Annotated in this window: 59 protein-coding genes and 2 pseudogenes (2 of these 61 only partly in view); 28 read left to right on the plus strand and 33 right to left on the minus strand. The window is 59.6% G+C overall.

All coding sequences use genetic code 11. The annotated features are described in order from the left end of the window. Together FW800_RS09675 and FW800_RS09680 are read left to right on the plus strand one after the other, a co-directional pair. Window positions 1–1,214: the 3' portion of a 2-aminoadipate transaminase gene (locus FW800_RS09675; RefSeq protein WP_103734913.1), read on the plus strand. Its footprint begins 40 nt before the window's first position; the window shows 1,214 of its 1,254 coding nt (coding positions 41–1,254); its start codon lies beyond the left edge, outside the window; its stop codon occupies window positions 1,212–1,214. A 94-nt stretch (window positions 1,215–1,308) separates the two neighbouring features. Next, window positions 1,309–2,025 (plus strand): hypothetical protein, encoded by a 717-nt coding sequence (locus tag FW800_RS09680; protein WP_032879566.1) that lies wholly within the window; start codon window positions 1,309–1,311, stop codon window positions 2,023–2,025. Window positions 2,026–2,127: 102 nt separating this feature from the next. Here the strand turns inward: FW800_RS09680 and ptaA are convergent, their stop codons facing one another. Then, window positions 2,128–3,222 (minus strand): pyoverdine biosynthesis transaminase PtaA, encoded by a 1,095-nt coding sequence (gene ptaA, locus FW800_RS09685; RefSeq protein ID WP_446437489.1) that lies wholly within the window; start codon window positions 3,220–3,222, stop codon window positions 2,128–2,130. 212 nt (window positions 3,223–3,434) lie between these two features. On the opposite strand from ptaA, the gene FW800_RS09690 reads away from it, so the two are divergent. Both FW800_RS09690 and FW800_RS09695 read left to right on the plus strand, forming a co-directional pair. Continuing rightward, window positions 3,435–4,040, plus strand: coding sequence for a helix-turn-helix transcriptional regulator (locus FW800_RS09690; RefSeq protein WP_005791243.1), 606 nt, complete (start codon window positions 3,435–3,437; stop codon window positions 4,038–4,040). Next, window positions 4,027–4,905, plus strand: coding sequence for a queuosine precursor transporter (locus FW800_RS09695; protein WP_446437490.1), 879 nt, complete (start codon window positions 4,027–4,029; stop codon window positions 4,903–4,905). The genes FW800_RS09690 and FW800_RS09695 overlap by 14 nt, the downstream gene beginning before the upstream one ends. Window positions 4,906–5,046: 141 nt before the next feature. Here the strand turns inward: FW800_RS09695 and queC are convergent, their stop codons facing one another. The 8 genes from queC to hmpA all read right to left on the minus strand — a co-directional run bounded on the left by queC (window position 5,047) and on the right by hmpA (window position 13,442). Next, window positions 5,047–5,745, minus strand: coding sequence for a 7-cyano-7-deazaguanine synthase QueC (queC, locus tag FW800_RS09700; RefSeq protein ID WP_248160736.1), 699 nt, complete (start codon window positions 5,743–5,745; stop codon window positions 5,047–5,049). A 167-nt stretch (window positions 5,746–5,912) separates the two neighbouring features. Further along, entirely contained in the window at window positions 5,913–6,800 is an 888-nt protein-coding gene (gene cyoE / locus FW800_RS09705; RefSeq protein WP_005791249.1) for a heme o synthase, read from the minus strand. Window positions 6,801–6,811: 11 nt separating this feature from the next. Further along, window positions 6,812–7,147, minus strand: coding sequence for a cytochrome o ubiquinol oxidase subunit IV (cyoD, locus tag FW800_RS09710; RefSeq protein ID WP_003194051.1), 336 nt, complete (start codon window positions 7,145–7,147; stop codon window positions 6,812–6,814). Continuing rightward, entirely contained in the window at window positions 7,147–7,773 is a 627-nt protein-coding gene (locus FW800_RS09715; RefSeq protein ID WP_005791252.1) for a cytochrome o ubiquinol oxidase subunit III, read from the minus strand. The genes cyoD and FW800_RS09715 overlap by 1 nt, the downstream gene beginning before the upstream one ends. Before the next feature lie 3 nt (window positions 7,774–7,776). Then, complete coding sequence (gene cyoB, locus FW800_RS09720; RefSeq protein ID WP_005791254.1) at window positions 7,777–9,795, minus strand: cytochrome o ubiquinol oxidase subunit I; 2,019 nt, start codon at window positions 9,793–9,795, stop codon at window positions 7,777–7,779. A 3-nt stretch (window positions 9,796–9,798) separates the two neighbouring features. After that, window positions 9,799–10,740, minus strand: coding sequence for a ubiquinol oxidase subunit II (gene cyoA, locus FW800_RS09725; RefSeq protein ID WP_005791256.1), 942 nt, complete (start codon window positions 10,738–10,740; stop codon window positions 9,799–9,801). A 792-nt stretch (window positions 10,741–11,532) separates the two neighbouring features. Next, on the minus strand, window positions 11,533–12,039 hold the full coding sequence (locus tag FW800_RS09730) for a disulfide bond formation protein B (RefSeq protein ID WP_032879561.1): 507 nt from the start codon (window positions 12,037–12,039) through the stop codon (window positions 11,533–11,535). A 221-nt stretch (window positions 12,040–12,260) separates the two neighbouring features. Continuing rightward, window positions 12,261–13,442, minus strand: a complete 1,182-nt coding sequence (gene hmpA, locus FW800_RS09735) for an NO-inducible flavohemoprotein (protein WP_032879559.1) — start codon at window positions 13,440–13,442, stop codon at window positions 12,261–12,263. Between the two features lie 147 nt (window positions 13,443–13,589). Between hmpA and norR the strand changes: the two genes are divergently transcribed. After that, on the plus strand, window positions 13,590–15,134 hold the full coding sequence (gene norR / locus FW800_RS09740) for a nitric oxide reductase transcriptional regulator NorR (RefSeq protein ID WP_148852672.1): 1,545 nt from the start codon (window positions 13,590–13,592) through the stop codon (window positions 15,132–15,134). A gap of 14 nt (window positions 15,135–15,148) precedes the next feature. On the opposite strand, the gene FW800_RS09745 is transcribed toward norR, so the two are convergent. Further along, window positions 15,149–16,051: a DMT family transporter gene (locus tag FW800_RS09745; protein WP_032879555.1), complete on the minus strand. Its 903-nt coding sequence runs from the start codon at window positions 16,049–16,051 to the stop codon at window positions 15,149–15,151. Window positions 16,052–16,187: 136 nt separating this feature from the next. Here FW800_RS09745 and FW800_RS09750 point away from each other — a divergent pair, with 136 nt between their 5' ends. Next, window positions 16,188–17,063: a helix-turn-helix domain-containing protein gene (locus tag FW800_RS09750; RefSeq protein WP_446437491.1), complete on the plus strand. Its 876-nt coding sequence runs from the start codon at window positions 16,188–16,190 to the stop codon at window positions 17,061–17,063. Window positions 17,064–17,466: 403 nt separating this feature from the next. Here FW800_RS09750 and FW800_RS09755 read toward each other — a convergent pair whose 3' ends face one another. From FW800_RS09755 to FW800_RS09770, 4 genes are all read right to left on the minus strand, one after another. After that, entirely contained in the window at window positions 17,467–18,378 is a 912-nt protein-coding gene (locus tag FW800_RS09755) for an SDR family oxidoreductase (protein WP_248129138.1), read from the minus strand. Window positions 18,379–18,508: 130 nt separating this feature from the next. Then, window positions 18,509–19,411 (minus strand): alpha/beta fold hydrolase, encoded by a 903-nt coding sequence (locus FW800_RS09760; RefSeq protein WP_032879552.1) that lies wholly within the window; start codon window positions 19,409–19,411, stop codon window positions 18,509–18,511. After that, window positions 19,411–20,193 (minus strand): class II aldolase/adducin family protein, encoded by a 783-nt coding sequence (locus tag FW800_RS09765; RefSeq protein ID WP_005791271.1) that lies wholly within the window; start codon window positions 20,191–20,193, stop codon window positions 19,411–19,413. The genes FW800_RS09760 and FW800_RS09765 overlap by 1 nt, the downstream gene beginning before the upstream one ends. A 413-nt stretch (window positions 20,194–20,606) precedes the next feature. Then, complete coding sequence (locus FW800_RS09770) at window positions 20,607–21,062, minus strand: flavodoxin (protein ID WP_446437492.1); 456 nt, start codon at window positions 21,060–21,062, stop codon at window positions 20,607–20,609. A gap of 129 nt (window positions 21,063–21,191) precedes the next feature. Between FW800_RS09770 and FW800_RS09775 the strand changes: the two genes are divergently transcribed. Next, on the plus strand, window positions 21,192–21,659 hold the full coding sequence (locus FW800_RS09775; RefSeq protein WP_216092086.1) for a PAS domain-containing protein: 468 nt from the start codon (window positions 21,192–21,194) through the stop codon (window positions 21,657–21,659). A gap of 58 nt (window positions 21,660–21,717) precedes the next feature. Next, on the plus strand, window positions 21,718–22,323 hold the full coding sequence (locus tag FW800_RS09780) for a hypothetical protein (RefSeq protein ID WP_005791278.1): 606 nt from the start codon (window positions 21,718–21,720) through the stop codon (window positions 22,321–22,323). A 2-nt stretch (window positions 22,324–22,325) separates the two neighbouring features. Here FW800_RS09780 and FW800_RS09785 read toward each other — a convergent pair whose 3' ends face one another. Further along, the gene (locus FW800_RS09785; protein ID WP_446437493.1) at window positions 22,326–23,282 is read right to left on the minus strand and encodes a MerR family transcriptional regulator; all 957 of its coding nucleotides are present in this window, start codon (window positions 23,280–23,282) and stop codon (window positions 22,326–22,328) included. 212 nt (window positions 23,283–23,494) lie between these two features. On the opposite strand from FW800_RS09785, the gene FW800_RS09790 reads away from it, so the two are divergent. Genes FW800_RS09790 through FW800_RS09815 form a run of 6 tightly spaced genes read left to right on the plus strand, consistent with a single transcriptional unit; the run spans window position 23,495 to window position 26,419 of the window. Then, window positions 23,495–24,052 (plus strand): hypothetical protein, encoded by a 558-nt coding sequence (locus FW800_RS09790; RefSeq protein WP_005791281.1) that lies wholly within the window; start codon window positions 23,495–23,497, stop codon window positions 24,050–24,052. A 55-nt stretch (window positions 24,053–24,107) separates the two neighbouring features. Next, complete coding sequence (gene folM / locus FW800_RS09795; protein WP_446437494.1) at window positions 24,108–24,818, plus strand: dihydromonapterin reductase; 711 nt, start codon at window positions 24,108–24,110, stop codon at window positions 24,816–24,818. Window positions 24,819–24,838: 20 nt separating this feature from the next. Beyond that, window positions 24,839–25,399 carry a GTP cyclohydrolase I FolE gene (folE, locus tag FW800_RS09800; RefSeq protein ID WP_005791285.1) on the plus strand — a complete coding sequence of 187 codons (561 nt, stop codon included), beginning with the start codon at window positions 24,839–24,841 and terminating at the stop codon, window positions 25,397–25,399. Window positions 25,400–25,401: 2 nt separating this feature from the next. After that, window positions 25,402–25,773, plus strand: a complete 372-nt coding sequence (gene folX, locus FW800_RS09805; protein WP_032857710.1) for a dihydroneopterin triphosphate 2'-epimerase — start codon at window positions 25,402–25,404, stop codon at window positions 25,771–25,773. A 15-nt stretch (window positions 25,774–25,788) separates the two neighbouring features. Beyond that, window positions 25,789–26,085: a DUF1244 domain-containing protein gene (locus FW800_RS09810; RefSeq protein ID WP_032879544.1), complete on the plus strand. Its 297-nt coding sequence runs from the start codon at window positions 25,789–25,791 to the stop codon at window positions 26,083–26,085. Continuing rightward, window positions 26,078–26,419, plus strand: a complete 342-nt coding sequence (locus FW800_RS09815) for a HopJ type III effector protein (protein ID WP_148852675.1) — start codon at window positions 26,078–26,080, stop codon at window positions 26,417–26,419. Before FW800_RS09810 ends, FW800_RS09815 begins: the two co-directional genes overlap by 8 nt. Before the next feature lie 123 nt (window positions 26,420–26,542). Here the strand turns inward: FW800_RS09815 and trxB are convergent, their stop codons facing one another. After that, window positions 26,543–27,505, minus strand: coding sequence for a thioredoxin-disulfide reductase (trxB, locus tag FW800_RS09820; RefSeq protein WP_003194076.1), 963 nt, complete (start codon window positions 27,503–27,505; stop codon window positions 26,543–26,545). Between the two features lie 294 nt (window positions 27,506–27,799). Between trxB and cysZ the strand changes: the two genes are divergently transcribed. The 4 genes from cysZ (at window position 27,800) to FW800_RS09840 (ending at window position 30,738) form a co-directional block, all read left to right on the plus strand. After that, entirely contained in the window at window positions 27,800–28,564 is a 765-nt protein-coding gene (cysZ, locus tag FW800_RS09825; protein ID WP_078822280.1) for a sulfate transporter CysZ, read from the plus strand. Window positions 28,565–28,618: 54 nt separating this feature from the next. Next, window positions 28,619–29,797, plus strand: coding sequence for a glycosyltransferase family 4 protein (locus FW800_RS09830; RefSeq protein WP_446437495.1), 1,179 nt, complete (start codon window positions 28,619–28,621; stop codon window positions 29,795–29,797). A gap of 234 nt (window positions 29,798–30,031) precedes the next feature. Further along, the gene (locus FW800_RS09835; protein ID WP_446437496.1) at window positions 30,032–30,532 is read left to right on the plus strand and encodes a hypothetical protein; all 501 of its coding nucleotides are present in this window, start codon (window positions 30,032–30,034) and stop codon (window positions 30,530–30,532) included. A gap of 26 nt (window positions 30,533–30,558) precedes the next feature. Further along, entirely contained in the window at window positions 30,559–30,738 is a 180-nt protein-coding gene (locus tag FW800_RS09840; protein ID WP_032879540.1) for a hypothetical protein, read from the plus strand. 49 nt (window positions 30,739–30,787) lie between these two features. On the opposite strand, the gene FW800_RS09845 is transcribed toward FW800_RS09840, so the two are convergent. The 7 genes from FW800_RS09845 to rplU form a co-directional block, all read right to left on the minus strand. After that, entirely contained in the window at window positions 30,788–31,891 is a 1,104-nt protein-coding gene (locus FW800_RS09845; RefSeq protein ID WP_446437497.1) for an NADH:flavin oxidoreductase, read from the minus strand. Between the two features lie 219 nt (window positions 31,892–32,110). Next, a complete protein-coding gene (locus FW800_RS09850; protein ID WP_446437498.1) occupies window positions 32,111–32,593 on the minus strand; it encodes a glutathione peroxidase in 483 nt (160 codons plus the stop codon). A 101-nt stretch (window positions 32,594–32,694) separates the two neighbouring features. Next, window positions 32,695–33,159 (minus strand): CreA family protein, encoded by a 465-nt coding sequence (locus FW800_RS09855; protein ID WP_032879534.1) that lies wholly within the window; start codon window positions 33,157–33,159, stop codon window positions 32,695–32,697. A 16-nt stretch (window positions 33,160–33,175) separates the two neighbouring features. Then, window positions 33,176–34,294, minus strand: a complete 1,119-nt coding sequence (proB, locus tag FW800_RS09860) for a glutamate 5-kinase (protein WP_005791305.1) — start codon at window positions 34,292–34,294, stop codon at window positions 33,176–33,178. A 109-nt stretch (window positions 34,295–34,403) separates the two neighbouring features. Beyond that, entirely contained in the window at window positions 34,404–35,627 is a 1,224-nt protein-coding gene (gene cgtA / locus FW800_RS09865) for an Obg family GTPase CgtA (protein ID WP_005791308.1), read from the minus strand. A gap of 192 nt (window positions 35,628–35,819) precedes the next feature. Next, window positions 35,820–36,077: a 50S ribosomal protein L27 gene (rpmA, locus tag FW800_RS09870; protein WP_003176049.1), complete on the minus strand. Its 258-nt coding sequence runs from the start codon at window positions 36,075–36,077 to the stop codon at window positions 35,820–35,822. A gap of 34 nt (window positions 36,078–36,111) precedes the next feature. Then, the gene (gene rplU / locus FW800_RS09875; protein ID WP_003176051.1) at window positions 36,112–36,426 is read right to left on the minus strand and encodes a 50S ribosomal protein L21; all 315 of its coding nucleotides are present in this window, start codon (window positions 36,424–36,426) and stop codon (window positions 36,112–36,114) included. A gap of 239 nt (window positions 36,427–36,665) precedes the next feature. On the opposite strand from rplU, the gene FW800_RS09880 reads away from it, so the two are divergent. The 3 genes from FW800_RS09880 (at window position 36,666) to FW800_RS09890 (ending at window position 38,600) form a co-directional block, all read left to right on the plus strand. Continuing rightward, window positions 36,666–37,634: a polyprenyl synthetase family protein gene (locus FW800_RS09880; protein ID WP_005791318.1), complete on the plus strand. Its 969-nt coding sequence runs from the start codon at window positions 36,666–36,668 to the stop codon at window positions 37,632–37,634. A 207-nt stretch (window positions 37,635–37,841) separates the two neighbouring features. Then, a complete protein-coding gene (locus tag FW800_RS09885) occupies window positions 37,842–38,183 on the plus strand; it encodes a zinc ribbon domain-containing protein YjdM (RefSeq protein ID WP_005791320.1) in 342 nt (113 codons plus the stop codon). A 159-nt stretch (window positions 38,184–38,342) separates the two neighbouring features. Continuing rightward, the gene (locus FW800_RS09890) at window positions 38,343–38,600 is read left to right on the plus strand and encodes a PA4570 family protein (protein ID WP_005791321.1); all 258 of its coding nucleotides are present in this window, start codon (window positions 38,343–38,345) and stop codon (window positions 38,598–38,600) included. Between the two features lie 60 nt (window positions 38,601–38,660). Here FW800_RS09890 and FW800_RS09895 read toward each other — a convergent pair whose 3' ends face one another. Both FW800_RS09895 and FW800_RS09900 read right to left on the minus strand, forming a co-directional pair. After that, entirely contained in the window at window positions 38,661–39,278 is a 618-nt protein-coding gene (locus FW800_RS09895; protein WP_014719893.1) for an FKBP-type peptidyl-prolyl cis-trans isomerase, read from the minus strand. A 104-nt stretch (window positions 39,279–39,382) separates the two neighbouring features. After that, the gene (locus tag FW800_RS09900) at window positions 39,383–40,606 is read right to left on the minus strand and encodes an OprD family porin (protein ID WP_446437499.1); all 1,224 of its coding nucleotides are present in this window, start codon (window positions 40,604–40,606) and stop codon (window positions 39,383–39,385) included. Between the two features lie 183 nt (window positions 40,607–40,789). Between FW800_RS09900 and FW800_RS09905 the strand changes: the two genes are divergently transcribed. From FW800_RS09905 to FW800_RS09930, 6 genes and pseudogenes are all read left to right on the plus strand, one after another. Next, entirely contained in the window at window positions 40,790–41,332 is a 543-nt protein-coding gene (locus FW800_RS09905) for a LysR family transcriptional regulator (RefSeq protein WP_446437500.1), read from the plus strand. 20 nt (window positions 41,333–41,352) lie between these two features. Beyond that, complete coding sequence (locus FW800_RS09910) at window positions 41,353–41,697, plus strand: LysR substrate-binding domain-containing protein (protein ID WP_446437501.1); 345 nt, start codon at window positions 41,353–41,355, stop codon at window positions 41,695–41,697. A gap of 107 nt (window positions 41,698–41,804) precedes the next feature. Beyond that, window positions 41,805–43,232, plus strand: a complete 1,428-nt coding sequence (locus FW800_RS09915; RefSeq protein WP_032879527.1) for a YfcC family protein — start codon at window positions 41,805–41,807, stop codon at window positions 43,230–43,232. A 19-nt stretch (window positions 43,233–43,251) separates the two neighbouring features. Further along, window positions 43,252–45,081 (plus strand): CocE/NonD family hydrolase, encoded by a 1,830-nt coding sequence (locus tag FW800_RS09920; RefSeq protein ID WP_446437502.1) that lies wholly within the window; start codon window positions 43,252–43,254, stop codon window positions 45,079–45,081. Window positions 45,082–45,247: 166 nt separating this feature from the next. Beyond that, window positions 45,248–46,312: pseudogene (locus FW800_RS09925) on the plus strand (methyl-accepting chemotaxis protein); the annotation flags it as partial. 258 nt (window positions 46,313–46,570) lie between these two features. Further along, window positions 46,571–47,167, plus strand: a pseudogene (locus FW800_RS09930) (methyl-accepting chemotaxis protein); the annotation flags it as partial. Between the two features lie 626 nt (window positions 47,168–47,793). Here the strand turns inward: FW800_RS09930 and FW800_RS09935 are convergent. The 4 genes from FW800_RS09935 to FW800_RS09950 are packed head-to-tail and all read right to left on the minus strand — an operon-like array spanning window position 47,794 to window position 51,892. Further along, window positions 47,794–48,162 (minus strand): glyoxalase superfamily protein, encoded by a 369-nt coding sequence (locus FW800_RS09935; protein ID WP_446437503.1) that lies wholly within the window; start codon window positions 48,160–48,162, stop codon window positions 47,794–47,796. 29 nt (window positions 48,163–48,191) lie between these two features. Next, on the minus strand, window positions 48,192–49,655 hold the full coding sequence (locus tag FW800_RS09940) for an N-acyl-D-amino-acid deacylase family protein (protein ID WP_446437504.1): 1,464 nt from the start codon (window positions 49,653–49,655) through the stop codon (window positions 48,192–48,194). 1 nt (window position 49,656) lies between these two features. Further along, the gene (locus tag FW800_RS09945; RefSeq protein ID WP_032879520.1) at window positions 49,657–50,517 is read right to left on the minus strand and encodes a MurR/RpiR family transcriptional regulator; all 861 of its coding nucleotides are present in this window, start codon (window positions 50,515–50,517) and stop codon (window positions 49,657–49,659) included. A 25-nt stretch (window positions 50,518–50,542) separates the two neighbouring features. Further along, window positions 50,543–51,892, minus strand: a complete 1,350-nt coding sequence (locus FW800_RS09950) for a GntT/GntP/DsdX family permease (protein ID WP_228308955.1) — start codon at window positions 51,890–51,892, stop codon at window positions 50,543–50,545. 246 nt (window positions 51,893–52,138) lie between these two features. On the opposite strand from FW800_RS09950, the gene FW800_RS09955 reads away from it, so the two are divergent. Beyond that, on the plus strand, window positions 52,139–52,519 hold the full coding sequence (locus tag FW800_RS09955; protein WP_032879519.1) for a lysozyme inhibitor LprI family protein: 381 nt from the start codon (window positions 52,139–52,141) through the stop codon (window positions 52,517–52,519). A 57-nt stretch (window positions 52,520–52,576) separates the two neighbouring features. Here the strand turns inward: FW800_RS09955 and FW800_RS09960 are convergent, their stop codons facing one another. The 4 genes from FW800_RS09960 to FW800_RS09975 all read right to left on the minus strand — a co-directional run. After that, entirely contained in the window at window positions 52,577–54,022 is a 1,446-nt protein-coding gene (locus FW800_RS09960; RefSeq protein ID WP_446437505.1) for a SulP family inorganic anion transporter, read from the minus strand. Between the two features lie 193 nt (window positions 54,023–54,215). Continuing rightward, window positions 54,216–55,109 (minus strand): NAD-dependent epimerase/dehydratase family protein, encoded by an 894-nt coding sequence (locus FW800_RS09965; protein ID WP_148852679.1) that lies wholly within the window; start codon window positions 55,107–55,109, stop codon window positions 54,216–54,218. 103 nt (window positions 55,110–55,212) lie between these two features. Further along, window positions 55,213–56,109, minus strand: a complete 897-nt coding sequence (locus FW800_RS09970; RefSeq protein ID WP_078822289.1) for a LysR family transcriptional regulator — start codon at window positions 56,107–56,109, stop codon at window positions 55,213–55,215. A gap of 42 nt (window positions 56,110–56,151) precedes the next feature. Then, window positions 56,152–56,181 carry the 3' portion of a sulfite exporter TauE/SafE family protein gene (locus FW800_RS09975; protein WP_032879514.1) on the minus strand. The gene runs 735 nt beyond the window's last position, so the window shows 30 of its 765 coding nt (coding positions 736–765); its start codon lies off the right edge, out of view; its stop codon occupies window positions 56,152–56,154.

Below are 56,181 nucleotides of genomic sequence, written 5' to 3' on the forward strand. Positions count from 1 at the left end.
ATCCCATCAGCCTCAGCCACGGTAAAAACGCTGAGGTGTGGGACACCGCGGGCAAACGCTACATCGATTTTGTCGGCGGTATCGGCGTGCTCAACCTGGGCCATTGCCATCCGGGCGTAGTGGCGGCGATTCGCGAGCAAGCAACCAGGCTTACCCACTACGCATTCAACGCCGCACCGCATACGCCCTACATCGAGTTGATGCAACGCCTGACGGCGTTTATCCCGGTGCACTACCCGGTCAGCGGCATGCTCACCAACAGTGGCGCGGAAGCGGCGGAAAATGCGTTGAAGATCGTCCGCGGCGCCACCGGGCGATCGGCGGTGATCGCCTTTGATGGAGCCTTCCACGGCCGAACCCTGGCGACCCTCAACCTCAATGGCAAGGTGGTGCCTTACAAGCAGAAGGTCGGCGTACTGCCTGGCCCGGTGTATCACCTGCCGTACCCCAGTGTCGATAACGGCGTGACCTGCGCCGAAGCGCTGAAGGCGATGGACCGTCTGTTCAGCGTGGAAATCGACGTAAACGATGTGGCCTGTTTCATCATCGAGCCGGTGCAGGGCGAAGCCGGTTTCCTCGCTCTCGATATCGAGTTTGCCCAAGCCCTGCGGTGCTTTTGCGACGAGCACAACATTCTGCTGATTGTCGATGAGATCCAGTCCGGCTTTGGTCGCACTGGGCAGCGCTTTGCCTTTTCGCGCCTGGGCATCGAACCGGATCTGTTGCTGCTCGGTAAAAGCATCGCTGGCGGCGTGCCGTTGGGTGCTGTGGTGGGGCGCAAGGCGCTGATGGACAACCTGCCCAAGGGCGGCCTCGGCGGCACCTACTCCGGCAACCCCATCGCCTGCGCGGCGGCACTGGCTACCCTTGAGGCGATGACCGATGAACACCTGCAAGCTTGGGGGGCACAGCAGGAGGCGGCCATTGTCAGCCGCCATGAAAGCTGGCGCTCACAACAACTGTCGCCCTACCTGGGCCGCCTCACCGGCGTCGGCGCCATGCGTGGTATTGAACTGGTGAATGTCGATGGCACTCCGGCCTCCAGGCAACTCACTCAGTTGCTGGGCCTGGCGCGAGACGCCGGCTTGCTGTTGATGCCCAGCGGCAAGTCGCGGCACATTGTGCGCTTGCTGGCACCGTTGACCATCGAGCCTTGGGTGCTGGAGGAGGGCCTGGATATTCTCCAGGCGTGCTTCGCGCAACTGGACCAATAACGTCACCTGCCCGAACCTGTCTTGACCTGATCCCCCACCCCGCCGAAAATGCCCGACGTTTTTGTCTCCCCGTTTACTACGCAGTGAAATTTTAATGCCTGATTCCTACACCGCAGAATCCGCCGAAGAATCCGTAACCGCCTTGCATGCCAAAGCCGAATACGAAAACGCCATCAATCTTTCACAGCATGTGCCAGCGGCCAAGATCATCAGCGAGATGGTGCTGGACGCGTTTCATACCTCCAAGGAAAGCGACCAGATCCGCGAGCTGCGCATCGCCATCCGCCAGGCCCATGACGCCTTCGACGATGACAAAGCCTACGACCTGATGGGCCAGCTCAAACAATTGAAGGACGCCGAAGCCGCCGATAACGCCGCCCTCGAAGACCTGAGCAGCAAGTTCTCGATCAGCCGCATCCTGTCCAGCTTCAAGGACGATCCCCAGTTTCAGGAACTGGTCTATGGCCTGGCCCTCAAGGTGCTGAACCAGTCGCATCAGGCCATCAGCAACCCAAGTGCCGGCAAGGGCAAGGCAGCACGTGCCAAGAAAGAAGCCGAAGTGTTTGTGATCAGCAAGGATGGCATCAGCGTCACCCTGCCGCTGCGCACACCGCGCTCCAGGCTCAGCGTGGACCGCGAAGCATTCGAGTTCCTGGGGTTCAACTTCGTCGGTGAAGGCGACGAGGCCGAACTGGAAGTGGAAAGCTTTGTGGATAACGCCGGTAATGAACAGCCGTTGAGCCGCAAAAGTGTGATTACTGCGCTGCAGCAGCAGACAGCGTTTGCCGGCTACAGCATTGCCCAGCAGTAACGCGGCAACACCGCTGGACTAAACATCACTTTCAAGAGATAGCACACTGTGGCGAGGGAGCTTGCTCCCTCGCCACAGTCATGGCTGGCTGCAGGTAATGTTTCAGCCAACACGTGCGATCTGCGCGGCAAACACCTCGCGAAAGCGTTCCATCTCCTGCTGGTTGCCCACCGTCACCCGCACCCATTGCGGCCAGTTCTGCCATACGCGCCCCACCAGCACATTCTGTGCGGCCAGCCGCTCAACCACCTGCTCAGCTGGTTGCTTTACATCGATCATGAAGCAATTGCTCTGGGAAGCCGTGCAGCTAAAGCCCCGGCCTTTGAGCCAGGCGACTGTCTCATCACGCAACCTGGCATTGAGCGCTTTGCGTTGGCCCACCAACGTGGTGTCCTCCAGGCTGGCACGTGCGCCCAATAGGCTGGCAGCGGCCGGGACGTTGTCACCGCCGAACACCGCCAGCCGCTCCAGCAGCGCCGGATGACCGATTGCCAGCCCCAGACGCGCTCCGGCCATGCCGTAGATTTTCGAGAACGTACGCAGCACCAACAGATCGTCGTGGTCGTTGACCCAACTCACACAGCTGGGTGCATCGCAGAAGTCGATATACGCCTCGTCCACCACCAGCACGCTACCTTGGGGTTTGTTCGCCAAGGCTTGGCGGATGGCCTCGGTAGGGGTCAGGGTGCCGGTGGGGTTGTTGGGGTTGCACAGGTACAACATGCCGGCCTGTGGGTCTGCCGCGAGCATGGCCGGTACATCATGGGCATGACCGGCGTCGAGGTTCACTTCATGCACCGGTGCCTTGATCGACTCGGCCGCCTGACGCACAAGTTCATAGGACGGTGTCGCCATGACCAGGCCACGGGTTTGGCTGGTAAACGCCAGCACCGCAAAACGCAGGGCCGCCATCGAGCCGGCAAACACCGCGACGTTTTCTTCGGCAACCCCCTGCTGGTGGGCAAACTGCGCGGCCAAGGCGTACATGTCCGGGTAGGGATAGCGCCCAGACGCTGCAATCGCTCGCTGCATCGCCTCACGGGCGGCGTCTGAAGGGCCGTAGGGGCTTTCGTTGTAGTTGAGCCGTACCTTGTCGGATTGAGCCGGCACCGGGCTGGCAACCGCCCAATCCAGCTGGCCAAGTACAGGTAACGCCGCCCCAAGCGCGAGAAGGGACCTACGGCTGAAGCTGACCATGGTGACTACTCCTTGTCGAAGTGCGAGGGATTCGCACAGGTCGGATATAACGGTATGACGAGAAAGCAGTTGCCTGATTTAGCGTCGGGACGTATCCCTGCACTAAGTACTTTATTGTCAACGCGAGCCCATGCAACACTTGCGCTGCCGCGAGCCTGGAACTAGACGTTCTGCCGGGTATGGACTGATGACTAAATGGAAGTGGTGAGCACTTGATACACAGACGAGAAAAAACCGAGCACTTGAAGAGCAATATCAAGTACTTGATCAAAAGTCGTGGCGAAACCCAGCTTTCGTTAAGCAATGCCGCCGGCGTGACCAGGACGACCATCTACAACATCCTGGAAGGCAAGGTCGTCAAAGTGCAACAGTCGACCATTCGCAAGATCTCTGATTTCTTCGGCGTTTCGTACGAAGAAATCGAGACCGTCAACTTTGAAGCCAAGGAAGTCATCGAAAGCAATGTTTCCCCCCTGGGCAACAAGAACCCGGCGGCAGTGCCTGTGCTCAAGGAAAGCCTGCTGATGCAGAACCTGGGCAAGCGCATCGGCGAACTGGCCACGCTTTACCCACTGACTTACTACTTCGGCAACTCCTGCAACTTGATCGGCGTTCGCCTGGAGCATGCGATTCCCGGCATCAATGAGCCGGGGGACTTGCTGATCGTGCAGAAAGGCGCATCGAGCGACGATAAAGAAAAGCTGGTGTACGACCGCGCCACCAAGAAGCTGTTCATCACCCTTGAACCCTGCGGCAACTCGGACCGCTTGTGCGTCATCGGCGATATTCTTGAGGAGCGCTTCAATGACAACCTTTGAAGGCGCCGTGGAAAACAGCAAATACAAGTTGCTGGGCTTTGAAAATGACAAGCGCCTGGCAGTGATCATGGTGATCGCCACGGGCAAGGTCGTCAAAATCAAGCTCAGTGAGGTGCTCAACAGCGAAATGATGGACAACTTCAACAAGCTGGAAATCAAGAACCTCTACAAGAAGTTCTATTCACAAGCAGGAGCACTCACCGCCTACGACATTAACGACCGCAATGAAAACTCGTGGATGATCTACATCATCCTGAACCTGTTGCTGTTCACGTTTTACATCTTCACCAGCATCGCCGCGACCAAACCGATCTACCTGGAATCCATGGGCATCATTGTGACGCCGGGGACTTTTTTGTACCCGCTGACCTTCTTGATTGTGGATCTGCTGAACGAGAACTTCGGCCTGCGCCTGGCCCGGCGAGCCATTATGTTTGCGTTTGCCAGCAATGCGATGATCATCATCCTGTTGTATGGCTCAACGTTCCTGCCGGGGCTGCCGGGCTGGAAACTCGATGGGCCGTATAACGACGTGATCCTGCAAGTGTCGTCGGTGCTGGTGGCCTCTTCGGTGTCGTTCCTGGTCTCGGAGAATATAAACTCCTACCTGCTGTGCAAGATCAAAGAACTGACCAACTCCAGGTACCTGTACCTGCGGATTTTCTTCAGCACCTTCTTTGCGGTGATTATCGACAGTTTTCTGTTCTGCTTTATTGCCTTCTACGGCGCCATGCAGACCAGCGATATCCTGAGCATGATCTATGTGCAGATTGCGATCAAAGTCGGTTTTGCGTTCTTCAATATTCTGCCTGCCTATGGGGCGCGCTCGTTGTTCAAGCGCTACCTGACCACTGCCAACGCTTGAAACCTATGTGGGAGGGGGCTTGCTCCCGATGGTGGTGGGTCAGCTAAGAATGTATTTGCCTCGACACCGCTATCGGGAGCAAGCCCCCTCCCACATTTGGACTTCATACATCAGGTAGAGCCTGGCGGGCCTTGGATGCGGTTACTTCAGTTGCAACTTGTGCTTCAGGCTCTGCATGACATCCGCCTTGTTTTGCAGGTAGTCATTCAAGCCCCGGGCACGCAGGTTGCACGCATCGCAGTTGCCGCAGCCGGTGCCAATGACGCCGTTGTAGCAGGTCAGCGTCTGCTCGCGCACCAGTTCCAGTTGGTTGTGGTAATCGGCCAGGGCCCAGGTTTCGGCCTTGTTCAGCCACATCAACGGGGTGTCGAGGCTCACGTCGTATTCCATGCCCAGCTTGAGGGCCTGGTTCAATGCCTTGACGAACTCGTCACGGCAATCGGGGTAGCCCGAGAAGTCGGTTTCGCACACACCGGTAATCACGGCCTCGGCCTTGACCTGGTAGGCGTAGATCGCAGCCAGGGTCAAGAACAGGATATTGCGGCCCGGCACGAAAGTGCTCGGCAGGCTTTCGCCTGAGCTGTTAACGGTCGGTACCGGAATGTTGTCACGGGTGAGGCTGCTGATCGCCAGCTCATTGAGCAGCGACACATCCATCACTTTGTGCACGGTGGCGCCCAATTGCTTGGCCAACTTGCGGGCCACTTCGATTTCCGCCACATGGCGCTGACCATAATCGAAGGTGATGCAGTGCACTTCGTCATACTGCTTCAATGCCTGGATCAGGCAGGTGGTCGAGTCCTGCCCGCCACTGAAGACCATCACGGCTTTTTTACTCATTGCATTGCTTCCTGCATTTGTAGAATTGGGGTGTAGGAGCGAGGCGGGCGGCTAGCCCTTGCTCACGAAAAACGTCAACGATAACGCAGCGTATCCGGTTTAGCGCAGCGCTCAATAAAAAACCCCGCGCGTCTTTCGAAGGCGGGGCTTTTTTACTGCAAGACCACTCAGTGCGCGTAGGTCAGCAACAGCTCTTTCGGTACCTGGAAATCCAGGGACATCATCACGCTGAGCGCGGTGATGGTGAAGATCGAGAACACGAAGAGCTTGCGCGCCCAGACGGTGTCGTCCACCGCCTTGTAACCGGTCCAGGCCATGTACAACCAGTACATGCCCATGGCGGCGGCTACGGCGAGGTAGCTCATGCCGGCGTAGCCACTGAAGGTCAACATCAAGGTCGCCACGAGGAAGGCCAGGATGTAGAGCAGGATGTGTTTCTTGGCCACCTGGATACCACGCTTGACCGGCAATACCGGAATCGACGCAGCCAGGTAGTCATTGAAGCGGAAAATCGCGATGGCGTAGGAATGCGGCATCTGCCACAGGCTGAACATCACCAGCAGCACCAGCGCGGCCATGTCGAAGCTATTGGTTACAGCCACATAACCAATCACCGGCGGCATCGCCCCCGACAGGCTGCCCACCAGCGTGCCGTGAACCGACTTGCGCTTGAGGTACAGGCTGTAGAGGCCGACATAGATGACAAAACCGATCACGGCAAACAGCGCCGCCAACGGGTTGGCCACCTTGTACAACAACACTACGCCCGCAACACCCAGGATGGTCGCGAAGATCAGCGCCAGCTTCAGGGAAATAAGCCCCTGGACCAGCACTCGATTCTTGGTGCGTTCCATCTTGATGTCGATGTCACGGTCGATGCAGTTGTTGAACACGCATCCGGAAGCAACCACCAGGGACGTACCGATCATCGCAGCCAGGAAGATGGCCAGATCGACATGTCCCTTGGAGGCCAGGAAGAAACCGCCCGCCACAGAAAGCACGTTACCGAAAATGATCCCCGGTTTGGTGATTTGGATAAAGTGCTTAAGCGACATCGGGTCTTACCTCACTTCGCCATCATGTAGGTGTGGATGCTGAACATGATCCACAGCGACAGACCAACCAGCAGAACGATCACCAGGCCTGCGAACACAAACGCGATCACATTCTCGCGCTGCTCTTTGGAGCGATCCAGGTGCAGGAAGTACACCAGGTGCACCAGGACCTGAATCACCGCGAACGCCAGGACGATCATCAAGGTGATCGACTTCGGCAAGGTTGGGTACATCACCAGGCCGAACGGGATCAGGGTCAGGATGACCGACAGGATGAAGCCGATAGCGTAAGACTTTACGCTGCCGTGGCTCGAATCGTGGCTGTCATGGGAGTGTGCATTAGCCATTACAGAGTCCCCATCAAGTAAACGACGGTGAATACGCAGATCCAGACCACGTCCAGGAAGTGCCAGAACAGGCTCAGGCAGCTCAGGCGGGTCTTGTTGGTGTTGGTCAGGCCGTGTTTGTTGACCTGATAGATCATCACCGCCATCCACAGCAAACCTGCGGTTACGTGCAGACCGTGGGTGCCGACCAGCGTGAAGAACGCCGACAGGAAACCGGAACGGCTAGGACCGTAGCCTTCGGAGATCAGCAGGTGGAACTCGTTGATCTCCATGCCGATAAAGCCCAGGCCGAACAGGAAGGTCAGGCCCAGCCAGGTCAGCACGCCCTTCTTGTTGCCTTTGTAGAAGGCCAACATGGCGAAGCCGTAGGTGATCGAACTGAACAACAGCAAGGCGGTTTCGCCGAGCACGTAAGGCAGTTCGAAGATGTCGTGGCCCGACGGGCCACCCGCTACGTTGTTTACCAGTACCGCGTACACCGCGAAGATCGACGCAAACAAGATGCAGTCGGTCATCAGGTAGAGCCAGAAACCGTAGACGGTTATTGGCCCCGAGTCGTGGTGATGGTCATCGTGCCCATGGTCATCGACATGGGCGTGTCCAGCATTGGTCACTAAGTTCGACATGGTTTAAGCCTGTTCCAACGAGGTTTCTACACGGTTGGCCGGAATCTTCTTCTCGGCTACCAGGCGAGCGTGCTGCTCGGCTTCGATGCGTTCGATCGTTTCGACCGGCACCATGTAGCCTTGATCATCACGGGCAGCGTGAATGATGAAGTAACCGATAGTGCCCACCAGGCTCGCGATTGCCAGCCACCAGATGTGCCAGATCATCGCGAAACCGAACACGGTCAACAGCGCACCCATCACCACGCCAGTGGCGGTGTTGTTTGGCATGTGGATCGGCTCGTAATGCTTGGGCTTCTGGTACGCAGTACCGTCTTCCTTGGCTTCGGTGAATGCATCAATGGTGTTCGCAGTCGGGATCACAGCGAAGTTGTAGAACGGTGGTGGCGACGAGGTCGACCATTCCAGGGTGTGGCCGTTCCATGGGTCGCCGGACTCGCACATGTTCTTCTTGCGATCACGCACACTGACGTACAGCTGGATCAACTGGCAGGCGATGCCCACAGCGATCATCACCGCACCGAACATGGCAACGTACAGGTACGGTACCCACTCAGGGTTGGTGGTGGCGTTCAGACGACGGGTCATGCCCATGAAGCCCAGTGCATAGAGCGGCATGAACGCGACGAAGAAGCCCGAGATCCAGAACCAGAATGCAGCCTTGCCCCAGCCTTCGTGCAGCTTGAAGCCGAACGCTTTCGGGAAGTAGAAGCTGAAACCAGCGATGTAGCCGAATACCGCACCACCGATGATCACGTTGTGGAAGTGCGCGATCACGAACAGGCTGTTGTGCAACACGAAGTCAGCACCCGGGATGGCCAGCAGTACGCCGGTCATGCCGCCAATGGCGAAGGTCACCATGAAGCCCAGGGTCCACAGGACCTGGCTGGTCATGCGCAGACGACCGTGGTAGATGGTGAACAGCCAGTTGAATAGCTTCACCCCCGTCGGGATGGAAATCAGCATCGTCGCCAGGCCGAAGAAGGCGTTGACGCTGGCCCCCGAGCCCATGGTGAAGAAGTGGTGCAGCCACACCATGAAGCCCAGTACGGAGATCGCGCCCGATGCGTAGACCATCGAGTGGTGACCGAACAGGCGCTTGCCGGTAAAGGTCGAGATCACTTCGGAGAAGATACCGAACGCTGGCAGGATCAGGATGTACACCTCAGGGTGACCCCATGCCCAGAACAGGTTCACGTACATCATTGGATTGCCACCAAGTTCATTGGTGAAAATGTGGAAATCCAGGTAACGGTCAAGCGACAGCAGCGCCATGGTAGCGGCAAGGATCGGGAACGAAGCCACGATCAGCACGTTTGCCCAGGTGCAGGTCCAGGTGAAGATCGGCATGTCCATCAGTTTCATGCCAGGGGCGCGCATTTTCAGGACGGTGGCCAGGAAGTTGACCCCCGTCAATGTCGTCCCGAGTCCTGATAACTGTAGGGCCCAGATGTAGTAGTCCACACCCACGCCCGGACTGTATTGCAAGCCCGACAATGGCGGATACGCAACCCAACCGGTCTTGGCAAATTCGCCGACGCCCAGGGAAACGTTGATCAGCACCACGCCGGAAACCAGCAGCCAGAAGCTCAGGGAGTTCAGGAACGGGTAGGCAACGTCACGCGCACCAATCTGCAGCGGCAAGGCAAGGTTCATCAAGCCGGTGAAGAATGGCATCGCCATGAAGATGATCATGATCACACCGTGGGCGGTGAAGATCTGGTCATAGTGTTCAGGTGGCAGGTAGCCAGGCGAACCCTCGGTGGCCATGGCCAACTGGGTACGCATCATGATGGCGTCGGCAAAACCACGCAGCAGCATGACCATGGCAACGATGACGTACATGACGCCGATCTTCTTGTGGTCGACCGAGGTCAGCCACTCGGTCCATAGGTAGGACCACTTCTTGAAGTACGTAATACCCGCAACCAGTGCCAGACCACCCAGCGCGATCATGGCGATGGTCACCATCACGATCGGCTCGTGGAATGGGACCGCGTCCCAACTTAATTTACCAAACATCGTTTACTCCTCTGCCCCAGCAGTTGAATGCGCGCCTGTATCAGAACCTTCAACCGCGGCCACTTCTTTCTTCTCGTGCTTGACCGGCTTGCCTGGCTTCATACCTTCGTACTTGTCGACGATTTTCTGAAACAGGTCCGGCTCATACGCGGAGTACAAGGCGACAGGGTTGTTCTGGCTTGGTTTGGTCAGGGCGTCGTATTCAGCTTGATCAAGCTGTTTAGGTGCGGCCTTGACTGCAGCTACCCAGGCGTCGAAATCTTCCTGGCTTGTCGAGATCGCTTTGAATTTCATGCCGGTGAAGCCAGCGCCGCTGTAGTTGGCGGAGATGCCTTCCATTTCAGCTTTCTGGTTGGCGATCAGGTGCAGGCGGGTCTGCATGCCTGCCATCGCGTAGATCTGGCCACCCAGTGCAGGGATGAAGAACGAGTTCATCACGGCGTCGGAGGTGATCCGGAAGTTAAGCGGGGTGTGCTCCGGGAAGCGGATCTCGTTGACGGTGGCGATACCCAGGTCCGGGTAGATGAACAGCCACTTCCAATCCAGCGCGACCACTTGGATGTTCACAGGCTTCACGTCGGATTCCAGCGGACGGTACGGGTCCAGAGCGTGGGTCGACTTATAGGTGATGTAACCCAGGGCGATAATGATGAGGATCGGGACCAGCCACACCGCGATTTCGATCTTGGTGGAGTGCGACCACTTCGGCGCGTAGGTGGCGCTGGTGTTGGACGCGCGGTATTTCCAGGCGAAGGCGAAGGTCATCACGATCACAGGAACCACAACCAGCAACATCAGCAGGGTAGCGGTGATGATCAGGTTTCGTTCATCCAGACCGACCTGTCCTTTTGGGTCGAGCAAGGTCCACTTGCAGCCTCCCAGCATTAAAAACATGCCAAGCAGCGGCAAAAAGCCTAGTAATCGGGGGTACCTGTTTTTACTCATCTCACGACCTCTAAAGCAGCTTGCGCAATGCAGTTGGGTTTTGATCGCCAACACTTCACCCTGCCAAGGGTTGGCATTTCTCTTCGATTGAATAAGAGCCTGCCCGACACGTCATAACTGTACGTTTCACGGACCTGCAGTGAGTTCTTATTCGATTTCGTGGCTAAAGGCCTTGTTACAGACCAATTCCATTTGGTGCGGATAGTTGAAAGGCTGCCGGAACCTGGGGTCGCACAGAGCCTTCCATCTGCTCCTCGACCGCTCCAATGCTCAAATATTGAACAGCACCGGACATTCAGTGCGGGCGATTGTAGTTAGCTAGCGATGTATAAACCATGTCTTATAAAGAAATAATTTTTATCGATTCCAGCAACAATCCTTCACCAAAGTTGCAAAGATTCGCGATCTTATCGCGTTCGATTCTCAACAAAAACCACAAAAATTGCCGTGTTATTGGGCAGATTGCCACTTCCCTTACAGCCTGTAAGGGCATGACCAATGGATGCAAGTGCCCATAAACCAAGGGATTCGCAGATCCATCAAGCTCTCCAGACTCGCGCCCGTCACGGCACGGCCAGGCCCACGAACTGACAGCACAATTTGTGCGCAGGGTGCAAATTTAAGGGTCGATTCGGCGGGTCAGAAACGTCCTGCGACAGCGTCCGTGTGACAACATGTCGCACGCTGCGCGCACCTTAAGTTGCCCCTCGTCACAGCGCTTTCACAAATCCCTACAAACCAAAACGCTCCGGCCTACTCAAGAAGGCCGGAGCGTTTTGTCGCTGCGAGGGGTCAGGCTTTGGGATGACGGTTGCGGTAGATACACAGGGGTACCAGGACCACTGTCAGCACGAACGCCACCAGCGCCCATTGGGCCAGGGACAGGCCGAGGATCGGCGGGTAAGGGGTGCTGCAGAAACCATCGACCTGGAACCCCAGGGGAAACACTTTGGCCAGGGGCAGATCATCGACGATCGGTTGCAACACATCGATGCCGCAGCTGACCTGAGGAAAGAACTGGGTGTACACATGGTGGCCGGCGGCGGCCACGCCGCCCAAGGCGCTGAGCACCACCAACCCTTCAAAGAAGGTCACCGCGCCTTTGGTGCGCATGGCGGCACCGATAAACGCGAAGACCGCAATCAGCAGCAAGGCATAGCGTTGCAGGATACACAGCGGGCACGGCGCTTCGCCCAGCACCACTTGCATGTACAGCGCGCCGCCAATCAGCGCCAGGCAGATAATGCCCAGCAACACCAGAAAGCGCCGCTCCCTGCCCAAACGCATGTCGTCAATCATCCCCGTCTTTCCCTTTCTCTGATTATGGTTGTGCCTGATGGCAACAAGTTTACACACAGGCAGTGGTTAAAACAGAGAGGGGTTAACAGCGGATTAATCATGGTAAATGTAGTGATTATGCGGACGCCACCGCGGGCAAGCCCGGCTCCCACAGAGAACGCATTCCAATGTGGGAGCCGGGCTTGCCCGGGATGATGCCGATACGGTCAATGGGCTAAAATCTATTCAAGCGCCGCCGCCGGGCCGAAGAACTCATAGCGAGCCTGCTTATCCGGCACACCCAGGGCCTTGAGGTGACGCTTGATCGCCGCCATGAAGCCCTTGGGCCCCAGGAAGTACGCATCGATATCACGGTCTTCGGGCAACCAGGCCGCCAGTTGCTCCTGATTGAGCATCCCGATCTTGTCCGCCGCCGGGCTGATACCGTCATCCTCGGCGTAGCAGTAGAAGCGCTTGAGCTGCGGGTGCTTGGCCGCCAGGGTGTCCACCCAGTCACGGAACGCATGCACCCCGCCATTACGCGCACAGTGAATAAAGTGCACCGGCCGCTCGCTCGCCAGGGCTGCTTCGAGCATCGGCAGGGTTGGCGTAATGCCCACCCCGCCGCTGATCAGCACCAGCGGCTTATCGCTGGCAGCCAGGGTGAACTCGCCCGACGGTGGAAACAGGTCAACCGTCGCGCCAACGTGCATCTGGTCATGCAGGTAGTTGGACACTCGCCCGCCGGCTTCGCGCTTGACGCTGATGCGGTACATGCCGGTATCGGTGAGGGCCGACAGGGAATAGTTGCGACGCACCTCTTCGCCGTCGAGGACCAACTTCAGGCCGATGTACTGGCCGGGCTCGGCAGCCAGGATCGGGCCATTGTCCACTGGGGCGAAATAGAAGGAGATGATCTCGTCACTCTCCTCCACGCGCTTGACCAACAGGAATGGTCGCGCCCCCCGCCAGCCGCCGGGCGCCTGGGCTTTTTCGTCGTAGATGGCCGCTTCGGCACCGATCAAAATGTCCGCCAACTGGCCGTAGGCCGCGCCCCAGGCACTCATCACCTCAGGGGTGGCAATCTCGCTGCCCAGCACTTCGGAAATAGCCCGCAGCAAGCAGGCACCCACAATCGGGTAATGCTCCGGCAGGATCTGCAAGGCCACGTGCTTGTTGATTATCTTGGCCACCAGGTCACCCAACTGGTCCAACTGGTCGATATGCCGCGCATACATCAGCACGCCATTGGCCAGGGCCCGGGGCTGGTCGCCGCTGGCCTGGTGGGCCTGGTTGAACAGCGGGCGGACTTCGGGATACTCGGACAGCATCATGCGGTAGAAGTGGGTAATCAGTGCTTCGCCGCCGCTTTCCAGCAGGGGCACAGTGGATTTGACGATGGCACGGTCTTGGGCACTTAGCATGGCAGACTCCTGGGTCTTTTTACTCATTACCTTTAGGTAGTCAGTATTCGTGCCAACTAATAAATTCTTAATTTTCAACAGCTTAGATATTTTGTAGTCAATATGACTTCTTACGCTTTATAGTCATATCGACTACAAGGAGTCATTATGACTGCAAAATCGCTGCTCACCGCCCTGCTGCCGCTGGTCGCCGACCTGTCCCGCGAATTGCCCGAAGGCGAGCGCTACCGCCGCCTGCTGCAAGCCATGCGCGCCCTGCTGCCGTGTGATGCCGCCGCGTTGCTGCGCCTGGATGGCGAATGGCTGGTGCCACTGGCGGTGGATGGCCTGAGCGCCGATACCCTGGGCCGCCGTTTCAAGATCAGCGAACACCCGCGCTTTGAAATATTGCTCAGCAGCCCCGGCCCTACCCGCTTCGACAGCGACAGCCAATTGCCCGACCCCTATGACGGCTTGGTCGCCGGTTTGCACGGCCACCTTGAAGTCCACGACTGCATGGGCTGCCCGCTGTTTATCGACGATCAGCCCTGGGGCCTGCTGACCCTTGACGCCCTCGATAACGAACGCTTTGAACGGGTCGAACTGGACGCGCTGCAAGCCTTCGCCAGCCTGGCCGCGGCCACGGTCAATGTGGCTGAACGCATTGAGCGCCTGGCGCTACGGGCCGAGGACGAGCACCAGCGCGCCGAAATCTATCGCCAGGCCAGCGGCCAGCAGCACAAGGAAATGATCGGCCAGAGCAAAGCGCACAAACGGCTGGTCGAGGAAATCAAGCTGGTGGGCGGCAGCGACCTGACCGTGCTGATCACCGGCGAAACCGGGGTCGGCAAGGAACTGGTGGCCCAGGCGATCCATGCCGCGTCATCGCGTGCCGACAAGCCGATGATCAGCCTAAATTGCGCCGCGCTACCGGAAACCCTGGTAGAGAGCGAGCTGTTCGGCCATGTGCGCGGTGCTTTCACCGGCGCGTTGAATGAGCGACGGGGCAAATTCGAACTGGCCAACGGCGGCACGTTGTTCCTGGACGAAGTGGGTGAACTGTCATTGAGCGTGCAGGCCAAGCTGCTGCGCGTATTGCAAAGCGGCCAGTTGCAGCGCCTGGGCTCGGACAAGGAACACCAGGTGGACGTGCGCCTGATTGCCGCCACCAACCGCGACCTTGCCGAAGAGGTGCGCAATGGCCGCTACCGCGCCGATTTCTACCATCGCCTGAGCGTGTACCCGCTGCAAGTGCCGGCGCTGCGTGAGCGCGGACGGGATGTGCTGCTATTGGCAGGCTTTTTCCTCGAACAGAACCGGTCGCGCATGGGCCTGGGTAGCTTGCGCCTGACCAGTGACGCCCAGGCGGCGCTGCTGGCTTACAACTGGCCGGGCAATGTGCGCGAACTGGAACACCTGATCGGACGTAGCGCGCTCAAAGCCTTGGGCAACTGTCGCGAACGCCCGAAGATTCTCAGCCTGAGCGCCCAGGACCTGGACTTGCCTGACATCAGTGCAGCGGTGATTGATGTACCAGTGCAAGCCGCGCCCATCGCCACTGGCGACCTGCGCCAGGCCACCGAGCACTATCAGCGCCAGATCATCAGCGCCTGTCTGGAACGTCATCAGCACAACTGGGCCGGCGCCGCCCGCGAACTGGGCCTGGACCGCGCCAACCTTGGGCGCATGGCCAAGCGCCTGGGCCTGAAATAGACCAGGCAACTCGGTTAAATGTGTTTCGCTTGGAAAACCGGGTTTACCGGTTTGGGTTTACGAAACACCAATACATTCCCCAACATCACCAGCACCAGCCCCACCAACGCCGGCGCCGTCCATTGGTAGCCCTCGGCGAATGCAGACACATTCAACGCCACCACCGGAAACAGCACGGTACAATATGCCGCTTTTTCCGGCCCCATGCGGCCGACCAGGGTGAGGTAGGCGGTAAACCCAATCACCGAGCCCGGGATCACCAGGTACCACAGCGCACCGATATACCGTGCGCTCCAGTCCATCTCGAAGGGAATGCCACGCACTGCGCAATAGGTCGCCAACATGGCTGCCCCATAGGCCATGCCCCAGGCATTGGTGGTCAACGGTTTGAGCCCGGCCTTCTGTTGCAGGCTCGACAGCATATTGCCCGCCGAAAAACACAGCGTTCCCAGCAGCGCCAAGCCCAGCCCGAGCAAGGTCTGCGGGCTGGCGGTATGCCCGGCCAGTTCCGGCCAGAACAGAAAGCCCAGGCCCAGCAGCCCCAGCGCGCCGCCCGTCAATACGTTACGTGCAACCCGCTGGCCGAAAAACACCCGGGCATTCAGGGCATTCCACAAGGTCGCCGTGGAAAACACCACGGCGACCAGGCCACTGGGGATCCACTGGCTGGCGGTGAGAAAGCACATGAAGTTGACGCAGAAAAGGCACAGCCCTTGGGCCAGGCAAATCAGGTGCCCGCGGCGGTTCATCACCTGCAATTTGCGGCTGAGCAGCAACAGCGCGAACAGCACCAGCGCCGCCAGGCCGAAGCGGTAGACAATCGACACGGGAATCGCCACCACGCCCAGTTGCCATTTGAGCGCGATCCAGGTGGTACCCCAAATCAGCACCGTGAGTAAGTACAAGAAGAGGTTCATAGCAGGCTCCGACGATTGAGCCACAGTGTTGCGGTTAATCGCCCTGAGGTTCTTGCACATTCTTGCGCTTTTGTCGGGTGACGGGCTCACAGCGCTCGCCGCCGGGAGTAGGATGCAAGGCGTCGGAGAACACACCATGCCAGAGCTGGAATCGCTGCACGTCTTTCAATCCCTCAACCGCTCGCCCCACGCACGCCTGGAAGCCTGCGCCGAGCTCGGTGACGGTTTGTCTGCGGCCGTGTGGAGCAACCACCACGATGCCCAGGACTATCAGGCGCCCAGCCATCACACCTTGTCCTGCTATATCGGCGGCGGCACTGGCACCTTTCGTCGCGACCGACCGGGTACCAAGGGCGGCCCCGACAAATTGTGCATTCTGCCGGCCGAGCACCAGTCGGCGTGGGTGATCAATGGCGAGATTCGCCTGGCCCACGTGTATTTCAGCCCGGAGCAATTTGCCCTCGGCTGCGTCACCCTGCTGGACCGCGAGCCGCGGGAATTGCAGTTGCGTGAGACGACCTTCCTTGAAGACGCCCGCCAGGCCCGGCGCTTTCACCAGCTGATTAGCCTCAACTGGCTCGAACCCTCAGAGCGCTTGCTGACCAGCAGCCTGGCCCATGAGTTGCTCAGCCACACCCTGCTCAACCAGGTCGGCGTACGCGAGGGCCTGCGCCTCAAAGGCGGGCTGGCGCCGCACCAACGGCGGCGTCTGGTGGAGTACATCGACCACCATGTCGAAGACTCCATCAGCCTCGGCCAGTTGGCATCGATGTGCGCGCTGTCGGAATACCATTTCGCCCGGATGTTCCGTCAGAGTTTCGGCGTGCCGCCCCATCAATACCTGCTGGCACGCCGTCTGGCGCGGGCGCAGACCCTGCTGCGCAACAGCACGCTGCCCCTGGGTGAGGTGGCTTTGAGGTGCGGTTTTTCCAGCGCCAGCCATTTCAACCAGCGCTTTCGCCAAGCCTTGGGGGCCACCCCGGGCGAATACCGCCAGGCATTACGCGCCTAGGCCATCAAGCCCAGCGTCGTCGCCTTGGCCACCGCCTGTGGCGTGAAGATGGCGCATGAATGGGGTGGATAGAGGGTTATCAGAAGAGTCGATGAACGCAGCACAACTGTTGCGTAATTGGTAACAGTCCTTGTCCTGAACTGCTATTACTCATTTTGTTACAAGCGACTATTCTTACCTCGCTTTCAGGGCAAATGGCCCGCTCCCTGCTTGGGGAGAACAGCAGATTTACAACGGATTGATCCCGTATTCAGTCTGTTACCGGTGTTCACTGACGTTGATTTGTCGCTCCTTGATCCAACGTCTTACTTCGGCCGCTGCTTATGCAGCGGCCTTTTTTATGCCTGAAATAAAACGGGGCGTCATCGACGCCCCGCGAGATTCATTGATGTTCCGGCAATGATCAGAGGCTGAACTTCTGCAAGTTGGCCATCATCTCCTTCAATGCCTCAATGTTGTCCTTGGGATGTGCAGCCCCTTCGAAATCACAGATCTGCTGCCAGTGCGCCGCCACGTCGTCCGGCGAGAAGCCCGCTTCGGGATCAAACCCCACCCCAAGGCTGCGCTCCCAACGGGTCTTGCCGATCCAGCCGCCACCCACTTCGAACAACCCTGAAGTTTCCTGGCAGGCTTCACTGCCCAAATACACCACCAACGGGCTGACCAATTCCGGCTTGAGCCGCTCGAATACCTGGGGCGGGATCAGCCCTTCGGTCATGCGCGTACCGCCGGTAGGGGCGATGGCGTTGACCAGGATATTGTTCTTGCGCCCTTCCAGCGCCAGGGTGCGGGTCAACCCATACAGGCCCAGCTTGGCCATGCCGTAGTTGGACTGGCCGAAGTTGCCGTAGATGCCTGACGTGGAGGCGGTGAAGATCACCCGGCCATAACCTTGCTCGCGCAGATGGGGCCAGGCGGCACGCGTAACCTTGTAGGCGCCTTCGACATGCACCCGGTAAACCAGATCCCAGTCGCTGTCGTCCATCTTGTGGAAAGTCTTGTCGCGCAGGATCCCGGCGTTGTTGACTACCACGTCGATCCGGCCGAAGACATCCAGAGCGTTCTGTACGATCTTGTCACCGTCGGTGACCGAATCATGGTTGGCCTCGGCAATGCCGCCTGCCGCGCGAATCTCTGCTACCACCCGGTCGGCCGCCGAGGCGTTGGCGCCCTCGCCCTGGGTGGAGCCACCCAGGTCATTGACCAGCACTTTGGCTCCGTGCCTGGCGAACAGCAGTGCATGAGCACGGCCCAGGCCACCGCCGGCACCGGTGACGATCACGACCTTATCCTGGAACTGCACTGATTCACTCATACCGAACTCCGCTGGCGACAATGGGAATAGGCAGAGTGTCACGCACAGCGCCTTTGGTCACAATAAAGACGGCCGAGGCTGAATGGTGCTCGATAAGGCAGCAGGATGATACCCGCTGGAGAAGCCAGGCTCAGGAATAGACCGCTTGCGGCGAAGGCTGGCCGATGCGATCACGAAAGGCCTGATAATGCCTGAGCACCTGCACCGGCGCCTCGATCTGCGGGTAATGGCCGATATCGGCCAGCAATACCGTGTCGGCGTGGGGCACCAGTTGCTCAAAGCGCTCGACCATATGGCCGCCGGAAATCGGGTCCACCTCGCCGTCGATCACCCGCATCGGCACGCTGCCGTGCTGCATGGCGGCCACCCAGCGATCACGCAGGCGTCGACGCTGGGGAATGTAGGCGATCAGTTTGTGCAGGATACGCGGCCCGTCGTTGCAACTGATCAGACTCCAGAAATCATCCAGAGCGCTTTCACTGGGCCGCGTTCGCGGGCCGAATATCTGGCTGAAACTGCTGGCCAGGGCATTGCGCCCATAAGCCCGGCCGATCATCCAGCCCAACGGGCTGAGCAATAACTTTTGCACCAGGGTGGGACGGTGGGTTTCCGGGAACAGCCCGCCGTTGAGAAATACGCAACTGGCCATCTGGAACCGGCCTTCGTAATGCCGGGCAAGTAACTCCTGGGCGACACTGTCGCCATAGTCATGGGCCAACACATGCACCGGCTGCTCCACTCCCAGGTGTTCAAGCAACGCCTGTTGCAAGTCGGCTTGCTCCAACAGGCAATAGTCGTGGTTCAGGGGCTTGGCCGAGTCACCAAAACCGAGCATGTCGCAGGCAATCACCAGATTGCGCTGGGCCAGGGGCTGCCACAGGTAATGCCAATCCCAACTGGCGGTGGGGAAGCCATGAATAAGCAGCAGAGGCGTGCCCTGCCCGGCCACCCAGTAACGCAGGGTACGGCCACGAAAGACGAAGTCCTGGCCGCGTTTGCGCCAGGCTCTGAGCGGTATCTCGGCGAGTGGCATCAGCTTTTATACCCGGGGTTCTGGTGGTCCAATTTGCGCAGCAGCGCCGGCCAGGCCAGCGCACCTCCCATACCTTGGGCGCTTTTTGTGACAGCCGCCACCATCGCCTTGGCGCCAGCCAGGATTTGCGGTTCGATGGCAATCAGCTGCGCTGCGCCGTTTTGCGCCAGCACCTGGATCTCGCAGGCGCGCTGGAAGGTGAACATCATCAGGAAGGTATCGGCGATGGTGCCAGCACAGGTCAACAAGCCGTGGTTATGCAGCATGAGGAAATTGTTTTGCCCCAGGTCCGCCTGCAAACGGGCTTTTTCCTCGTGGTTCAGCGCTACGCCTTCGTAGGCGTGATAGCCGAGGCTGGACAGCACAAACAGCGACTGCTGACTGATGGGCAATACGCCTTGCTTCTGTGCGCAAACCGCCACACCGGCAGCGGTGTGGGTATGCAACACGCAGGTCACGTCATGGCGCACTTCGTGGATGGCGCTGTGGATGGTATAGCCCGCGGGGTTGATCTCGTAGGGGCTGTCCATTTGCTTGTTGCCGGCCTGGTCAACCTTGACCAGGCTCGAGGCCGTGATTTCGTGGAACATCAGCCCATAAGGGTTGATCAGGAAATCTTCCGTGCCCGGCACCTTGGCCGAAATATGCGTGAAGATCAGATCATCCCAACCATGCATCGCCACCAGGCGATAACAGGCCGCCAGGTCAACGCGGGTTTGCCATTCGGCAGCACTGACCTGGGCTTTGATGTTTTCTGGCGATGATGCAGGGGCTAGGCTCACGGCAACGTCCTCCTTGGCGCACTTGTTATTGTGTCTAAGTGAGAGCCAGTCTAGGGGGCGTTCTCAATTAGTTTCCCCGTCGCGCCGGGTCTGCTGTTGTGCAGGGCAAGGCGCGAGAAGCGAGGTTTGGTCATTCCAAATAAGCTTCGAGCAACGCAGCCCTGCACAACAGCAGGCCCGGCCCTTCGGGTTGTGCCTTAAAGCGGGCCAGCCTGCGTTGCAGGCCTTGGAAAGGGAACAACCATTCCCTGCGGCCTGCGCCTCGCCTGGCCCGCTTTAAGGCGACAACGCGGCGGGGAAACTAATTGAGAACGCCCCCTAGTCAGACGCCGTGGCACAAGGAGTTGCCTTCGCAGCCAGCTTGATGACTGAGCGAGTCAGCCAAGAGAATAGTACAACGGCCGCCCCTTCGCTCAACCGCGTAGCGCGACGACCAGTTCAGCCAGCCAAGGCTCGGCGTCGGCTTCCGGGGTCACGCTTTCGCTGGCGTCCAGGCGCAGCATCGGCAGCACTTCACGCACGCCCAACTCGCCGAACAGTTCGCGCATTTGCTCGCCGCCACCGCAGAACGTATCGCCATAGCTGGCGTCACCCAGGCCGATGACCGCGCCCGGCAGCCCGCGCCAGGCGGCGGGGAGTTGGTCGCGAATGCTTGAGTACAGCGGTTGCAGATTGTCGGGCAACTCGCCCATGCCGGTGGTCGAGGTCACCGCAAGGAACGCATCGGGAGCAAACGCCTGCACCTCGTCCAGGCTGGCGCGAGGGTTGTGCCTGGCTTCAAAACCGGCGTCTTTGAGGATTTTTTCCGCATGGCGAGCGACTTCTTCAGCCGTACCGTAGACCGAGCCGGAAAGGATGGCGACTTTCATCAATCTGATCCTGTAGTTGAGTCAAAGCCTGGGATATTAGCAGTCTGTGCCGATAATTCAGCGCGCAGCGTGCAAGAATCAAGACTTGCCTTAAACTTGCACCGTCAAACACTAGCCATGGACCGCTCAATGATTAACGCCAAGCTGCTGCAAATGGTCGTCAATGCCTCCAACGATGGGATCGTCGTTGCCGAGCGTGAGGGCAAGGACAAACCGCTGATCTACGTCAACCCTGCGTTCGAACGCCTGACCGGCTACACCCTGGACGAGATCCTGTATCAGGACTGCCGCTTCCTCCAGTCCGGTGACCGTGACCAGCCGGCACTGATGGCCATTCGTGAAGCCCTCGACAACGGCGGCGCATGTCGCGAGATCCTGCGTAACTACCGCAAGGACGGCACTCACTTCTGGAATGAGCTGTCACTTTCGACGGTGTACAACGAGGCGGACAGGCAAACGTATTTCGTCGGTGTGCAAAAAGACGTCACCACTCAAGTCAAGGCGCAGCAACGCGTCGCCCAGTTGGAAGCGCAGTTGGCCGAGCTTAAAAACGAGCTCGCGGCGCTCAAGGCGACGAGTGGAATTAACAAACTGTAAAAAACGCAGTCTTTAGAGCGATAATGGCTTTTTAATGCCTCAGCCTTGAGCCAGATCAATGCACCGCGACACGCTTTTGACGCAGGACGAACTGGACTTTATCCAGGACATGCAGCACAACCCGCAGCTCAATCTGCGGGATGCGTGGTCGAGCCTGACGGTTAATGGTGGCGCGCAGATTCGTGATTTGCTCACGCGGCTGGCCGCTCACGACCAGGTCACCATCCAGGCGCAGTTCGACAACCAGCAACTTACCTTCCCCCTGCGCCTGGTGGAAGATGAGTTTCATGCGGTGCATCTGCGCCTGGGCGTGCCGAGCATTTTCGAAGACGGGCCGATGATCCGCCCGTGGCGCCTGGCCCTTGAAGCGCCCGTGGCGCTGGAAAACGTCAAGGGCTACCCCAGTGCATTGTGGGTGCACGAAGTATCATTCAAAGGTGTACTGGTAGAAGTGCGCGGCCGGGCCAAACCGCCCAAAACCTTTTCCCTGTGGTTCAGCCCTTCCGGCTACGAGCGTATCGCGCTTCGCGGCACACTGGAGCGGGAAACCGCCCGAGGCCTGTTCGCTTACCGCCTGAACCAGAGTGATGCAGATGAGATCGAGCGCCTGCGCCAGTTCATTCTGCACCAGCACCGCCTGGTTCATCCCCACGTGCACGCCTGAGTTCAGGTATCCAGGCGACCGCTGAGAAACTGCTGCAAGCGGCGCTGCATCAAACGTCCGTCATTGCCCAGGCAACCTATCGATGAGCCTGCCAGGCTGTGCTCGGCGAGGTCCGAGGCATCGCCAGCCAACAGCAACGGGCAATTGAGCGTCAATGCCAGGCGACTGAGCCGCGAAGGCAGTTCTGCACCGGGAGAATGGTTGGAAAACAGCACCAGGGCTTGTGGCCGAGTTCTCTCGCAGACCAGCGTCAACTCATCGAGCGGTTGGCCAACACCCAGGACTTTTACCGCGAGCTTGTCGCTGGATATCAATAAACCCGCGACCAATAATTCCAGCTCACGACACTCGCCGGCGATGGCGACCAGCAACACCCTCGGTGCCGGTGAAGCGCACGCCAATTGCAGCCGTTGAGCGGTGCGCGAACGCAGGAAGTTGTCGAAAAACAGCCATTCGCTGGCTTGGCCAAAACGCCCCTGGTGACGCAGCAATTGCTGCCAGAGGGGCATCAGGATGTCCTGAAATACCACGGTGGTTGAATAAGCGCTGAAGATCTGGCCGTACAACTGCCCCAGTTCACGATCGTCAAAAGCGCTGATGGCCACCCGCAGTTGCGCCTGCCACTGCTGCCATTCCAGTTCGGTATCGCTGCGTGACGCCGTGGCCAGCTCGCCGGGCCGTTGATCGCGCGCCAGGATCTTGCCCACTTTGCTCACCGCCACGCCGCGTTCGATCCAGTCAAGAATGCGATGAACCGTGTCGATATCGGTGCTTGAGTACAGCCGATGCCCACTTTCGGTGCGAACGGGCTGAATCAAGCCATAGCGACGCTCCCAGGCACGTAATGTCACCGGGTTAACACCTGTAAGTCTTGCCACTTCACGAATTGGAAACAGCACCTCGGCGTCAGCCTGACTATCGGGTGCTGCTTCAAGAGACGGAGCTATGATTTGGGACATCAGCTGTCAGCAATATCCATATGGATTTGGATCCTATTTAACGCCCATTGAAGCCCATGATTCAAGATCTACGGCGATCCATCCGAAGTTTCTGGCGTATTTCGGCAAAACAGGAATAATCCTTGCCTGTTTTTTACGTCGCTGCAGCACCCCGCAGCCTCGTTCGTGCGCCGCTTACCCGGCCCAGCGCACTCGATACCTGGAGATACACCATGTCTACCTCACCCGTCACGTTGATGGTTGCGCGCCGCGTCGCCAAAGGTCGCTACGAAGAATTGATGGCTTGGCTGCGCGAAGGCGAGCAATTGGCCACTGACTTCCCGGGCTACCTGGGTTCCGGCGTACTCGCCCCGCCACCCCATGATGATGAGTTCCAGATCATCTTCCGCTTCGCCGATGAGAAAACCCTGCACGCCTGGGAATTTTCCGCCTCGCGCAGCGCCTGGCTGAGTCGCGGCAGCGAGCTGTTTGCCAACCCTTGCGAGCGTCGTGTCAGCGGTATCGATGGCTGGTTTGGTGCCGTAGGGGCACGCCCGCCGCGCTGGAAACAGGCGGTCGCGATTTGGCTGGCGTTCTTCCCGGTGTCTTTGTTGTTCAACTTCGGTCTCGGCCCGCTGCTTGGCGAGTTGGACCTGTTCAGCCGTGTACTGGTCAGCACCGCCGCCCTGACGCCGCTGATGGTTTACTTCTTTATTCCGCTCTCGACGCATCTGTTGGCGAACTGGCTGCACCCCTCGCCACCGCGCAAAGTCACCGAAGCCGCCGTATGAGCACAGGGGCCGGGTCGCTGGTATAGTTTGCGCCTGCCAGCGACTTGAGCCTCCCATGATTGCAACCCACGCACCGATCCTGATCACCGGTGCCGGCCAGCGCGTCGGCCTGCATTGTGCTGAGCGCCTGTTGGATGATGGCTACTCGGTGATTTTCAGTTACCGCAGCGAACGCCCAGGTGTGCAAGCGCTACGTGAACGAGGGGCCATCGGCGTATTTGCCGACTTTTCCGGCGAAGCCGGGATTCTTGCCTTCATCGCGCAGTTGCAAACCCATACCCAAAGCCTGCGTGCGATCATCCACAATGCTTCGGCCTGGGTCGCGGAAACACCGGGCGACGCAAGCCACGCGTTTATCGACATGTTCAGCGTACACATGCTTGCGCCGTACCTGATCAACCTGCATTGTTCACCCTTGCTGCAACGCTCTACACCTGCCGATATCGTGCATATCAGCGATGACGTGGTGCGCAAGGGCAGCCGTCAGCACATCGCCTATTGCGCCACCAAGGCCGGCCTCGACAGCCTCACGCTATCGTTTGCCGCGCAGTTCGCGCCGCTGATCAAGGTCAACGGTATCGCGCCGGCCATGGTGATGTTCAACGAAGGCGACGACGCGGCCTATCGCGCCAAGGTCCTGGCCAAGTCGGCCCTGGGCATCGAGCCCGGGCCTGAGGTGATCTACCAGAGCGTGCGTTACCTGCTGGACAACCCCTATGTCACCGGTACCACCCTGACCGTCAACGGCGGGCGGCATATCAAGTAAGCCGTTTGCGAGGATGTTGTATGACCCTTTCCCTGCCCCACCACTACCGCGAAATCCTCAAGGGCCTGGGCGAAGACCCAGAGCGCGAGGGCCTGCTCGACACGCCCAAGCGTGCCGCCAAGGCCATGCAGTACCTGTGTCATGGCTACGCGCAGAACCTGGAAGAAATCGTCAACGGCGCGCTGTTCGCCTCCGACAATGACGAGATGGTGATCCTCAAGGACATCGAGTTGTACTCGTTGTGCGAGCATCACCTGCTGCCCTTTATCGGCAAGGCGCACGTGGCCTATATTCCGACCGGCAAGGTGCTGGGCCTGTCTAAACTGGCGCGCATCGTCGACATGTTTGCCCGGCGCCTGCAGATCCAGGAAAACCTTACGCGGCAAATCGCCGACGCCATCCAGGACGTGACCCAGGCCGCCGGCGTGGCGGTGGTGATCGAAGCCAAGCACATGTGCATGATGATGCGCGGCGTAGAGAAACAGAATTCAACCATGAACACCTCAGTGATGCTCGGCGCCTTCCGCGAATCGAACACCACGCGCATGGAGTTCCTGCAATTGATTGGACGGAGCAAGTAGCAATGCCACAACTTCAACCAGGCATGGCGCGTATCCGGGTCAAAGACCTGTGCCTGCGCACTTTTATCGGCATCAACGAGGACGAAATCCTCAACAAGCAGGATGTGCTGATCAACCTGACCATCCTGTATGCCGCCCAGGACGCCGTGCGCGACAACGATATCGACCACGCCTTGAACTACCGCACCATCACCAAGGCGATCATCGCCCATGTGGAAGGCAACCGCTTCGCCCTGCTGGAGCGCCTGACCCAGGAATTGCTGGACCTGGTGATGAGCAACGAATCGGTGTTGTACGCCGAGGTGGAAGTCGACAAGCCCCACGCGCTGCGCTTTGCCGAGTCGGTTTCGATCACTCTGGCCGCCAGCCGCTGATACTAAGTGAGCCCTATGAACGACCAACAACGCCTCGAACTCGAAGCCGCCGCCTTTCGCCGATTGGTGGCCCATCTGGACAGCCGCAAGGATGTGCAGAATATCGACCTGATGAACCTCGCCGGCTTTTGCCGCAACTGCCTGTCCAAGTGGTACAAGGCCGAGGCCGATGAGCGCCAGATCGAGGTCAGCCTCGATGACGCCCGTGAAGTGGTGTACGGCATGCCGTACGCCGAGTGGAAAGCCCAATACCAGCAAGAAGCCAACGCCGACCAACAGGCCGCGTTCGCCAAAGGAAAACCCCATGACTGATCTGAACACCCTGCGCGCCAGCCTCAACAGTGGCGAACACGTCTTTGCCGACACCCTGGCCTTTATCGCCGACGGTTACGACTACCAGCCACAAGCGTTCACCAATGGCGATGTGGAAAACGCAGCCGGACAAAACGAAGGTTCGTGCAAGACCCTGGGTCTGGCGTTGCTGGAAGGCTTGAGCGATCAGGAAGCGTTGCTGGCGTTTGGAGAGCACTACCGGTCGGTGGTGGCGACGCCTGAGGGCAGTGACCATGGCAATATTCGGGCGTTGATTGCCCATGGGTTGGATGGGGTAAAATTTGCCGCGCAGCCCCTGGCTCGCAAATCCTGAGTCAAATACATATCCAAATGTGGGAGGGGGCTTGCTCCCGATAGCAGGTTTCAGCCAAGTATTAGTTGGCTGACACACCGCTATCGGGAGCAAGCCCCCTCCCACATTTTTTTGCAGCGTTGTTTAGAACGAAGCGTCCTTCAAACCATCGAGGTAGCGCTCGGCATCCAGGGCCGCCATGCAACCGGCGCCGGCCGAGGTGATGGCCTGGCGGTAGACGTGGTCAGCCACGTCGCCGGCAGCGAAAATGCCTTCGATGTTGGTCGCGGTAGCATTGCCTTCACGGCCGCCCTGCACCACCAGGTAGCCATCTTTGGCTTCCAGCACGCCTTCGAACAGCGAGGTGTTCGGGGTGTGGCCGATGGCGATGAATACACCGTCGACTTTCAATTCGTCAAAGCTGCCATCGTTGTTCTTCAGGCGCGCACCGGTCACGCCCATGTTGTCGCCCAGGACTTCATCCAGGGTGGCGTTGAGCTTGAGGATGATCTTGCCTTCTGCCACACGGGCATGCAGCTTGTCGATCAGGATCTTCTCGGCGCGGAAGGTCTCGCGACGGTGAACCAGGGTCACAGTGCTGGCGATGTTGGCCAGGTACAGCGCCTCCTCCACAGCGGTGTTACCACCACCGACCACAGCGACCGGCTTGTTGCGGTAGAAGAAACCGTCGCAGGTAGCGCAGGCCGAAACCCCCTTGCCCATGAACGCTTCTTCCGATGGCAGGCCCAGGTAACGAGCACTGGCACCGGTGGCGATGATCAGGGCGTCACAAGTGTAGACGCCACTGTCGCCGGTCAGGCTGTAAGGCTTCTTGGAGAAGTCGACCTTGTTGATGTGATCAAACACGATCTCGGTTTCAAAGCGCTCGGCGTGCTCTTTCATACGCTCCATCAGCACCGGGCCGGTCAGTCCGTGGACATCGCCCGGCCAGTTGTCGACTTCGGTGGTGGTGGTCAACTGACCGCCCGCCTGCATGCCGGTGATCAGCAGCGGCTTGAGGTTGGCCCGGGCAGCATAGACGGCAGCGCTGTAACCGGCAGGGCCGGAACCGAGAATAATCACTCGCGAATGGCGGGTATCAGACATGACTCGCTCCTATCGACCGCCCGGACTACAAGGCGGCTGGAATAAAAAAGGGACCACGAAGCACTTGGGGAAGGCTTGAACTCGCAGGCCCTGAAAATAATGGGTGCAGCGTATCGAGGGGGGCAAGATTAAGGAAATACGGAATAACAATCCAGCTCATAGGTGGTCTCTATGCAGTCGGCCCGATTAATCGACGCCATTGCTCCCCCTAATGTTACTGATGATGTCGCCGCTTTCGCCCACGATACAAAGCCGGTAAGGTCGGCGCGTTCGTCATCCTGCTCGGAGTTCACCATGCCCGCCCCCGCTCTTTCCGGTCCGCAATACCTGCGTGAAGGCCTCAAACTGGTGTTGAGCCCCGGCTTGCGCTTGTTTGTGCTGCTGCCGCTGGCGATCAACCTGGTGCTGTTCGTCGGCTTGATCTATTTCGCCGGCCATCAGTTCAGCCTGTGGGTCGACCATCTGATGCCGACGCTGCCCAGTTGGCTGAGTTTTCTGAATTACCTGTTGTGGCCATTGTTTGTGGTGTTGGTGGTGCTGATGGTGTTTTTCACCTTCACCATGCTCGCCAATATCATCGCAGCGCCGTTCAACGGCTTTCTCTCGGAGAAGGTTGAAGTGGTGGTGCGCGGCACCGATGACTTTCCGGCGTTCAGTTGGGGTGAGTTGATCGCCATGGTGCCGCGTACCCTGGCCCGGGAAATGCGCAAGCTGGGCTACTTCCTGCCGCGGGCCATCGGACTGTTTATCTTGTCGTTCATTCCAGTGGTCAACCTGATCGCTGCGCCGCTGTGGTTGCTCTTTGGCGTATGGATGATGGCAATCCAGTACATCGACTACCCGGCCGACAACCACAAACTGGGCTGGAACGAGATGCTCGCCTGGCTGCGCCAGAAGCGCTGGCAGAGCATGAGCTTCGGCGGCGTTGTCTATCTGGTGCTGCTGGTGCCGGTGGTCAACCTGCTGATGATGCCGGCGGCAGTCGCCGGGGCGACGTTGTTCTGGGTGCGTGAGCAAGGTGCCGAGGCGATGACGCAGCAAGCCGTGACCCCGTCATAAATCCATCATCACTCAGACACAATGGCGACATGGCCCACGGTGACACTGTGGGTCATGACGACAGCCTCGCTTCACATCACCCTCATTACCGAAACCTTCCCGCCGGAAATCAACGGCGTGGCCAATACCCTTGGCCGCCTGTGCGAGGGTTTGCGCTCGCGCGGTCATCAGGTCGAACTGGTGCGTCCACGCCAGGGCGCTGATCAGAGCCGACCGAGTGACGATCAACTGCTGCTGTGCCGCGGCTGGCCATTACCCGGTTATCCAGGGCTGCAATGGGGCCAATCGTCGATGCGCAAACTGCTCAGACGCTGGAGCCATCAGCGCCCGGACGTGTTGTATATCGCCACCGAAGGGCCGTTGGGTTTATCCGCTCTGCGTGCGGCGCGGCGTTTGGGAATCAGTGTTGTCAGCGGCTTTCATACCAACTTCCAGCAGTATTCGAACCAGTACGGCTTGAGCCTGCTCAGTCGCATGGTCACCCATTACCTGCGCTGGTTTCACAACCGATCGAGCCTGACCCTGGTACCAAGCGCCAGTCAGCGCCTGGAACTGGAGCGTCGGCATTTTGAGCGCCTGGGGATGTTGGCCAGAGGCGTCGACAGCCAATTGTTCCACCCCGCCAAACGCGACAGCGCTCTGCGCGAAAGCTGGGCATTGAATAATGAGCAAATCGCAGTGCTGCATGTAGGGCGGCTGGCCCAGGAAAAGAACCTGGGCCTGCTCAAGCGCTGTTTCGAGACCTTGCAGAACAGATACCCCTTGCGTCAGATGAAACTGATCATCGTCGGTGATGGACCACAACGAGCAATGCTGGAAAAGGACCTTCCCGAAGCAATTTTCTGCGGTGCCTTGCGCGGTGAAGAACTGGCTCGTCATTACGCGTCCGGCGATGTGTTCCTGTTCCCCAGCCTGACCGAAACCTTTGGCAATGTGGTACTGGAGGCCATGGCGTCAGGGTTGGGGGTGGTGGCCTACGACCAGGCTGCCGCCACACAGCATATTCGTCACGGCTACAACGGGGTGCTGGCGATGCCGGGTGACGAAAATGCGTTTTGCGACGCCGCCAATTGGCTGCTGGAGGACGCGGAAAGTTTACGCCGTATGCGCCTCAATGCGCGTCAACACGCGAGCCGCCAGGGCTGGCCAGCGATTGTCGAACAGTTCGAGCAGCAGTTACGAGGCGTGTGTGGGGAACATTTTATCGTCCCAACACAGCCGCACGCAGGCTGAAGACTCAGCAATGACTGTAAGTCACTTCACCTGCCTGACAGACGAGCCCCCGAGTAATGGCCCAGGCGTTAGGCTTTTTCGCGCCAGAGCGCCTGAATAAGCGCCCCCACACAGGATATTTCTGGAACGCTGCAGGATTTATCACCACCCACATGACACCTGTCTTATCAGGGGTGTCTTTTACAGATCGAACCCAAGAGGCAGGCATTCATGATGGAAACTTAAGAGATAACTATGTCGACACTGATAAACGAATCCATGGTTCCACGGTACCCGACTACCGATACCTTCAGCCAGAGGCCTACGGGGCCCGACAATGGCTGGTACCGCCCGCAGCAACCCCCACGTCCCGACTACGGCTGGCATCGCCCGCAGCAACCTACACGTCCCGACTACGGCTCGCATCGCCCGCAGCAACCTACACGTCCCGACTATGGCTGGCATCGTCCGCAGCAACCCACACAACCCGACTATGGCTGGCATCGTCCGCAGCAACCCACACAACCCGACTATGGCTGGCATCGTCCGCAGCAACCCTCACAACCCGATTACGGCTGGCATCGTCCGCAGCAACCCTCACAACCCGATTACGGCTGGCATCGTCCACAGCAACCCTCACAACCCGATTACGGCTGGCATCGTCCACATCAGCCCACGCGCCCCGACTACGGCTCGCATCGTCCACAGCAACCGACATACGACCAAACCCTGACGCAGCCAGTACGCCCCTATTGATCAGCCAACCCCAGGAGATACGGAACATGTCAATTTATGGAATGGGTGTACGCAATGGCGTCAACATGCCCACCGCGCAATGGACCCAGCAGCAACAATGGCTGGATCAAGCCCGTGCTGAACCGCCAATCTACGGCCAGCCTGGCCATAAAGACACGCTCAAGACTGATCACAGTAAAGAGTTGAATAAGCGACCAGAGTATTAATCGCTAAAGAGAAGAAACTCCCTGTGACGCTCACAGGGAGTCCAGCCTTTTACACCAGAGTGGTCAACGCGTCGCGACTGAAGGGCAAGATGTCCCCTTCGCGCCCTTCGCGCACCTTCACGGCCCAATCCGGGTCCACCAGCAGCGCACGCCCTACGGCCACCAGGTCGAACTCATCATTATTCAGGCGCTCCAGCAGCTTTTCGAGGCTGGCAGGTTGCGCGACCTTGTCGGTGTTGACCATAAATTGCAGGAACTCACCATCCAGGCCAACACTGCCCACGGTGATAGTCGGCTTACCCGTGAGCTGACGCGTCCAGCCAGCCAGGTTGAGGTCGGAGCCTTCAAACTCCGGCTCCCAGAAACGGCGAGTGGAGCAGTGGAAAATATCTACGCCGGCCTCAGCCAATGGCTTGAGGAACTCACCCAGCGCCTCAGGGGTTTGCACCAGGCGTGCGGTGTAGTCCTGCTGCTTCCACTGCGAGAAACGCAGGATGATCGGAAAATTCGGCCCTACAGCAGCACGGGTGGCCTCGATCAGCTCAATGGCAAAGCGCGAACGGTTGGCCAGGCTGCCACCGTATTCGTCGGTGCGCTGGTTGCTGCCCTCCCAGAAGAATTGATCCACCAGGTAACCGTGGGCGCCATGGATTTCTACACCGTCCATGCCGATCGCCTGGGCGTCACTGGCAGCTTGGGCGAAGGCGTTGATCACGTCCCTGATGTCCTGTTGCGTCATACCGTGCACAACCACGTTGCCGTCCTTGAGCTTTTCCATCGGGCCATAAGCAGGCACGCTGGCATCAGGCTCGGTGCCAATACGGCGCACGCTACCCACATGCCACAACTGCGGGACAATCTTGCCGCCTTCGGCGTGTACCGCGTCGACCACTTTCTTCCAGCCGGCCAGCGCGGCCTCACTGTAGAAATACGGGACGTTGGGGTAGCCGTTGGACGCCCGGTGATCGACCACGGTACCTTCAGTGATGATCAGGCCCACACCGGCCGCCGCACGACGACGGTAGTACTCGATGACCTTGGAGTTGGGTACACCACCCGGAGAGAACGAACGGGTCATGGGCGCCATGACCACGCGGGTCGACAGTTGCAGTCCACCGAGTTGGAAGGGTTTGAACAAGGCTTGGACAGGCATGGAGCACTCCACCAGGACGGGATTTATGACGCGGATAATATGGCGAGTGTGCAGCGCTTAGTAGCACTATTGATCTGGGTGATTAAAGGGGTAGAAGTAGCCGAATACCTGTAGGAGCGAGCTTGTTCGCGAAGAATCCGGGAACACGCGTTAAGTCAGGATCAACGCGTTATCGTTGGCGATCTTCGCGAGCAAGCTCGCTCCTACAGTGGGTGTGTTTCAGCTCAGGGCTTTTTCGATGGCCTGGATGATCGTCGGGTCGTCCGGGGACGTACGCGGCGAGAAGCGCGCGAGTACCCGGCCATCTTTACCCAACAGGAATTTCTCGAAGTTCCAGGTGATGTCCCCTGGAAACTCGGCGCCCTCACCTGCCAGCAAGCGGTACAGCTGATGACGATCCGGGCCGTTGACCTCGAGCTTGCTGCCCAGGGGAAAACTCACCCCGTAGTTCAGGCTGCAGAACTCGCGGATCTCTTGTTCGGTCCCCGGCTCCTGGCCTGCAAACTGATTGCACGGCAAGCCGAGCACCGTGAATCCCTGGTCCCTGTATTGCTGGTAGAGGTTTTCCAACGCCGCGTATTGCGGGGTCAAACCACATTTGGACGCCACATTGACCACCAGCACAACCTGGCCCTTGAAGGGCGCCAGCGGTAGCTCTTGTCCGTCCAGGGCTTTGAGTTTCAGATCGTGGAAAGCACTCATGACGAACTCCAGATATCCCATATTCTTTGCATTGCAGCTCTCGGAGCTTACAACCGGCGAGTCTTCAATCATAGACGCCGGTGACAAAACTCGCCTGCAGGTTACTGAGCGGTCGGCCAGGGCAGAATCGGAATCGCCGTCACCGCGTTCTGCGGGCTGCCTTCGATCAGGCGGTCGCTGTAGACCAGATACACCAGGGTATTGCGCTTCTTGTCGAGGAAACGCACCACCTGCATGGTCTTGAACACCAGGGAGGTGCGTTCCTTGAAGACTTCGTCCCCGTCCTTGAGTTCGCCCTTGAAATGGATCGGGCCAACCTGGCGGCAGGCAATCGAGGCCTCAGCGCGGTCTTCGGCCAGGCCCAGGCCGCCTTTGACGCCGCCGGTCTTGGCACGCGACAGGTAGCAGGTCACGCCGTCAACCTTGGGGTCGTCAAACGCTTCGACCACAATCCGGTCGTTAGGGCCGACAAACTTGAACACCGTCGAGACCTGGGCGATTTCTTCGGCCGAGGCCAGCAGTGGCATGAGCAATAACAGGCCGAGTAATCCCTTCATTACACGCATCGGGTATTCCTTTCGTTTAAACCAGGATGAGGTTATCGCGGTGCACCAGCTCCGGCTCCGCCATATAGCCCAAGAGTCCGACAATAGCGTCAGACGATTGTCCAATAATCTTCTGCGCCTCAAGGGCGCTGTAGTTGGCCAGGCCACGGGCAATCTCACGACCGTCCGGCGCGACGCAAACCACCATTTCGCCACGGCGGAAGCTGCCCTGCACCAGCTTGACGCCCACCGGCAGCAAGCTCTTGTTGCCTTGGGACAACGCCGAGACCGCGCCCTCATCCAGCACCAGGGTGCCACGGGTTTGCAGATGCCCGGCCAGCCACTGCTTGCGCGCCGCCAGCATGCCGCGTTCCGGCGACAGCAGCGTACCGATGCGCTCACCGGCCTTGAGGCGATCCAGCACGCGCTCCAAGCGCCCACCAACGATGATGGTATGGGCACCGGAACGCGCAGCCAGGCGAGCGGCGCGCAGTTTGGTCTGCATACCGCCACGGCCCAGGGCACCGCCGACACTGCCGGCGACCGCATCCAGTGCGGGGTCATCGGCGCGGGCTTCGTAGATCAACTGGGCATCGGGGTTGTTGCGCGGGTCGGCGTCGAACATGCCGTCGCGGTCGGTGAGGATCACCAACAGGTCGGCTTCCACCAGGTTGGCCACCAGCGCAGCCAGGGTGTCGTTGTCGCCGAAACGGATTTCGTCTGTGACCACGGTGTCGTTTTCATTGATGACCGGGATGACCTTGAGCTCCACCAAGGCGCGCAAGGTGCTGCGGGCATTGAGGTAGCGCTTGCGGTCGGACAGGTCGTCGTGGGTCAGCAGGATCTGCGCCGTGTGGCGGCCGTGCTCGGCAAAGCTGGACTCCCAGGCTTGCACCAGGCCCATCTGGCCGATGGCCGCGGCGGCTTGCAGTTCGTGCATCGCGCTGGGTCGCGCGGTCCAGCCGAGGCGGCTCATCCCGGCGGCAACAGCCCCGGACGACACCAGCACCAACTCGACACCGGCCTCATGCAAGGCCACCATCTGCTCGACCCAGACGCTCATGGCTGCGCGATCCAGCCCCTTGCCATCGGCCGTCAGCAACGCACTGCCGATCTTCACGACCCAGCGCTGCGCACCTGTCACTTTGCTCCGCATCATCTTCAACCTTAGAGTGAGGGCCGCGCGACCCAGCGCCGCCCATAACGTTATACCCGGATACCAAAACGCCGCTCCAGGGAGCGGCGTTCAAGTTTATCGCAACGAATCAATCGCGCACGTAAATGATTTCCGGACCGTCTTCATCATCCACGTCTTCTTCGTCCCAATCATCGTCGCCGATGTCATGGACCGACTTCACGCCGCTGCGGCGCAGGGCACGCTGGTCGTCCAGGGCCTGCAACTGGGCACGGGCTTCGTCTTCGATCTGCTGGTCAAGCTCGGCAAGCTCGGCCTTGAATACCGGGTCGGCCGCCAAGCGGTCGGCTCGGTCTTCCAGGTAACGCATGATGTCGCGGGTCAGGCGTTCGGTGCCTTCTTTGGCAATGGCCGAGATCACATAGACCGGGCCTTCCCATTCCAGGCGATCGACGATTTCCTTGACGCGCTCTTCGTGCTCTTCCTCAAGGATCTGGTCGCACTTGTTCAGGACCAGCCAGCGATCACGCTCGGCCAGGGCCGGGCTGAACTTGGTCAGCTCGCTGACGATCACTTCGGCGGCATCCGCAGCGCTGGTGTCATCCAGCGGCGCCATGTCGACGAGGTGCAGCAGCAAACGGGTGCGGGACAAGTGCTTGAGGAAGCGAATGCCCAGACCAGCACCGTCGGAAGCCCCTTCGATCAGGCCAGGAATGTCGGCAACCACGAAGCTCTTCCAGCGGTCGACGCTGACCACGCCCAGGTTTGGCACCAGGGTGGTGAACGGGTAGTCGGCGACCTTCGGCTTGGCGGCCGATACCGAGCGGATGAAGGTACTTTTGCCGGCGTTCGGCAGGCCCAACAGGCCCACGTCGGCGAGTACTTTCATTTCCAGCTTCAGGTCACGCTGTTCGCCCGGCTTGCCCGGCGTGGTCTGGCGCGGCGCACGGTTGGTACTGGACTTGAATCGGGTGTTACCCAGGCCGTGCCAGCCGCCCTGCACAACCATCAGTTTCTGGCCGGCCTTGGTCAGGTCGCCAATCACTTCCTGTGTCGCGGAATCGATGATCGTGGTGCCGACCGGTACGCGCAGTACCAGGTCCTCACCTTTTTTGCCGGTGCAGTCGGTGCTGCCACCGTTGGAGCCACGCTCGGCATCGAAGTGCCGGGTGTAACGGTAGTCGACCAGGGTGTTGAGGTTTTCGTCGGCCATCATGTAGATGGAGCCACCGTCACCGCCGTCACCGCCGTTCGGACCACCGTTTTCGATGAATTTTTCGCGACGGAAACTCATGCAACCGTTACCGCCGTCGCCTGCTTTTACTCGGATGGAAACTTCATCAACGAACTTCATAACAAAACGCCTCTCGCCGCATGGACGAGCTTAAGAAACCAAGACATAAGACTCTTGCAAAAATGAGCGCAGCGACCTCAATCAGCGACCGCAAACTTGCGCCTGAGCTCATCACAAACAGCTTTGCAAGAGACTCACTCCACAAACGAAAAAGCCCCGTCGCAAGACAGGGCTTTTCCAGCGATCTCGCAATTAAGCTGCGACAACGCTCACGTAACGGCGGTTGAACGCGCCCTTTACTTCGAACTTGATCACGCCTTCGATTTTAGCGAAGAGGGTGTGATCTTTACCCATGCCAACACCGTAACCGGCGTGGAATTGGGTGCCGCGCTGACGCACGATGATGTTGCCCGGAATGATTTTCTGGCCGCCATACATCTTCACGCCAAGGCGTTTGGCTTCTGAGTCGCGACCGTTACGGGTACTACCACCAGCTTTTTTGTGTGCCATGAGTCAATTCTCCTAGTGAGGAATTAGGCTGAAATTAAGCCTGAATACCGGTGATTTTGATCTCGGTGTACCACTGGCGGTGGCCCATACGCTTCATGTGGTGCTTACGACGACGGAACTTGATGATGCGGACTTTATCGTGACGACCTTGGGAGATCACTTCAGCCACAACGGTAGCGCCAGCAACAACTGGAGCGCCGATGTTCACGTCATCGCCATTGGCGACCAACAGAACGCGATCAAAAGTAACGGATTCGCCAGTAGCGATTTCCAGTTTTTCGATCTTCAGGTATTCACCTGGGGCGACTTTGTATTGCTTGCCACCAGTAACAATTACTGCGTACGACATGGTATTTCTCCGATAATCCTGCTCACCCAGCGCTTTATAAGAAGAGGTATTGGCTGGCATGGCTGCATGGGATGGACGTCCCGAATGCAATTGCGTAAGGCAGGTGCTGCCCAGGAAGTTCAGGGTGCGCGATTGTACGCAAGCTATGGGAGGCTTGCAAGGGGCCGTCTATCGCGCCTTGACACCCGGGGGTCAGGGTCCTAGCATGCCGCGCAACCCTTCTGGAGCGACTGTCGCTGATGCAACCCCAAGCTTTCTACCGCGCGGTCGCGGACGATTTTAGCGCCGTCGACGGCATCATCAAGCAGCAGCTGACGTCTAAAGTGCCGCTGGTCTCCAAAATTGGCGACTATATTACGTCGGCGGGCGGTAAACGCCTGCGTCCTTTATTAGTACTGCTGTGTGGCAAGGCGCTGGGCCGCGAAGGCGATGACCTGCGCTTGCTGGCCGCGACCATCGAGTTCCTGCACACCGCCACCCTGCTGCATGACGACGTGGTCGACATGTCCGGTATGCGGCGTGGCCGCGAGACCGCCAATGCCATGTGGGGCAACGCACCCAGCGTGTTGGTGGGCGACTTCCTGTACTCGCGCTCGTTCGAAATGATGGTCGAACTGGGCTCGATGCCGGTGATGAAGATTCTTTCACAGGCCACGCGCATCATCGCCGAAGGCGAAGTGTTGCAGCTGTCCAAGGTCCGCGACGCCAGCACCACCGAAGAAACCTATATGGAAGTGATTCGCGGCAAAACCGCGATGCTCTTCGAAGCGTCCACCCACAGCGCTGCCGCGCTGTGTGGCGCCACCGCCGAACAGGCCGAAGCCCTGCGTACCTTTGGCGATCACCTGGGCGTGGCGTTCCAACTGGTGGATGACCTGCTCGACTACAAGGGCGATGCCGAGACCCTGGGCAAGAACGTCGGTGACGACCTGGCCGAGGGCAAGCCAACCTTGCCGCTGATCTACACCATGCGCGAAGGCACGCCGGAACAGGCCGCCCTGGTGCGCAAGGCCATCCAGAAAGGCGGGATCGAAGACCTGGAGGCCATCCGTGCCGCCGTCGAAGCCTCCGGTTCCCTGGAGTACACCGCGCAACTGGCGCGTGACTACGTGGCGCGGGCGATCCAGTGCCTGGAAGCCTTGCCGGCCAGTGAATACCGGGATGCATTGGTGGAACTGAGTGAGTTCGCGGTGGCCCGTACTCACTAAAATCACCAGCAGACGCAGGACAATGTGGGAGGGGGCTTGCTCCCGATGGCAATATGTCGGCCAATATATAAGGTGGCTGATACACCGCCATCGGGAGCAAGCCCCCTCCCACGTTTGGAATCCATTGCCAATTCAAGATCCCGCCCGAGCTACAAAACCCTATATAATGTGCGACTTTTAGTCATCCCTGAATCTCAAGGAGCTTTAGTGAGCACGTTGCCACCCTGCCCGAAATGCAATTCCGAATACACCTACGAAGACGGCACCCAACTGGTCTGCCCGGAATGCGCCCATGAGTGGTCCGCCAATGGCGAGGCCGAAGTGGCCGGCGATGAGACCGTGAAGAAAGACTCTGTGGGCAACGTCCTGCAGGACGGCGACACCATCACCGTGATCAAGGACCTCAAGGTCAAGGGCACCTCACTGGTGGTCAAGGTCGGCACCAAGGTCAAGAACATCCGCCTGTGCGACGGTGACCACGATATCGACTGCAAGATCGACGGTATCGGCCCGATGAAACTCAAGTCCGAGTTCGTGCGCAAGGTCTGAAGCTGCTGCATCCATCCCGCGCCCGCCGCGGGATGGCGTTTCGCCCTCCTGATTGATCGAAAACAATATCCACACAAAAAAACCCGGAAACCGCCAATAGATACTTGCTATTCTACGAATAAGAATTATTCTCATTGAAACTCATCAAGGAGAACGACCATGACTTATTTGATAGATGCCTGGCTGGATCGCCCCCACCCTTACCTGCGAATCCTGCATCGGGAAACCGGCGAAGTCTGTGCGGTGCTTGAGGAAGAAGCGCTGAACGAACTACAGGACCAGGGTGACCTGGACGTCAATGGCCTGAGTTCCAGTGAGCCTGGAGTACTGAAAGAAGTGGTGAGGAATTTGTTTCTGTTCTGCTATGCCCGAGCATTGCGCCCGGCGACCGATTTGAATGGCAAGTTCCATCCATGAAGAAACTGGCAAATGCCTGTTGGGGCGAACGCGTTCGTCCCAACAGGTAACCAGCAGGTCTTACAGAACGTCGAGCAGCTCGACGTCGAATACCAGAACGCTGTGCGGCGGGATGCTGCCAACGCCTTGAGCGCCGTAAGCCAGTTCGCTCGGCACGTACAGACGCCATTTGCTGCCGGCATTCATCAGTTGCAGGGCCTCGGTCCAGCCAGCGATCACGCCGCCAACCGGGAATTCTGCAGGCTGGCCGCGCTCGTAGGAGCTGTCGAACACAGTGCCGTCGATCAAGGTGCCGTGGTAGTGGGTACGCACTTGATCTTCACGGGTCGGCTTGGCGCCGGTGCCGGCAGTCAGCACTTCAAATTGCAGGCCGGAAGCCAGGGTGGTGATGCCATCACGCTTGGCGTTTTCAGCCAGGAAAGCCAGGCCGGCACCCGCGGCGGCTTCAGCCTTGGCAGCGGCTTCGGCTTGCATGATCTCGCGGATCACTTTGAAGCTGGCAGCCATTTGCTCCTGGTCAACACGGCTCGGCTGGCCTGCAAATGCGTCGGTCAGGCCGGCCAGGATTGCGTCCAGGCTCACGCCCGGCGGCGGGTTGTCGCGCAGTTGGTCGCCCAACTGACGGCCGATACCGTAGCTGACGCGGGTTTCGTCGGTGGACAGATTAACTTCGGACATGAAGAGGCTCCGCTGTAGGACAACAGGGTTTCCCGCGCTGCCCAGAACTAAAAGGGCCCGCAGACTAGCACACAAGAGCAGCCCATGATCAGCCCCCTCCCCGGCTACCAGAGCGCCAGGTCGTAGGTCAGGTACAACCGGTAGTTGTCCCGATCACTGGCATAAGTCGAGCGGTAAGTGGCCTTGCGCAACTCCACGCCCAGTCCTTTGAACGTGCTGTCCTGGACCACATAGCGCAGATTCGTGTCGGACTCCCACTCACGCGCCTCGCGCCCTTTGAACTCGCCGTTTTGCCCTTTGTAGTAGCGGGTCATGAAACTCAAGCCCGGCAGTACCGCCGTCAAGTCATAGTCGTAGCGCAGCATCCATGTCTGCTCACCAGCCTGGATGAACTTGCCAACACCGGCGTTACTGAAGGAATACACCGTCGACACGCTGGCATACGGCAACGCTGTGTCGCCGCTGACTTTCTGATAACCAACACCCAGCGCCTGCGGGCCCAGGCGGTAAGTGAACAGACCGCTGAACATGTCACTGTCGACCTCGCCGTTACGCGCCTCACCCGCTTCGTTACTAATGAAGTAGCGCAAGTCGCTGGTCAGTGTGCCGCTGCCCAACGGCTGCTTATGCACCAGGCCAAAGAATTGCTGGCGATAGAATTGGCGCATTTCACCGTAGTACCAGGTGCCGCTGAGCTTCGGCGTAAACGCGTAGCTAGCGCCGGCAAAATCGAAATCACTACCCTTTTTTCCGCTGTAGCCCTGGGGATAAATATCCACACTGTCAGTGGAGTTACGCAACTTGAATTTGTCCAGGTGCCCAGCGTGCAGGTACAGGTCACGAATACCACTGTATTCCACTTGTGTGCCTTGGAAGGTCTGCGGTAACAAGCGGCCATCGTTGTGCACCAGCACCGGGATTTTCGGCAGCAACGTGCCGGTTTTCACCACTGCATCGCCCCAGCGTATCTTGGCCGAGACGCCCAGGCTGGAAAACTCACGGGCCGCATGACCATCGTCGTGCACAGGCAACAAGCCCGTCCCGGCGTGCGTCGGGCTGGAGTCGAGACGCAGGCCCGCCAGCCCCAGGGCATCCAGGCCAAAACCCACGGTGCCCTCGGTATAACCAGACTGAAGATTAAGCAGAAAACCCTGAGCCCATTCCTTGCGGTCTTCACCACCGTCGCGGTAACCGTCGTTGAAGTAGAAATTGCGCAAGGTCAATCGGCCGTGGGAATCCTCCCAGAAACCCTGGGCCATCAATGTCGGTGACAGGCTCGCCAGCAGCCCCGCCGAGACCATTCCCCCTTTCGTGAAAAACTCACGCATAAACCATTCCTCAATGCCGTGTTGTGTTTTTTATGGGCAGTTGCACCGCGCGGCAGGCTGGACGGCATGTCGCGTTGGAGCGGACACTAACGGCTCGTCGACAGCCCCACAACGTTATGCGAGAAGCGCATCAGGCTATGCGTGAAGTACCGGCCGCCCTTCCCAACCGACAGGAAAAACACGGTGAACCTCAAGCAACTCGAAGCCTTCAAAGCGATCATGGCCACCGGCTCGACCATCGGCGCAGCAACGCGCATGGGCCTGTCGCAATCGGCGGTCAGCCGCCTGCTGAGCCAGTTGGAAGAGCACTTGGGTTTTGCCTTGTTCCTGCGCAAGAAGGGCCGCCTGATGGCGACGCCCGAAGCCGAGGAACTGCTCGCCGAAGTCGCCGGACTGGTGGATGGCATGCAACGAATCCAGCGCCTGGCCGACGAAATGCGCGTGGGCCGCTCACGCAAGAGCCTGCTCAAGGTCGGGGTGCCCACCAGCATGACCCAGGAGCTGTTGCCGCGCATCGTGGCGCAGTTTCTCAAGGAGCATGACGACATTGTCGTGGAACTGCTGACCGGTTCTTACGACACGATCGAGCGTGCGGTGCTGGACCGTTCCGCCGACCTGGGCTTTGTACGCCTGCCCACGGAAATACCTGACTTCGATGTCGAGCCGGTGCTGCAAACCGAAGGCGTCTGCGTGATGCCCGCCGACCATCCGCCGACCATCCGCTGACCCGTCACGCCTGCATCGAAGTGCAGCATCTGCGCGATGTGCCGTTGGTGATGCTCGGCCGGCAACGGGCATTGCGGGCCGAGCTGAACCAGGTGTTTCGTGCCGCCAACCTCACGCCGCAGGTGCGGGTCGAGGTGCACTCGGTCGGGGCTGCGTGCAGCTTCGTTGCCGAGGGGCTGGGGGTGTCGATCGTCAATGGTCTGCTGGCCAGCCACTTCCGGCACTTGCCCATCGTCACCCGCCCGTTTCGCCCGGCGCTGCCCTACGCATTCGGCCTGGCGTTTCGCGCCAATGAGCCCAGGTCGCAGCTGGTGAACGCGTTTGCCGAGCATCTCAAGCAGCGTCTGTCCGCACAAAACGCATAGCCCAACCCAACCCACGCATAACGTTGTCGCCGCGAAAACTTTGCCCTAGTGTCCGCCCCACACGTGTCACCCCTATAACAATAACGGCGCAAGCCGGGGCCACTAGCATGAGCGAATCCCAGAGCATCCCCACCCAAGCAGCGGTGGGAAATACCACGCAACGCAAGCAGATCAATCCCGCCATCATCCTGCTGAGCATCGTCCTGCTCGCAGTGGCGTTTACCTACGCCGTGAACTCGGGCACGTTCCAGCGCCAGAATGGCCTGGTGATCCCGGGCTCTTACCAGGTGCTGGAAAAACACGACTCCCTGAGCCAACTGTTCGCACTGGAACCACGCAAAGCCGGCGACACCGTGGCTCGCCCGGTGTCCCTGGTGGAAGGCTTCATGGCGATTCCCCAGGGCATCGAGAAGCGTGCGGCACTGATTTTCATGGTGCTGTTCATCGGTGGCATGTTCGGCGTACTGAACAAGGCCGGGGTGATCGACGCCGGGCTGGAGCGCATGCTGGGTCTGACACGGGGCAATATCTATGTGCTGGTGCCGTGCCTGATGCTGGTGTTTTCCGCCGGCAGTACCTTCATGGGGCTGGCCAAGGAATTTATTCTCATCGTGCCGTTGATGGTTGCCATGGCTAATCGGCTGGGGCTGTCGAACCTGATCGGGCTGGCCATCGTCACGATCTCAGTCAAGATCGGCTACCTGGCCTCGATATCCAATCCAGTGGCGCTGTCCGTGGCCCAGCCGATGGTCGGGCTGCCGATCTTCAGTGGCCTGAGCATGCGTGTGCTCGCCTACTGCAGCTTCCTGCTGGTGGGCATTGCCTTCGTGCTGTGGAGTATTCGCAAGCACGGTTACGATGCCACGGCGCAGATCACTTTCGAAAGTACGCCGTTGCCCCTGCGCCATCTGATCAACCTGATCGTACTGCTGACGGGCATCGCTTTCCTGGTCTACGCCTCCAACCGCTGGGGCTGGAAATACCACGAGCTGTCGGCGTTCTACCTGCTGCTGACGCTGGCCTTCAGCGTGATCGCCGGGCTCGGCGCCAGCGTTGCCGCCAGTGCTTTTGTCGATGGAATGAAGAAGGTGCTGATCGCCGGCGTGCTGATCGGTCTGGCTACCGCCGTGGAGATCATCCTCAGTACCGGCCAGGTCCTGGACACCATCGTCAACAGCCTGGCCAACCTGGTGGGCGACCATGGTCCGATCGTGTCGGCCTACGGCATGTTCTTCGCACAACTGGGGCTGGATGTGCTGATCCCATCCACCTCCGGCCAGGCGGCGGTAACCATGCCGATCTTCGGGCCCTTGGGTCAGTTGTCCGGCGTCAGCCCGCAGACCACGGTGTTCGCATTTCTGATGGGCAATGGCCTGACCAACATGATCACCCCCACGTCCAGCGGTCTGCTGGTGCTGTTGGCCACCGCCAATGTCGGTTGGGGCCAATGGGCGCGCTACATCCTGCCGCTGTTCCTGATCTACGCCGTGCTGGCGATGGTGTTGCTGGCCATTGCGGTAACGAGCGGGTACTGAATCGATGAGTGTTCTCCCCATGCATATTCTGCACAACCAAATGATCCGGATGCGTGACGGCATCCACCTGGCCACTGACATCTATGTGCCGGAGGACAGCAATGGGCCGTTTCCGGTGGTGATCGAGCGCACGCCCTACGACAAGAGCAAACCCTCCCGCTCGGAAAAACAGCTCGACGGCCAACACATCTCCCGTGAGCAAATGGCCGCACGGTTTACCGAGCAAGGCTTTGTCGCAATTTTCCAGGACTGCCGTGGACGCTACGCCTCCGAAGGCACATTCACCAAATACACCGCCGAGGGCGAAGACGGTTTCGACACCCTGGCCTGGATCATCCAACAGCCCTGGTGCAACGGCAAGATCGGCAGTATGGGCTTGTCTTATGCTGCCCACACACAACTGGCGATGGCTTGCCTGCACCCGCCGGGCCTGAGCAGCATGGTGCTCGACAGCGGCGGCTTCGCCAACGCCTACCATTGCGGGATTCGCCAGGGCGGCGCCTTCGAACTCAAGCAGGCCACCTGGGCCTTTCGCCAGGCCAAGGAAAGCCCTGCTGCCCTGGCCGACCCGTTGGTTCGTGAAGCGCTGGAACAGGAAGATATTTATCAGTGGTTCACGCGTATGCCATGGCAACCCGGGCAATCGCCCCTGCGCCATGTGCCGGAATATGAAGCCTATGTGTTGGAGCAATGGGCTCAGGGCACCTTCGGTGAGTATTGGCAAAAGTCTGGCCTCTATGCCGAAGGTCACTACGCACAACTGCCCGATATCCCGGTGCTGTTCATGTCCAGTTGGTACGACGCCTACGTCAGTTCGACCCTGGCCAATTACCGCGCCTTCACACTCCAAGGTACGGCCAGCCAACGACTGGTGATGGGCCCGTGGCTGCACGGCGACCGTAATATCAGCCACAGCGGCGATGTGGAATTCGGCCCGCAAGCCGCCTTTGACGGCCAGGTCGATCAGGATTGGCTCAGTTGCCGACTGGCCTGGTTCGAGCAATCCCTCAAGCCGTCGCCGCGAACCACAACGGCCAGCGTACAGGTGTTTCTGATGGGGGGCGGCAGCGGTAACCGCGACGAAAACGGGCGCCTGCACCATGGCGGCCGCTGGCTGCACACCACGCAATGGCCGCTGCCCGGCAGCCAAACACTGACCCTCTATCTGAATGCACACAGGCAGTTGAGCCGCACGGCACCTGTCGAGGCTGACGCCCACTTGAGTTACCGCGCCGACCCGGCCCACCCGGTCCCGACCATCGGCGGTGCGCTAACCTCCGGCGCCCCTGTGTTTGTTGGCGGGGCCTTCGACCAACGGGAGCGCCTCGATTTTTTCGGCACCCAAGGGGACAACCGTCCCCTGGCCCAGCGCGATGACGTGCTGGTGTTCCAGACCGAGCCGCTCGACGACGACCTGATCGTCGCCGGTGACGTGCAGATCGAGCTGTGGATCGACAGCGATGCACCCGACACCGACTTCACCGCCAAGCTGGTGGACGTGTACCCGCCCAGCGCCGACTACCCCGAGGGCTTTGCGATGAACATCACCGACGGCATCCGTCGCTGCCGTTATCGCGACTCATGGGAACAACCGACGGCCCTGACGCCGGGTGAGCGAGTGAAAGTGCTGATCGAGCCTTTCGCCACCTGCAACCTGTTCAAGCGCGGCCATCGGTTGCGCCTGGACATCGCCAGCAGCAATTTCCCGCGCTTTGACGTCAACCCCAACAGCGGCGAGCCTTCAGGCCAGGCCAGCCACCCTCGGGTTGCCCACAATAATGTGCACCTGAGCCACGCCGCCGCCTCCTGCCTCAGGCTTACCGTGGTGCCCAACACGGCGGAGTCCTGAGCGCATCGGATCGCCATTGCTGCACGGTAATGGCGACCCTTCGTCACCCCGCAAGAAAAGTACTTCAGAATCATCCTTTGCCGCCGATACAGCCCTACACATCTTGGCTGGCTCAAACAACAACACACCGTCCAGCAGACAGACATCACTCTTCAAGGAGCTTTCGATGAACAGCTGGTTCGGTAACATCAGCGTCAATCTCAAACTCGGCCTGGGCTTTGGCCTGGTGCTGGTCCTCACCTCGATCCTGGCGCTCACCGGCTGGACCAGCCTGGGCGGCCTGATCGACCGCAGCAACTGGATGAGCGACATCACCCAGCTCAACGCCTCGCTGACCAAGCTGCGGATCGTACGCCTGCAATACATGCTGGCCAATGGCGACGAAGCCGTGGCGCAGAATGTGCAGACCAGCCTGGATGCCTTCGCAGCTCAACAACAGAAATTGCTGGACAGCTTCAAGAGCCCGGAAAACCTCAAACTGCTCAATGACCAGAAAGCCGTCATCACTGCTTACCGCCAGTCCCTGAACAAAATGCGCGAGGCCTACCGCAATGGCAACGCTGCGCGCGACGTCATGGGCGCCAAAGCCGATGTCGCCAACGCACAAATCAATGCACTGGAAACCAGTGTGCAGCAGGCGCCCGATAGCCCGGAGCGCTTCACGCAATTTCTGGCCGTGACCCAAGCCAAGAATGAGTTCCAGCAAGCTCGCTACGAAGTGCGCGGCTATACCAATAGCCCCAACGCAGAAACCGAAGCCCGCGCTGCTGCGCAACTGGAAAAAGCCGTCGGCGGTTTGAAGGGCCTTAGCGCGGCGTTCGGTACCGGCCAGCAAAACGCATTGTCCGCACTGGAAGCCGCCCTCGGAGCCTATCGCAGCGCCGTGCAGAGCTACAAGGCAGCCAACGCCAACATCGTCACCGCCCGCGCCGAAATGACCACCCAGGGCGCCGATATCGTGACGATCAGCGACAAGCTATACGACATCCAACTGGAACGTCGCGACGCTGAAAGCACCCAGGCCCGCAGCCTGCAATTGATCAGCACCTTGCTGGCACTGCTGGTCGGCGTGATTGCCGCCTGGGTCATCACCCGTCAGATCACCCGTCCGATTCAGGACACCCTGGCGGTGGTGGAGCGCATCGCTTCAGGCGACTTGAGCCACAACATCCAGGTGACCCGTCGTGACGAGCTGGGCGTATTGCAACAAGGCATCCAGCGCATGGGCACGACCCTGCGCGAGTTGATCAGCGGCATCCGCGATGGCGTGACCCAGATCGCCAGCGCCGCTGAGGAGCTATCAGCCGTGACCGAGCAAACCAGCGCCGGTGTGAACAGCCAGAAGATCGAGACCGATCAGGTGGCCACCGCCATGCATGAAATGACCGCTACTGTGCAGGAAGTTGCGCGCAATGCCGAGCAGGCGTCCCAGGCGGCTTCCGACGCTGACGGCCAGGCCCGTGAAGGCGACAAGGTGGTGGCCGAAGCTATCGCCCAGATCGAACGCCTGGCGGCCGAAGTCGCCCGCTCCACCGACGCCATGACGCACCTGCAACAAGAGAGCAACAAGATCGGCAGCGTGATGGACGTGATCAAGGCCGTGGCCGAACAGACCAACCTGCTGGCCCTCAACGCCGCCATTGAAGCGGCGCGTGCCGGGGAAGCCGGCCGTGGCTTTGCCGTGGTCGCCGACGAAGTGCGTGGCCTGGCCCAGCGCACGCAGAAATCCACCGAAGAAATCGAAGGCCTGGTGGCCGGCTTGCAGAACGGCACCCAACAAGTCGCCAGCGTGATGAACAACAGCCGCAGCCTCACCGACAGCAGCGTCGAACTGACGCGCAAGGCCGGGGTATCCCTGGAAAACATCACCCGCACCGTGTCGAATATCCAGTCGATGAACCAGCAGATCGCAGCGGCCGCCGAGCAGCAGAGCGCCGTAGCGGAAGAGATCAGCCGCAGTATCGTGAATGTGCGGGACGTGTCCGAGCAGACCGCGACTGCCAGTGATGAGACGGCCAAGTCGAGTGTGGAACTGGCTCGATTGGGTAGCCAGTTGCAGCAGATGGTCAGTCATTTCCGGGTGTAGAAACCAAAAAGCCGCCTCGATCTAGACCGAGGCGGCTCCACCTCTCAGACCTTAACGGTCATCGAAGCTGTCCCGCAGGAACTTCCATACGTGATACGCACGCAGGCAGTTCACTACGAGGTTCCATGTACGTCGTGCAAACTTAGACATACTCGGCCCTCCGTGAGTTGGGCCTTACCTCCAGCGCACTTACCGGAACATGTGGGCCTTTGGATGCACACCAGTGCTCCTGTGAGGCGGCTGGGTTTATGGTCCTCCCGCGTGAATCCGGCACGGATTACTAGCCCGTGGCGGGCGGTCCAAAATTTGCGCGCGAACCCAGCCAACCTACTTCACGACGAACACAGAACGAGGGCGATACTAGCTCAGCACTCTGCTCCAAGGTGTACCGAACAACGGCCAGCTAGCCTTAAAATCTGTTGCTGTTTTTTGCAAAGTTAAACAACACAAAAGATCAATGCTGCCGTGAAAAACTCTTGTTCGTCTGGTGTTGCATAACGCCCTAAAGCAGCAGTAGTATTGTGACCACGCCAGTGCTCCTGTGAAGCCGCAACCCCAGCCACTAACTGGGTTTGCAAAAAAAACCGCCCTATCAAGGCGGTTTTTTATTGCCTGCCATTTGCCACTTAGCCCTCGCTGTCCTCGACAAACACCAAGCGATTCCCGAACGGATCCCGGATGCTCATTTCCCGCGATCCCCAAGGCGTTTCCTCGACCCCAGGCTTGGCATAGCGGTAATCCTTGCCGAGCAATTGCTGCTGGTACGCATCCACCCTTTGCGCCTGGATCCGCACGGCCGCCCCCGGCGAAGCATCGCCATGATGCTCGGACAAATGCAGCACGCACTCCCCCAGCGACACCTGAAGGTACAACGGAAAATTCGCCTCGAAGCGATGCTGCCAATCGACCTTGAACCCCAGGAAGTCGACGTAGAACTCCAACGCCTTGACCTCGTCGAAAATCCGCAGAATGGGGACGACTTTTCCTAAGTGCATGGCGCCAGCTCCGTATAAAAGAACACCCACTATAGAGCCGTAAACCCACCACGCAAATCCCCGCTGCGCGCCAGGAAGCGGCCCGCTCGCTCACCGTTCGCCTGCCCCTCGCGATAGCTCAGTACGCCATTGACCCACACACCCTCAATCCCTTCAGCCGCGCGCTGTGGCGTGGTGAAATCCGCCACATCCCGCACCCGCTGAGGGTCGAACAGCACCAGGTCGGCCCAGTAGCCTTCACGGATTTCGCCACGCTCGGACAACCCAAAACGCGCCGCCGATAAACCGGTCATCTTGTGCACCGCCGTATGCAACGGGAACAAACCGACATCCCGGCTGAAATGCCCGAGCACCCGTGGGAAGGCACCCCACAAGCGCGGATGGGGAAACGGGTCTTCAGGCAAACCGTCCGAGCCCACCATCGACAGCGGATGGGCGAGGATGCGCCGCACATCGGCTTCATCCATGCCGTAATACACCGCCCCCGCCGGCTGCAAGCGACGGGCCGCGTCGAGCAGCGAAACACCCCACTCGGCAGCGATATCCTGCAAATCGCGCCCGCCCATTTGCGGGTGCGGCGTCGACCAGGTGATGGTGATGCGAAATGCGTCGGTGACTTGCTTGAGATCCAGGGTCGAGGAGCTGGCGGCATAGGGATAGCAATCACAGCCCACCGGATGGTTTTTTGCCGCAGCTTCCAGGGCCGCCAACAACTGCGGACTACGCCCCCAGTTACCGGCACCAGCGCATTTAAGGTGGGAAATAATCACTGGCACCCTGGCATGTCGGCCGATCAGAAACGCCTCATCCATTGCCTCCAGCACCGGCTCGAACTCGCTGCGTAAATGCGTGGTGTACACCGCACCATAGGCCGTCAGTTCCTCAACGAGTTGCAACACTTCATCGGTCTCGGCGTTGAATGCGCTGGCGTAGGCCAGGCCTGTGGATAACCCCAGGGCACCGGCCTCCAGGCTCTCTTGCAACTGCACGCGCATGGCCGCGATTTCATACGGTGTGGCGGTGCGATGCAGGTCATCCATATGGTTGCTGCGCAGCGCGGTGTGGCCGATCAATGCCGCGACGTTCACTGCCGGATGGGCGCCTTGCACTGCGTTGCGATAATCGCTGAACCGCGGATAACAGAACTGCTCACGGCTGCCCAACAAGTTCATTGGGTCTGGCGGGTCACTGCGCAAACTCACCGGCGAAGCGCTGATGCCACAGTTGCCGACAATCACCGTGGTCACGCCCTGGCTGAGCTTGGGCAGCATCTGCGGCTGGCGGATCACCACCGTGTCATCGTGGGTGTGCACATCGATAAAGCCCGGCGCCAATACCCGGCCATGCGCATCGATGACATGCGCGGCCTCGTCGGCGGACAGGTCACCCATCGCCTGGATGCGCCCACCGCGCACGCCCACATCGGCGACAAACCCTTCGGTGTTGCTGCCATCAATGACCAGCGCCTGGCGAATCAGCGTGTCGTATTTCATATCAGTCTCCAAGCGGCAGGCTGTCAGGGCCGCCGCGGTAATCATCCAGGGCCAGCTTGATCCGGCGCAGGCGTTCCTGATTGTCGTCCGGCAAGGCCAGCGCCAGCTCGGTGGCAAGCAGGTCGATGGCCAGTAACATGCCGTAGCGGGCGGCGGTGGGTTTGTAGATAAAGCTGGTCTCCGCCGGTTGCAGCGGCAGCAACACATCCGCCAGTTCGGCCAGGGGTGAGTCCGCGAGGGTGAGGGCAATAATCCGCGCGTCGTAGTTGCGCGCCAGCTTCACCACATCCAGTAATTCGGGCGTACGGCCGGTGAGGGAACAGACAATCAAGGCATGTTGCGGGCCCAGGGTCGCGGCCGTGACGCGCATCATCACCGGGTCATGGCAGGCGGCAATCGGGTAGCCCAGACGCACCAGGCGCACTTGCAGTTCATCACTGCACAGGCTGGAGGGGCCGCCCATGCCGAACGCGTGAATCATCCGCGCCTTGCTCAGCAAAGTGACCGCGTCGGCAAAGCTGTGCTGGTTGAAACCGGACAAATGCTGGCGCAACGTCGCTTCGATATCGCCCAGGATTTGCCGATGAAAGGCCGACTGTTCCGGCAGCCCCGCCGGGTCCAGGAAGCGACTGCCCACGCCACTGGCCTGGGCCAGTTGCAGGCGCAAATCGCGCAAGTCACGGCAGCCGACGCTGCGGGCAAAACGCGACAAGGTCGCGGTGCTGACCTCGGCCCGCTGAGACAACGCCTCCAGGCTGGCCGAGGCGGCAAAGCCCACATCCTCAAGCATCAACTTGGCGATACGCCCTTCGCCGGCGCTGAACGAGTCCTGGCGGGCGCGGATCTGGTAGAGGATGTCCATGGAGGCTCCGGTTAGAGGGTCAGGCTCATAAAACCAGTGACAGGCCGTAGGTCAGACCGAAGGCGACCAGCGAAATCAGGGTCTCCAGTACGGTCCAGGTCTTGAAGGTCTGGATCACCGTCATATTGAAGTATTCCTTGATCAGCCAGAAGCCGCCGTCGTTAACGTGGGAAAAAATCACCGAACCCGCGCCGGTCGCCAGCACCAGCAATTCGGGGTGTGGATAACCCAGGCCCAAAGCAACGGGCGCGACCACCCCGGATGCAGTGGTCATGGCAACGGTGGCCGAGCCCGTGGCGATGCGCATCAACGCAGCGAACAGCCAGCCCATCACCAGCGGCGACAAGTGGAACGCGTGGGCCAGGCCGAGGATTTCATTGGTCACACCGGCATCCACCAGAATGCGATTCAAGCCACCGCCCGCGCCCACCAGCAAGGTGATACTGGCGGTCGGCGCCAGGCACTCGTTGGTGAACTTGAGAATCGACTCCCGGTTGAAGCCCTGGGCCAGGCCCAGGGTCCAGAAACTCACCAGGGTCGCCACCAGCAGGGCGATCACCGAATTGCCGATAAACAGCAGGAACTGATTGAAACCGCTGCCCGGGGTGGAAATCACATTGGCCCAGCCGCCGATCATCATCAGTACCACCGGCAACAGGATGGTGCCCATGGTCAGTGCAAAACTGGGCAGGCGAGTACGCGGTTCGCGCTCGATAAACTGGCGCTCCAGCGGGTTCTCGGCCGGCAGGTGAATATGCGGCACGATGAACTTGGCGTAGACGGGGCCGGCGATGATCGCCGTGGGGATACCGATCAAAATCGCATACAGCACCGTCTGCCCGACCGAGGCGTTGTAGGCCAGCACCGCCATCATCGCCGCCGGATGCGGTGGCACCAGCGCGTGCACCACCGACAAACCGGCGACCATCGGCAGGCCGACCATCAGGATCGACACGCCCACGCGCCGCGCCACGGTAAAGGCAATCGGCACCAGCAGCACAAAGCCGACCTCGAAAAACAGCGGCAGCCCCACCAGGAACGCAATGCACACCATCGCCCAGTGGGCGTTGCGTTCACCGAAGCGGTTGATCAGCGTACGCGCCACCTGCTCGGCGCCACCCGACTCGGCCATCATCTTGCCGAGCATGGTGCCCAGCGCCACCACTAGGGCGATATGCCCCAGGGTTTTACCGACGCCCGCCTCATACGACCCCATGATCGTGTCCGCCGGCATTCCGGCCATCAGCGCGAGGCCGATGGACACCAGCGTAATGACGATAAACGGGTTGAGTCGGTAACGTGCAATCAGCACGATCAATGCAATGATGGCAATGGCAGCGTATGCCAGTAGCCCGAAGCCCGGTAATGCGGCCATGCGGTACTCCTCGGAAAGGGTCACGTCGAATTGGTTGTGAAACTCATAAATCATTACCGAGGAGTATTTTCAATTTTCATGAAAGTAATTTTCGCCCACGGACAAGCGTTGTCGCATGGAGATATGTCCAGCGCCAGCCCATGAAAATACGGGGGATGTTCTTACATGAAGATCAGGAATGCCGGAAACTCAAGCGCCGCCCTTGAGTCATAGAATGCGCATCCACTCATGCTCAGGAAACCGCCCATGATTCGCACCACACTCGTCGCCAGCGCCCTGCTTCTCTGCTTGGGCGGCACAGCGTATGCCGCCGACAATGCCGCGTTGAAAAAATGCATGGACAGCGCCAATACCACGGCAGACATGGTCAATTGCAACGCCAAACAAGCGAAGGTTCAGGACGAGCGCTTGAACCGCGCCTACAAGACCGCCCTGGCCGCCCAGGACGGCGCGCACAAGCAGCAACTGCAAGACGTGCAGCGCCTGTGGATCAAATACCGCGATGCCAACTGCGCCTTCGCCGGCAGCGCCACCGGCGGCACCATTGATCAGGTCAACGGCTCCGGCTGCGTGTTGGACATGACCCAGACCCGCGCCCAGGAGCTTGAAGACCTGGTAGGCCCCTGACTGCTGGAGCCGGTCTATTGTGGCGAGGGAGCTTGCTCCCTCGCCACAGGGGCTCACTCAGTCATGGTGAACCCTGGCGCGCTTGAGCAGCTTCTTGCAGCGCTCGGATAAATGCAGCACCCGCAGATGCTTACCGGCCTTGGCATAGCGCTCGCGCAACGTCATCAGCGCAGCGATCGCCGAATAGTCGACAACACTCAGGTGGCGGCAATCCAGCGTCACCTGGGCCGGGTCATTGGCCGGGTCGAACTGGTTCAAGAACGGCGTGGTCGAGGCGAAGAACAAGGTGCCATGCACCCGGTAAAGCTTGCTGCCGTCGGCCTCCAGATGTTCATCGGCGTACAGCTCTCGCGCCTGCTGCCAGGCAAAATTCAACGCGGCGATGACGATACCGCACAGCACCGCGGTGGCCAGATCCGTGAACACGGTGATGATCGTCACCGCCATGATCACCAGCACATCATTGAGCGGCACCTTGTTGATCACCCGCAACGAGGCCCAGGCGAAGGTCTGCTGCGACACTACAAACATCACGCCCACCAGCGCCGCCAGCGGAATACGCTCAATCAGCGGTGACAGAAACAGAATGAACAGCAGGATCATCACGCCGGCAAACACCCCGGAGAAACGCCCGCGCCCACCGGAGCTGAGGTTGATCACGGTTTGCCCGATCATCGCACAACCGCCCATGCCGCCAAACAGGCCCGAGACCATATTCGCTGCGCCCAGCGCCACGCTTTCGCGGTCGGGATAGCCTCGGGTTTCGGTGATTTCGTCGGTGAGGTTGAGGGTCAGCAGGGTTTCCAGCAGGCCGACCATCGCCATCAGGAACGCGTAGGGCGCGATGATGCCGAGAGTGTCGAAGGTCCAGGGGATTTGCGGCAGGGCGAAGGTCGGCAAGCCACCGGCGATATGCGCCATATCGCCCAGCGTACGGGTCGGCAGACCAAGCAGGTACACCGCCAGACCAACGCCAAGGATCGCCACCAACGCGGGCGGCACAGCTCGGGTCAGGCGTGGCAGCAGGTAGACAATCGCCATGGTCACCACAACCAGGCCCGCCATCACATATAAAGACGTGCCGCTTAGCCAGCGTTCGCCGCTCTTGAAATGTTCCAGTTGCGCCAGCGCAATGATAATCGCCAGGCCGTTGACGAAACCGAGCATCACCGAGTGCGGCACCATGCGCACCAGCTTGCCCAGGCGCAGCAGGCCGAAGGCGATCATGATCAACCCGCCCAACAGTACCGTCGCCAGCAAGTATTCCACGCCGTGTTGCACCACCAGCGCGACGATCACCACCGCCATCGAGCCGGCTGCGCCCGAGACCATGCCCGGGCGGCCGCCGAACAAGGCAGTGAGGGTGCAGATGATAAAGGCGCCGTAGAGCCCCATCAGCGGGTTGAGGTGGGCCACCAGGGCAAAGGCGATGCATTCGGGCAGCAGCGCAAAAGACGTGGTGAGGCCGGCCAGGGCGTCGGCGCGCAGACGGGTGAGGTTCATGGAGTACCGGGGAATTGCGAGGGATAAGGCGGGGAATGGTACGGAATTGCGGCGAGTGGGGCTAGCCTCCCGAACTGAGTGGCCCCAATCGGGAGCAAGCCCCCTCCCACACTTGAATGCATTCCAAAGTTGGAATTCGGTCAAATGTGCGAGGGGGCTTGCTCCCGATAGCTACACCCAGGTCTCAAGCGAATCAGACCATCTCGTCGCGAATCCACTCCACCACAGACGTACGCTTGGGCACCCAGCCCAGCAGTTCGCGAGCGTGCTTGCCGCGTACGCGACTGTTGGAGCCCAACCCATAGTTGGCCATTTCATAGCCCCACTCGGCTTCAGCCTCGGCCAACGGCCAATCCTGCGGTTCGCCCAGGTTCAGCGCCTGGGCAATGGCCGTAGTCATGTCGATAAACGCCGCTTCGCCGCTTTCCACAAAGTAGAAAGTACCCGGGACGTTTTTGGTCAGTGCCAGCAGATACAGGGCGACCACATCCTCAATGTGCACGTTGGACCAGATATTCTGCCCGCTGCCCACATGGCGCACTACACCGCTCTTGCGTGCCTGCTTGAGCAAGCGTGGCAATTGCACGCTGTCACGCTTTACGCCCAGGCTGTGGCCGTAGATCAGGGTGTTGCAGATCACCGCCGAATTCACACCGTCACTGGCCGCCGCGAGGATCAGGTTGTCGATCGCCACCCGCGCGGCTTTGTCGACGGTCGGCTCAGGCAGGTTGCCTTCGAAGTAGATGACTTCACTGGCCTTGCCGCCCGACGCATCACCGACAATGCTCGACCCGCTGGTATGCAGGAACGGCTTGTTCGAGCCTTTCAAGGCGGCCAGCAAGGTTTCCACGGCGGCGCGATGGTCGCTGCTGGCAGCGTTGATCACCGCATCAGCCTTCTGTGCCTGCTCGGTCAATACGGCTGCGTCGTCGAGGGTGCCGATCACCGGCGTAATGCCCAGGGCGGTCATTTCGGCGGCTTGTTCGGCGCTGCGCACCAGGCCGGTGACGTCATGGCCAGCGTTGACCAGGCCGGTGGCGATGGAACCGCCGATAAACCCTGCTGCACCGGTAACGAATACATTCATGGAGGTTGCTCCTGACTGGGTAAGTGATGCGCCCAGTATCCAGCCCCCACTGCTGTCGAATAAGCCCGTACGGCCCAATTCACTCTTGCGTGCAAGTCACGAATCAGCGCGCATACCGCGCCAGCTTGGCCTGAATGAACTCCAGGAAACACTGAATGCGCAGCGCCAATTGCGAGTTGCGATAGAACACCGCGTGGATCGGCTGGCGATAACCACTGTTGAACGCCTCCAGCATGGGCACCAGACGGCCGGCATCGATATCGTCGACCGTCATGAAATTCGACAGGCAACAAATACCCTGCCCCTGCAGCGCCAACTGGCGCACAGTTTCGCCACTGGATGCGCTGACACTGGGCTGGATCAGCCAGCGGTCACCTTCGCCATGACGCAGCGGCCAGTGGTTGAGGGTCTCGGTGTGAGTGAAGCCCAGCAAGGTGTGATCGGCCAACTCGGCAACGGTCGTCGGCGTGCCGTACTGCTTGAGGTAGTCGGGGCTGGCCAGGATATGCAGCGGCGTGCTGCCCAGGCTGCGCGCATGAAGGGTCGAGTCGGCCAGGGTGCCGATACGAATGGCGATGTCGGTGCTTTGTTCGAGCAGGTCGATGATCAAGTCGTCGCTGTTGAGCTCCAACTGGATATCCGGGTACAAGCGGCGAAACTCGGCGATGTACGGCACGATCCCGTGCAGCATGAACGGCACGGCGGCATTGATACGCAGGCGACCGGCCGGTTTTTTCTGGCGCGACGACAGGCGCTCTTCCAGCTCGTCCATCTGCGCCAGGATCACCTTGGCCTGCTCGAAGAAGTACTTGCCCTCTTCAGTCAGGTCCATGCGTCGCGTGGTGCGGTTGATCAGCGTGGTGTCGAGCTTGGCTTCCAGGCGCGACAGCGTGCGGCTGACCGCAGACGGCGTTTGCCCGACCTTTTCGGCGGCGGCAGAAATCGAGCCGCATTCAATCACGCTGACGAAGATCTGTAGCTCATCGGAACGGGCTTTCACGGGCGGTCCTTCATTTATCGGCTGACACAGGCACGGTCATTATTAACCAGCCAGCAACAAATGGCCTCCCAA

Source organism: Pseudomonas sp. 910_23, assembly GCF_052850795.1.

Coding starts and splice junctions, on each gene's coding strand:
- FW800_RS09680 (WP_032879566.1), top strand. CDS start 1,309: ATGCCTGATTCCTACACCGCAGAATCCGCCGAAGAATCCGTAACCGCC.
- ptaA (WP_446437489.1), bottom strand. CDS start 3,222: ATGGTCAGCTTCAGCCGTAGGTCCCTTCTCGCGCTTGGGGCGGCGTTA.
- FW800_RS09695 (WP_446437490.1), top strand. CDS start 4,027: ATGACAACCTTTGAAGGCGCCGTGGAAAACAGCAAATACAAGTTGCTG.
- queC (WP_248160736.1), bottom strand. CDS start 5,745: ATGAGTAAAAAAGCCGTGATGGTCTTCAGTGGCGGGCAGGACTCGACC.
- cyoE (WP_005791249.1), bottom strand. CDS start 6,800: ATGTCGCTTAAGCACTTTATCCAAATCACCAAACCGGGGATCATTTTC.
- cyoD (WP_003194051.1), bottom strand. CDS start 7,147: ATGGCTAATGCACACTCCCATGACAGCCACGATTCGAGCCACGGCAGC.
- FW800_RS09715 (WP_005791252.1), bottom strand. CDS start 7,773: ATGTCGAACTTAGTGACCAATGCTGGACACGCCCATGTCGATGACCAT.
- cyoB (WP_005791254.1), bottom strand. CDS start 9,795: ATGTTTGGTAAATTAAGTTGGGACGCGGTCCCATTCCACGAGCCGATC.
- cyoA (WP_005791256.1), bottom strand. CDS start 10,740: ATGAGTAAAAACAGGTACCCCCGATTACTAGGCTTTTTGCCGCTGCTT.
- FW800_RS09730 (WP_032879561.1), bottom strand. CDS start 12,039: ATGATTGACGACATGCGTTTGGGCAGGGAGCGGCGCTTTCTGGTGTTG.
- hmpA (WP_032879559.1), bottom strand. CDS start 13,442: ATGCTAAGTGCCCAAGACCGTGCCATCGTCAAATCCACTGTGCCCCTG.
- norR (WP_148852672.1), top strand. CDS start 13,590: ATGACTGCAAAATCGCTGCTCACCGCCCTGCTGCCGCTGGTCGCCGAC.
- FW800_RS09745 (WP_032879555.1), bottom strand. CDS start 16,051: ATGAACCTCTTCTTGTACTTACTCACGGTGCTGATTTGGGGTACCACC.
- FW800_RS09750 (WP_446437491.1), top strand. CDS start 16,188: ATGCCAGAGCTGGAATCGCTGCACGTCTTTCAATCCCTCAACCGCTCG.
- FW800_RS09755 (WP_248129138.1), bottom strand. CDS start 18,378: ATGAGTGAATCAGTGCAGTTCCAGGATAAGGTCGTGATCGTCACCGGT.
- FW800_RS09760 (WP_032879552.1), bottom strand. CDS start 19,411: ATGCCACTCGCCGAGATACCGCTCAGAGCCTGGCGCAAACGCGGCCAG.
- FW800_RS09770 (WP_446437492.1), bottom strand. CDS start 21,062: ATGAAAGTCGCCATCCTTTCCGGCTCGGTCTACGGTACGGCTGAAGAA.
- FW800_RS09775 (WP_216092086.1), top strand. CDS start 21,192: ATGATTAACGCCAAGCTGCTGCAAATGGTCGTCAATGCCTCCAACGAT.
- FW800_RS09780 (WP_005791278.1), top strand. CDS start 21,718: ATGCACCGCGACACGCTTTTGACGCAGGACGAACTGGACTTTATCCAG.
- FW800_RS09785 (WP_446437493.1), bottom strand. CDS start 23,282: ATGTCCCAAATCATAGCTCCGTCTCTTGAAGCAGCACCCGATAGTCAG.
- FW800_RS09790 (WP_005791281.1), top strand. CDS start 23,495: ATGTCTACCTCACCCGTCACGTTGATGGTTGCGCGCCGCGTCGCCAAA.
- folM (WP_446437494.1), top strand. CDS start 24,108: ATGATTGCAACCCACGCACCGATCCTGATCACCGGTGCCGGCCAGCGC.
- folE (WP_005791285.1), top strand. CDS start 24,839: ATGACCCTTTCCCTGCCCCACCACTACCGCGAAATCCTCAAGGGCCTG.
- folX (WP_032857710.1), top strand. CDS start 25,402: ATGCCACAACTTCAACCAGGCATGGCGCGTATCCGGGTCAAAGACCTG.
- FW800_RS09810 (WP_032879544.1), top strand. CDS start 25,789: ATGAACGACCAACAACGCCTCGAACTCGAAGCCGCCGCCTTTCGCCGA.
- FW800_RS09815 (WP_148852675.1), top strand. CDS start 26,078: ATGACTGATCTGAACACCCTGCGCGCCAGCCTCAACAGTGGCGAACAC.
- trxB (WP_003194076.1), bottom strand. CDS start 27,505: ATGTCTGATACCCGCCATTCGCGAGTGATTATTCTCGGTTCCGGCCCT.
- cysZ (WP_078822280.1), top strand. CDS start 27,800: ATGCCCGCCCCCGCTCTTTCCGGTCCGCAATACCTGCGTGAAGGCCTC.
- FW800_RS09830 (WP_446437495.1), top strand. CDS start 28,619: ATGACGACAGCCTCGCTTCACATCACCCTCATTACCGAAACCTTCCCG.
- FW800_RS09835 (WP_446437496.1), top strand. CDS start 30,032: ATGTCGACACTGATAAACGAATCCATGGTTCCACGGTACCCGACTACC.
- FW800_RS09840 (WP_032879540.1), top strand. CDS start 30,559: ATGTCAATTTATGGAATGGGTGTACGCAATGGCGTCAACATGCCCACC.
- FW800_RS09845 (WP_446437497.1), bottom strand. CDS start 31,891: ATGCCTGTCCAAGCCTTGTTCAAACCCTTCCAACTCGGTGGACTGCAA.
- FW800_RS09850 (WP_446437498.1), bottom strand. CDS start 32,593: ATGAGTGCTTTCCACGATCTGAAACTCAAAGCCCTGGACGGACAAGAG.
- FW800_RS09855 (WP_032879534.1), bottom strand. CDS start 33,159: ATGCGTGTAATGAAGGGATTACTCGGCCTGTTATTGCTCATGCCACTG.
- proB (WP_005791305.1), bottom strand. CDS start 34,294: ATGCGGAGCAAAGTGACAGGTGCGCAGCGCTGGGTCGTGAAGATCGGC.
- cgtA (WP_005791308.1), bottom strand. CDS start 35,627: ATGAAGTTCGTTGATGAAGTTTCCATCCGAGTAAAAGCAGGCGACGGC.
- rpmA (WP_003176049.1), bottom strand. CDS start 36,077: ATGGCACACAAAAAAGCTGGTGGTAGTACCCGTAACGGTCGCGACTCA.
- rplU (WP_003176051.1), bottom strand. CDS start 36,426: ATGTCGTACGCAGTAATTGTTACTGGTGGCAAGCAATACAAAGTCGCC.
- FW800_RS09880 (WP_005791318.1), top strand. CDS start 36,666: ATGCAACCCCAAGCTTTCTACCGCGCGGTCGCGGACGATTTTAGCGCC.
- FW800_RS09890 (WP_005791321.1), top strand. CDS start 38,343: ATGACTTATTTGATAGATGCCTGGCTGGATCGCCCCCACCCTTACCTG.
- FW800_RS09895 (WP_014719893.1), bottom strand. CDS start 39,278: ATGTCCGAAGTTAATCTGTCCACCGACGAAACCCGCGTCAGCTACGGT.
- FW800_RS09900 (WP_446437499.1), bottom strand. CDS start 40,606: ATGCGTGAGTTTTTCACGAAAGGGGGAATGGTCTCGGCGGGGCTGCTG.
- FW800_RS09915 (WP_032879527.1), top strand. CDS start 41,805: ATGAGCGAATCCCAGAGCATCCCCACCCAAGCAGCGGTGGGAAATACC.
- FW800_RS09920 (WP_446437502.1), top strand. CDS start 43,252: ATGCATATTCTGCACAACCAAATGATCCGGATGCGTGACGGCATCCAC.
- FW800_RS09935 (WP_446437503.1), bottom strand. CDS start 48,162: ATGCACTTAGGAAAAGTCGTCCCCATTCTGCGGATTTTCGACGAGGTC.
- FW800_RS09940 (WP_446437504.1), bottom strand. CDS start 49,655: ATGAAATACGACACGCTGATTCGCCAGGCGCTGGTCATTGATGGCAGC.
- FW800_RS09945 (WP_032879520.1), bottom strand. CDS start 50,517: ATGGACATCCTCTACCAGATCCGCGCCCGCCAGGACTCGTTCAGCGCC.
- FW800_RS09950 (WP_228308955.1), bottom strand. CDS start 51,892: ATGGCCGCATTACCGGGCTTCGGGCTACTGGCATACGCTGCCATTGCC.
- FW800_RS09955 (WP_032879519.1), top strand. CDS start 52,139: ATGATTCGCACCACACTCGTCGCCAGCGCCCTGCTTCTCTGCTTGGGC.
- FW800_RS09960 (WP_446437505.1), bottom strand. CDS start 54,022: ATGAACCTCACCCGTCTGCGCGCCGACGCCCTGGCCGGCCTCACCACG.
- FW800_RS09965 (WP_148852679.1), bottom strand. CDS start 55,109: ATGAATGTATTCGTTACCGGTGCAGCAGGGTTTATCGGCGGTTCCATC.